Origin of the sequence: Bacteroides sp. OM05-12 (genome assembly GCF_003438995.1) — a bacterium.
In the GTDB taxonomy this organism is placed as follows: domain Bacteria; phylum Bacteroidota; class Bacteroidia; order Bacteroidales; family Bacteroidaceae; genus Bacteroides.
In genome coordinates this window covers 1-57,671 of sequence record NZ_QSUN01000021.1, presented here as the reverse complement: position 1 = coordinate 57,671, position 57,671 = coordinate 1, and the positions used below count along the sequence as shown (strand labels likewise).

Annotated in this window: 52 protein-coding genes; 12 read left to right on the top strand and 40 right to left on the bottom strand. The window is 39.3% G+C overall.

Features of this window, described 5'->3' with window-relative positions; all coding sequences use genetic code 11:
- The first annotated feature begins 183 nt into the window (after nt 1–183).
- From DXB63_RS14015 to topB, 3 genes are read left to right on the top strand one after another with little or no spacing between them, the layout of a single operon-like run.
- The gene (locus DXB63_RS14015) at nt 184–1,719 is read left to right on the top strand and encodes a DUF3945 domain-containing protein (RefSeq protein ID WP_122127034.1); all 1,536 of its coding nucleotides are present in this window, start codon (nt 184–186) and stop codon (nt 1,717–1,719) included.
- Nucleotides 1,716–1,904 carry a hypothetical protein gene (locus tag DXB63_RS14010; protein WP_117991502.1) on the top strand — a complete coding sequence of 63 codons (189 nt, stop codon included), beginning with the start codon at nt 1,716–1,718 and terminating at the stop codon, nt 1,902–1,904. The genes DXB63_RS14015 and DXB63_RS14010 overlap by 4 nt, the downstream gene beginning before the upstream one ends.
- Nucleotides 1,901–3,982 (top strand): type IA DNA topoisomerase, encoded by a 2,082-nt coding sequence (gene topB / locus DXB63_RS14005; RefSeq protein WP_122127033.1) that lies wholly within the window; start codon nt 1,901–1,903, stop codon nt 3,980–3,982. Before DXB63_RS14010 ends, topB begins: the two co-directional genes overlap by 4 nt.
- A 105-nt stretch (nt 3,983–4,087) precedes the next feature.
- Here the strand turns inward: topB and DXB63_RS14000 are convergent, their stop codons facing one another.
- From DXB63_RS14000 to DXB63_RS13895, 21 genes are all read right to left on the bottom strand, one after another.
- Nucleotides 4,088–4,609, bottom strand: a complete 522-nt coding sequence (locus DXB63_RS14000) for a dihydrofolate reductase family protein (RefSeq protein WP_007483901.1) — start codon at nt 4,607–4,609, stop codon at nt 4,088–4,090.
- Between the two features lie 392 nt (nt 4,610–5,001).
- Nucleotides 5,002–5,280 (bottom strand): helix-turn-helix domain-containing protein, encoded by a 279-nt coding sequence (locus DXB63_RS13995; RefSeq protein WP_007483899.1) that lies wholly within the window; start codon nt 5,278–5,280, stop codon nt 5,002–5,004.
- 12 nt (nt 5,281–5,292) lie between these two features.
- Entirely contained in the window at nt 5,293–7,332 is a 2,040-nt protein-coding gene (locus tag DXB63_RS13990) for a bifunctional DNA primase/helicase (protein WP_120145255.1), read from the bottom strand.
- On the bottom strand, nt 7,295–7,723 hold the full coding sequence (locus tag DXB63_RS13985) for a helix-turn-helix domain-containing protein (RefSeq protein WP_117963667.1): 429 nt from the start codon (nt 7,721–7,723) through the stop codon (nt 7,295–7,297). Before DXB63_RS13985 ends, DXB63_RS13990 begins: the two co-directional genes overlap by 38 nt.
- A 35-nt stretch (nt 7,724–7,758) precedes the next feature.
- Nucleotides 7,759–8,616, bottom strand: a complete 858-nt coding sequence (locus DXB63_RS13980; protein WP_120145254.1) for an RteC domain-containing protein — start codon at nt 8,614–8,616, stop codon at nt 7,759–7,761.
- A 76-nt stretch (nt 8,617–8,692) separates the two neighbouring features.
- Complete coding sequence (locus DXB63_RS13975) at nt 8,693–9,541, bottom strand: AraC family transcriptional regulator (RefSeq protein ID WP_122127032.1); 849 nt, start codon at nt 9,539–9,541, stop codon at nt 8,693–8,695.
- 79 nt (nt 9,542–9,620) lie between these two features.
- Nucleotides 9,621–9,977 carry a hypothetical protein gene (locus tag DXB63_RS13970; RefSeq protein WP_233522864.1) on the bottom strand — a complete coding sequence of 119 codons (357 nt, stop codon included), beginning with the start codon at nt 9,975–9,977 and terminating at the stop codon, nt 9,621–9,623.
- 29 nt (nt 9,978–10,006) lie between these two features.
- A complete protein-coding gene (locus DXB63_RS13965) occupies nt 10,007–10,603 on the bottom strand; it encodes a GAD-like domain-containing protein (RefSeq protein WP_122127031.1) in 597 nt (198 codons plus the stop codon).
- Nucleotides 10,604–10,670: 67 nt separating this feature from the next.
- The gene (locus DXB63_RS13960) at nt 10,671–11,102 is read right to left on the bottom strand and encodes a hypothetical protein (protein ID WP_122127030.1); all 432 of its coding nucleotides are present in this window, start codon (nt 11,100–11,102) and stop codon (nt 10,671–10,673) included.
- 72 nt (nt 11,103–11,174) lie between these two features.
- Complete coding sequence (locus tag DXB63_RS13955) at nt 11,175–11,759, bottom strand: T6SS immunity protein Tdi1 domain-containing protein (RefSeq protein WP_122127029.1); 585 nt, start codon at nt 11,757–11,759, stop codon at nt 11,175–11,177.
- Nucleotides 11,760–11,845: 86 nt separating this feature from the next.
- The gene (locus DXB63_RS13950; RefSeq protein ID WP_122127028.1) at nt 11,846–12,208 is read right to left on the bottom strand and encodes a hypothetical protein; all 363 of its coding nucleotides are present in this window, start codon (nt 12,206–12,208) and stop codon (nt 11,846–11,848) included.
- Between the two features lie 52 nt (nt 12,209–12,260).
- Nucleotides 12,261–12,593 carry a hypothetical protein gene (locus DXB63_RS13945; protein WP_122127027.1) on the bottom strand — a complete coding sequence of 111 codons (333 nt, stop codon included), beginning with the start codon at nt 12,591–12,593 and terminating at the stop codon, nt 12,261–12,263.
- A gap of 82 nt (nt 12,594–12,675) precedes the next feature.
- Nucleotides 12,676–13,755 (bottom strand): Imm5 family immunity protein, encoded by a 1,080-nt coding sequence (locus DXB63_RS13940; protein WP_122127026.1) that lies wholly within the window; start codon nt 13,753–13,755, stop codon nt 12,676–12,678.
- Nucleotides 13,756–13,828: 73 nt separating this feature from the next.
- Complete coding sequence (locus DXB63_RS13935; protein ID WP_233522863.1) at nt 13,829–14,584, bottom strand: PoNi-like cognate immunity protein; 756 nt, start codon at nt 14,582–14,584, stop codon at nt 13,829–13,831.
- A 75-nt stretch (nt 14,585–14,659) separates the two neighbouring features.
- Nucleotides 14,660–14,929: a hypothetical protein gene (locus DXB63_RS13930; protein WP_122127025.1), complete on the bottom strand. Its 270-nt coding sequence runs from the start codon at nt 14,927–14,929 to the stop codon at nt 14,660–14,662.
- A 103-nt stretch (nt 14,930–15,032) separates the two neighbouring features.
- Nucleotides 15,033–15,647: a hypothetical protein gene (locus tag DXB63_RS13925; protein ID WP_122127024.1), complete on the bottom strand. Its 615-nt coding sequence runs from the start codon at nt 15,645–15,647 to the stop codon at nt 15,033–15,035.
- Between the two features lie 49 nt (nt 15,648–15,696).
- Entirely contained in the window at nt 15,697–16,341 is a 645-nt protein-coding gene (locus DXB63_RS13920) for a hypothetical protein (protein ID WP_122127023.1), read from the bottom strand.
- A 284-nt stretch (nt 16,342–16,625) separates the two neighbouring features.
- Entirely contained in the window at nt 16,626–17,846 is a 1,221-nt protein-coding gene (locus DXB63_RS13915; RefSeq protein ID WP_122127022.1) for a transposase, read from the bottom strand.
- A 131-nt stretch (nt 17,847–17,977) separates the two neighbouring features.
- The gene (locus DXB63_RS13910) at nt 17,978–18,997 is read right to left on the bottom strand and encodes a tyrosine-type recombinase/integrase (protein ID WP_122127021.1); all 1,020 of its coding nucleotides are present in this window, start codon (nt 18,995–18,997) and stop codon (nt 17,978–17,980) included.
- 98 nt (nt 18,998–19,095) lie between these two features.
- A complete protein-coding gene (locus tag DXB63_RS13905; protein ID WP_122127020.1) occupies nt 19,096–19,707 on the bottom strand; it encodes a TetR/AcrR family transcriptional regulator in 612 nt (203 codons plus the stop codon).
- A gap of 492 nt (nt 19,708–20,199) precedes the next feature.
- Nucleotides 20,200–22,335: a GAF domain-containing hybrid sensor histidine kinase/response regulator gene (locus DXB63_RS13895; RefSeq protein WP_122127019.1), complete on the bottom strand. Its 2,136-nt coding sequence runs from the start codon at nt 22,333–22,335 to the stop codon at nt 20,200–20,202.
- Between the two features lie 874 nt (nt 22,336–23,209).
- On the opposite strand from DXB63_RS13895, the gene DXB63_RS13890 reads away from it, so the two are divergent.
- Nucleotides 23,210–24,565, top strand: coding sequence for an MATE family efflux transporter (locus tag DXB63_RS13890; protein ID WP_122127018.1), 1,356 nt, complete (start codon nt 23,210–23,212; stop codon nt 24,563–24,565).
- Here DXB63_RS13890 and DXB63_RS13885 read toward each other — a convergent pair.
- On the bottom strand, nt 24,546–26,630 hold the full coding sequence (locus DXB63_RS13885; RefSeq protein ID WP_122127017.1) for a KamA family radical SAM protein: 2,085 nt from the start codon (nt 26,628–26,630) through the stop codon (nt 24,546–24,548). The genes DXB63_RS13890 and DXB63_RS13885 overlap by 20 nt on opposite strands.
- A gap of 389 nt (nt 26,631–27,019) precedes the next feature.
- On the opposite strand from DXB63_RS13885, the gene DXB63_RS13880 reads away from it, so the two are divergent.
- On the top strand, nt 27,020–27,709 hold the full coding sequence (locus DXB63_RS13880) for an OmpA family protein (RefSeq protein WP_122127016.1): 690 nt from the start codon (nt 27,020–27,022) through the stop codon (nt 27,707–27,709).
- 115 nt (nt 27,710–27,824) lie between these two features.
- Nucleotides 27,825–28,544 (top strand): monofunctional biosynthetic peptidoglycan transglycosylase, encoded by a 720-nt coding sequence (gene mtgA, locus DXB63_RS13875; protein ID WP_178300695.1) that lies wholly within the window; start codon nt 27,825–27,827, stop codon nt 28,542–28,544.
- Here the strand turns inward: mtgA and DXB63_RS13870 are convergent.
- Entirely contained in the window at nt 28,527–29,378 is an 852-nt protein-coding gene (locus DXB63_RS13870) for an N-acetylmuramoyl-L-alanine amidase-like domain-containing protein (RefSeq protein ID WP_122127014.1), read from the bottom strand. The genes mtgA and DXB63_RS13870 overlap by 18 nt on opposite strands.
- A gap of 118 nt (nt 29,379–29,496) precedes the next feature.
- Between DXB63_RS13870 and DXB63_RS13865 the strand changes: the two genes are divergently transcribed.
- Nucleotides 29,497–30,741, top strand: a complete 1,245-nt coding sequence (locus DXB63_RS13865) for a DUF5103 domain-containing protein (RefSeq protein ID WP_122127013.1) — start codon at nt 29,497–29,499, stop codon at nt 30,739–30,741.
- A 55-nt stretch (nt 30,742–30,796) separates the two neighbouring features.
- On the opposite strand, the gene DXB63_RS13860 is transcribed toward DXB63_RS13865, so the two are convergent.
- Complete coding sequence (locus DXB63_RS13860; RefSeq protein ID WP_122127012.1) at nt 30,797–32,572, bottom strand: oxaloacetate decarboxylase; 1,776 nt, start codon at nt 32,570–32,572, stop codon at nt 30,797–30,799.
- Between the two features lie 300 nt (nt 32,573–32,872).
- Nucleotides 32,873–33,379, bottom strand: a complete 507-nt coding sequence (locus DXB63_RS13855) for an RNA polymerase sigma factor (RefSeq protein WP_122127011.1) — start codon at nt 33,377–33,379, stop codon at nt 32,873–32,875.
- A 779-nt stretch (nt 33,380–34,158) separates the two neighbouring features.
- On the opposite strand from DXB63_RS13855, the gene DXB63_RS13850 reads away from it, so the two are divergent.
- Nucleotides 34,159–34,716 carry a LemA family protein gene (locus tag DXB63_RS13850; protein ID WP_122127010.1) on the top strand — a complete coding sequence of 186 codons (558 nt, stop codon included), beginning with the start codon at nt 34,159–34,161 and terminating at the stop codon, nt 34,714–34,716.
- Nucleotides 34,717–34,735: 19 nt separating this feature from the next.
- Nucleotides 34,736–35,710: a M48 family metallopeptidase gene (locus DXB63_RS13845; protein WP_122127009.1), complete on the top strand. Its 975-nt coding sequence runs from the start codon at nt 34,736–34,738 to the stop codon at nt 35,708–35,710.
- Nucleotides 35,711–35,754: 44 nt separating this feature from the next.
- Here DXB63_RS13845 and DXB63_RS13840 read toward each other — a convergent pair whose 3' ends face one another.
- Nucleotides 35,755–36,390 (bottom strand): trimeric intracellular cation channel family protein, encoded by a 636-nt coding sequence (locus DXB63_RS13840; protein ID WP_122127008.1) that lies wholly within the window; start codon nt 36,388–36,390, stop codon nt 35,755–35,757.
- A gap of 83 nt (nt 36,391–36,473) precedes the next feature.
- Between DXB63_RS13840 and wecB the strand changes: the two genes are divergently transcribed.
- On the top strand, nt 36,474–37,568 hold the full coding sequence (gene wecB / locus DXB63_RS13835) for a non-hydrolyzing UDP-N-acetylglucosamine 2-epimerase (RefSeq protein WP_122127007.1): 1,095 nt from the start codon (nt 36,474–36,476) through the stop codon (nt 37,566–37,568).
- A 120-nt stretch (nt 37,569–37,688) separates the two neighbouring features.
- Here the strand turns inward: wecB and DXB63_RS13830 are convergent, their stop codons facing one another.
- The 10 genes from DXB63_RS13830 to DXB63_RS13785 all read right to left on the bottom strand — a co-directional run bounded on the left by DXB63_RS13830 (nt 37,689) and on the right by DXB63_RS13785 (nt 47,166).
- Nucleotides 37,689–37,907: a hypothetical protein gene (locus DXB63_RS13830; protein WP_122127006.1), complete on the bottom strand. Its 219-nt coding sequence runs from the start codon at nt 37,905–37,907 to the stop codon at nt 37,689–37,691.
- A complete protein-coding gene (locus tag DXB63_RS13825) occupies nt 37,904–38,383 on the bottom strand; it encodes a DUF3990 domain-containing protein (protein WP_122127005.1) in 480 nt (159 codons plus the stop codon). The genes DXB63_RS13830 and DXB63_RS13825 overlap by 4 nt, the downstream gene beginning before the upstream one ends.
- A complete protein-coding gene (locus DXB63_RS13820) occupies nt 38,380–38,604 on the bottom strand; it encodes a DUF3791 domain-containing protein (protein WP_122127004.1) in 225 nt (74 codons plus the stop codon). Before DXB63_RS13820 ends, DXB63_RS13825 begins: the two co-directional genes overlap by 4 nt.
- Before the next feature lie 112 nt (nt 38,605–38,716).
- A complete protein-coding gene (locus tag DXB63_RS13815; protein WP_122127003.1) occupies nt 38,717–39,676 on the bottom strand; it encodes a D-2-hydroxyacid dehydrogenase in 960 nt (319 codons plus the stop codon).
- 11 nt (nt 39,677–39,687) lie between these two features.
- Nucleotides 39,688–40,962: a replication-associated recombination protein A gene (locus DXB63_RS13810; RefSeq protein WP_122127002.1), complete on the bottom strand. Its 1,275-nt coding sequence runs from the start codon at nt 40,960–40,962 to the stop codon at nt 39,688–39,690.
- A gap of 61 nt (nt 40,963–41,023) precedes the next feature.
- The gene (locus DXB63_RS13805) at nt 41,024–43,651 is read right to left on the bottom strand and encodes a DUF5686 family protein (protein ID WP_122127001.1); all 2,628 of its coding nucleotides are present in this window, start codon (nt 43,649–43,651) and stop codon (nt 41,024–41,026) included.
- A 25-nt stretch (nt 43,652–43,676) separates the two neighbouring features.
- Nucleotides 43,677–45,005: a DEAD/DEAH box helicase gene (locus DXB63_RS13800; RefSeq protein WP_122127000.1), complete on the bottom strand. Its 1,329-nt coding sequence runs from the start codon at nt 45,003–45,005 to the stop codon at nt 43,677–43,679.
- Nucleotides 45,006–45,436: 431 nt separating this feature from the next.
- Nucleotides 45,437–45,889, bottom strand: a complete 453-nt coding sequence (locus DXB63_RS13795) for a DUF4293 domain-containing protein (RefSeq protein WP_122126999.1) — start codon at nt 45,887–45,889, stop codon at nt 45,437–45,439.
- Nucleotides 45,890–46,012: 123 nt separating this feature from the next.
- Nucleotides 46,013–46,348 (bottom strand): DNA-directed RNA polymerase subunit omega, encoded by a 336-nt coding sequence (locus tag DXB63_RS13790; RefSeq protein WP_122126998.1) that lies wholly within the window; start codon nt 46,346–46,348, stop codon nt 46,013–46,015.
- A gap of 14 nt (nt 46,349–46,362) precedes the next feature.
- Entirely contained in the window at nt 46,363–47,166 is an 804-nt protein-coding gene (locus DXB63_RS13785) for an outer membrane protein assembly factor BamD (protein ID WP_122126997.1), read from the bottom strand.
- Between the two features lie 278 nt (nt 47,167–47,444).
- On the opposite strand from DXB63_RS13785, the gene uvrB reads away from it, so the two are divergent.
- On the top strand, nt 47,445–49,472 hold the full coding sequence (gene uvrB / locus DXB63_RS13780) for an excinuclease ABC subunit UvrB (protein WP_122126996.1): 2,028 nt from the start codon (nt 47,445–47,447) through the stop codon (nt 49,470–49,472).
- 108 nt (nt 49,473–49,580) lie between these two features.
- On the opposite strand, the gene DXB63_RS13775 is transcribed toward uvrB, so the two are convergent.
- Genes DXB63_RS13775 through DXB63_RS13760 form a run of 4 tightly spaced genes read right to left on the bottom strand, consistent with a single transcriptional unit; the run spans nt 49,581 to nt 53,373 of the window.
- Complete coding sequence (locus DXB63_RS13775) at nt 49,581–50,285, bottom strand: T9SS type A sorting domain-containing protein (RefSeq protein ID WP_122126995.1); 705 nt, start codon at nt 50,283–50,285, stop codon at nt 49,581–49,583.
- A gap of 20 nt (nt 50,286–50,305) precedes the next feature.
- Nucleotides 50,306–51,121, bottom strand: coding sequence for an Omp28 family outer membrane lipoprotein (locus DXB63_RS13770; RefSeq protein WP_122126994.1), 816 nt, complete (start codon nt 51,119–51,121; stop codon nt 50,306–50,308).
- A gap of 3 nt (nt 51,122–51,124) precedes the next feature.
- Nucleotides 51,125–52,873, bottom strand: coding sequence for a DUF6029 family protein (locus DXB63_RS13765; protein WP_199604216.1), 1,749 nt, complete (start codon nt 52,871–52,873; stop codon nt 51,125–51,127).
- 5 nt (nt 52,874–52,878) lie between these two features.
- Nucleotides 52,879–53,373 (bottom strand): peroxiredoxin, encoded by a 495-nt coding sequence (locus DXB63_RS13760; protein ID WP_122126993.1) that lies wholly within the window; start codon nt 53,371–53,373, stop codon nt 52,879–52,881.
- A gap of 171 nt (nt 53,374–53,544) precedes the next feature.
- Between DXB63_RS13760 and DXB63_RS13755 the strand changes: the two genes are divergently transcribed.
- A complete protein-coding gene (locus DXB63_RS13755; protein WP_122126992.1) occupies nt 53,545–57,306 on the top strand; it encodes an Omp28-related outer membrane protein in 3,762 nt (1,253 codons plus the stop codon).
- Nucleotides 57,307–57,671: the final 365 nt, after the last annotated feature.

Sequence of the window (57,671 nt, the reverse complement as noted above, 5' to 3'; positions counted from 1 at the left end):
TAATATATTATGTTTTTACATGCAAATACATAACAAATAATTCACTAAAAATATTTTATACGAGACTAATGAAGCCAAACGGGGACTAATGAAGCCACCCATTCCCAAATCCTTAAATATACTCTATTTCATCCTTACTTTTACTTCCGAAATTTTTATTTACTCACTAAAATTCAAAAAGTTATGGATGTAAACACAGCCAGCCAATCCACCACTGACGAACAGATGATGGATATTCTTCTTGTACTGGATAAGGAGAAAAAGACAATCAGCGCAGTAAAAGGCGTGGATGAAAACGGGGAACTCCAAACCGTACCACCGGAGAACAACAGCGAACTTCTGAAATTCGACCGTCACGGTGATTTCTTTTCCAACTTCTTTTCCAACATGATGAACCAGTTGAAGAACCCGACCCGTTTTAACTTCTTCAAAATCCCTAAGATTGAACTTCCCAAAATCGAGCCGATAATCAGGGATAACTTCAATCATCCGACACCTGAAAACGAAGCGGGCATAGAGCGTTACCGGGTAACACCTGAAACCGTGAAGCAGGAAGCGAAGAAAGAACAGCAGGAAACCCAAACCCAACAACCACAGCAGCCAGCCAAAGAAACGGGAGCAACGGCGCAAGCACCGCAGCAACCCGACAAAAGCAAGTATGTGATTGACCCGGATAAAGTGGACTGGGAAGCCTTGAAGAATTTTGGTCTATCCAAAGAACAGCTTGAAAAGGCAAAAGCTTTAGAACCCATGTTAAGGGGCTACAAGTCACCCGGAGCGTTTACCATTGCCGGAAACTACAATTCAGCCATTATGAAACTGGACGCACGTTTATCTTTCCGGCACGACAAAGACGGAAATGTAGTTTTGGCGATACACGGCATCCGACAAAAGCCGGAACTTGAACGCCCGTTCTTCGGACATGAATTTTCCAAAGAGGATAAAGCCAATCTTCTTGAAACGGGAAACATGGGACGCATAGTAAACCTGAAAAACTATATCACGGGAGAAATGATACCCTCTTTCGTCAGCGTGGATAAGGTAACAAACGAACTGGTTTCCATGCGTGCAAGCAGCGTCCAAATACCCGATGAAATAAAGGGTGTCAAACTGAACAAGGAACAAAAGGAAGCCTTACGGGAAGGAAAAGGGGTATTCCTTGAAAATATGATTTCCAACCGTAAAAATCCCTTTTCCGCAACCGTTCAGGTCAATGCCGACAAGAAAAGTCTGGAATTTATCTATCCCAATGCCAAACAGTCACAGGAGCAAGGGCAGAAACAGACGCAGCAGAACAGCCTTGTCACCAGTGACGGTGTAACCATTCCCAAAAGCATTTCAGGAATAGAGCTATCCCGCCAGCAACAGCAGGATTTAGTCAATGACAAAACCATCTTTGTTGCCGGACTGAAAGACAAGCGGGGCGTCGAATACGATGCTTATATTCAGGTGAACCATGATAAGAAGAAGTTAGGCTTTTACAGTGACAATCCCAGCTTTGACCGTTCCGCCGTGAAAGAAATTACCCCCGCCAGCAAGAACCGCACACAGGTAGCGGTCAATTCGGAAGGCAAGACCAACGAAGCCACCAAGAAAGTGAAAGAACCCTTGAAAAAGGGTCAGGACAAGCCCACTGAAAAACAAAAGACCAAGCAGGATAAAAAGGAGAAGCAGGAGCAGACGGACAAACCCAAACAAAGCAGGGGACGCAAAAGATGATAGCGGTATTAATCCTTATCCCGGTTGTCGGTTTCGCCCTGTTTACCCTTGTCTGTTACAAAACAGACTGGGAAGCCATAGACGAGCAGAACCGACAATATTATATAGATGGCTATCACATCTACTATGACCGGAAAATCCTAAGACAAAAAGAAGTGGAACAATTAAAATCAAAATTAGAATGATTGCAGTAATCGGAGAAAAACCAAGTGTGGCAAGGGACATTGCCCGTATTTTAGGAGCGAGTGAAAAACAGGATGGCTATCTTTCAGGTAACGGGTATCTCGTTACCTGGGCGTTCGGCCATCTTGTAGGTTTGGCAATGCCGGAAGCATACGGCATACAGAGTTTCCGCCGGGAAAGTCTGCCTATTATCCCGGATAGTTTTCAACTTACACCCCGACAAGTGAAAGCGGAAAAAGGGTACAAGACTGACCCCGGCGCATTGAAACAACTAAAGGTAATCAAAGAAGTATTCGACCAGTCGGATAAGATAATTGTCGCCACCGATGCAGGGCGCGAGGGAGAGCTTATCTTTCGCTACATCTATCAGTATATCGGATGCAACAAGCCCTTTGTCCGTTTATGGATAAGCAGCCTTACCGACAAGTCAATCCGTGAGGGACTGCAAAACCTGAAAGACGGCAACCTGTATGATAACCTTTTCCTTTCGGCACAGGCACGCAGCGAAGCGGATTATTTAATTGGAATTAATGGTACACAGGCTTTAAGTGTGGCAGCCGGACAAGGCATTTTTTCTTTGGGACGGGTACAATCGCCCACGTTGGCGATGATATGTACCCGCTTTTTGGAGAACAAGAACTTTGTCCCGCAAAAGTATTGGCAACTGAAATTACAGGCGGCAAAAGAGAATGTTTCCTTTATGGCACTATCCACAGAAAAGTATGATATGCAGCAACCCGCCATCGACACGCTGCAAAGGATAAAGGAAGCGGAAACGGTACAGGTGAAAACCGTAGAGCGTAAGGAAGTGAATCAAGAACCGCCCTTGCTCTATGACTTGACTTCACTCCAAAAAGAAGCGAATACGAAACTGAACTTTTCCGCAGACAAAACCCTATCCATCGCACAGAAGTTATACGAGGGTAAACTAATCAGCTACCCCCGAACCGGAAGCCGTTATATCTCACAGGACGTGTTCGAGGAAATCCCGGAACGGTTTATTAATTTGGAACAGTACGCCCGCTTTGCCGGATATGCCGCCGGGATGAAAGGCAAAGCCTTAAATTCCCGTTCCGTGAACGATGGCAAGGTAACAGACCACCACGCCCTGATAATAACGGAAAACCTGCCCGGTAAACTGGAAACGGACGAACAGGCAGTTTACGAACTGATAGCCGGACGGATGTTGGAAGCCTTTTCTGAAAAATGCGTCAAAGACGTTACCAGTGTAACGCTGGAATGTACAGGGTCGCTTTTCACGGTCAAAGGGTCTATAATCAAGTCCGCCGGATGGCGTGCCGTATTCGGCGAGAAAGAGGACGGGGAAGATAACGCCACTTTGCCCGCCATGCAGGACGGTGACACTCTGCCGCTTTCCGGCATTGAATTACTGGAGAAACAGACCAAGCCCAAGCCGTTACACACGGAAAGCAGTTTGCTTTCTTCAATGGAAACGGCGGGTAAGGAACTGGAAAACGCCGACCTGAAAGCCAGCATGAAAGATACGGGTATAGGCACGCCCGCAACACGGGCAGCCATCATCGAAACGCTGTTTTCCCGCCAGTATATCGTCCGGGAGAAAAAGAACCTTGTCCCGACCGAGAAAGGGCTTGCCGTTTACAATATCATCCGGGACAAGAAGATAGCAGACGTTGAAATGACGGGAATGTGCGAGAATACGCTTGCCAAAATAGAAAGCGGAGAAATGAACCCCGACACGTTCCGCAAAGGCATCGAAGTGTATGCACGGCAAATCACGGCTGAACTGTTGGACGTTCAGCTTTCTTTCGCTTCGGGTAGTGGTTGCATTTGCCCCAAATGCAAGACCGGGCGCATCCTTTTCTATCCGAAAGTCGCCAAATGTTCCAATGTGGATTGTTCCGTTACCATCTTCCGCAACAAGAGCGACAAGCAGCTAACGGACAAACAGATTACCGAACTGGTGACTACCGGGAAAACCGGGCTAATCAAAGGCTTTAAAAGCAAGAACGGCAAAGTCTTTGACGCTTCACTTGCCTTTGACGGGCAGTTTAATGTTACTTTCGTGTTCCCCGAAAAGAAAGGCAAGCCGAAGAAATAAGACGGAAATCGTTATATTTGCCACAGAAAGTTTCATTATAGATAGATTTATAATTGAAATTTTTGTGGTTGAAGCACCCGGAGGGACACCGGGTGCTTTTTTTAATCATTCTCCTTTATACTGGTAGGTCAGGCAAACGACCTGATTGTCTATCACCCGGTGTCCGGTCAGTTCCCACTTCGACCCGAAAGTCTTTCCTATGAACTTGATACCGTCCCCCAGCATGACCGGAACGATATACAGCGTTATTTCATCCAGCAGGGACGCTTCAATCAGCGAGGTTATAAACTTACCACCCCCAATAACCTGAATATCGGTTTCCGAACTTGATTTAAGTTCATTGATTGCCCGTAAAGGCATATCGGTAAGAAAGGTTACATTCTCCTTTTCGGTCACATTGGTGTCGTAGTGGGACACTACAAAAGTCTTTTTACTTTTGTACGGCCATCCGCCCCAATGTTCAAAAATACAGGTATAGGTATTCGCACCCAGCAACAGGTAATTTGTAGTTTCGTATTCCTTATTCAGTAAGGTTCTTACATTTTGGGGCATCCAGTCCAGTTCATTATCCGGCGTTGCGATAAACCCGTCAAGAGATACGGCGATGTTCGCTTTTATTTGCTTCATATTATCTCAGGTATTAAACAGTTTATAACCCTTATTCAAACTGTCCGCCAATATCTAAAAAAGAAGCGTGGCACTTGCACTGCTTCAAAGTAGAGGTACTGGCATACCTAAATGTGGAAACAGGCAAGACCACGCTATGATAAAGCATAGCATAGACCTTGCGCTGAAAATCCCCACATTTTTGAAAAGTGCCAGTTTTCTACTTTGGGACGTTCGGCGAACGTATATGTTATATATAAAGACGAAATCACATATTACTGTTCAATCGCCGTTATTTTCTTATGTAACTTTTGCAAAGTTAGCCAAATCCCTGAAAACTCCGGCATACAATAAAAGAAATCCTGCCTTATCTCACGACAAAACAGGATTTAAAGCCATTAGAAAAAAAAAAATTAATCGGTTTTCTCACGGATTAACTTGTGTACATCCGTAGCACGGTAATAACATCTACCGTCCAACATAAGGAAAGGGAGTATTCCCTTTTTCCGGTAACGGGTCAGTGTTCGGGGGGCTACTTTCAGAAGCAGGCACAAGTCCTGATTATCCAGCAGTTCTTCACCGTCCAAACAGTTACGCCCGTTTATCACCCGGTCTATCTTCTTGTCCTGCATATCGAACCTATCCATGATACGTTCCATCCATGCGGTAAAATCATCTTTATCTATATACATAAGGCTGCCTGATTAAATTATACCAATCATAAAATAACTTTGGTTGGACGGGTCTTTAATGATAATATCCCGTTCCCGCATGAAACGGATATAGCTTTTTGCGGTGCGTTCTTTCACGTCCAAAATCTGCTGTATCTGTTCGCACAGGTCTATGTAGGTTATATGTTCCTGCCTGCCGAACACGTCACGGGCAACCCCGACCAGTTCCTTTTCCTTGCGCTTCTCTTTTTCTTCACGGGTCTTTTCTCCTTTGTAAAGGTGCATCCCGGCTGCTTTGTCCCAAGCAAAGAGCATCAAGGGAACATCCAACGGGCTACCATCCCTTACTTTCAGGGCTTTCACTACCGACAAAGCTGGGTCTTCGTCTTTTTCTATCGAGAGGATGGCAGCCGCTTTGCGTTGTAGTTCCGAGCCTAAATGCCCCCGCAGTTTCAATCCGTTGGGTACGAAATGCAGCACGCAGATGATACAGGTCTTATATATCCCTGCCAGTCGGTAAAGTTCATCTATGATTGCCACGCTTTCCGCTTCGTCATTGGCACATCTTACAAGGTCTGCAATACCATCTATCACTACCAACTGAATACCCCCATATTGGAAATAATACCTGTCCATGCTCTGAACAATGGCGTGCAGACGCTCTTTGCGGGACATACCCGTAAGGCAGAAAGCCTTAAATTCATCCGGTTTGTCGGTCTGTTTCGCCCTCTTTATCAGGTTGGTTACATTCTTGAACAGTTGTACTTCCGATTGTTCCGTATCATAAAGCAGGACGGCTTTATGTTTCGTGTTCTCACTTACATTGATACCCAGCGTATCAATCTGAATATCCGCCGGACGGATTGAACCTGCCACCAGTGCAGCCACATAGTTACTTTTCCCTGTTCCCTCTCCGCCAGTGATGCAGCACAAGTTCCCCTGTGTTCCCAGTGGAACGTCACCCGCCGAAATAATTTCCTGCGCTTTTGCCGGAGGATTATTAAAATCAATCTCACACGATTTAAGCATAGTCATTGTTTCATTATAGATTGTATCTAAGAAGTCGATAAATAGTTTGATGAAATTTTCCCGGCTGTTACCCGCCCGGAAATAATCGGAAATGTCCTTTTCCGCTTTTGTCCCCTGCAAAGGGAGAAGCAACCGTTTCACACCGTATTCACAGAGTTGTTTCTCATGCTTTTTTGCGCTTTCCACTCCGGTAGCATCCATATCGTAAAGCAATATGATATGTTTAAACCGGAATGTAAGTTTATAAATGATGTTCGGCGGAACAGTTACCGTTTCGCTATTGAAGCAAATCGCATGGAAACCATGCGCTGCCAGTGACATGACATCTTTTTCCCCGCCCGTAATAAACAGGGTATCGCCTTTACTGGGTAGCTGTTCCAGCCCGAAGCAATAGCTTTCGCCGATATTTCCGCCATATAGAAAGCGGGTCTTTGAAAACGGTCTGTACAGTTTGATGAAGCGTTTGTTCTTATACCCGTAAATGGGTTCTTCCTTAGTGGAAGAATAAGAAAACGGATTGCCATCCGCATTTTCACTTTGGAACTGAACCACTGAACAGACTTTATACTGTTCCAGTATTTCAGGGGTAATGCCGTATTGTTGCCAGTATTCCAGTTCGGAAGCGGTAAGTTTCCTTTCCTTAAATGTGTACGGTCTGCCAGTACGTTCTACCGGAGCAGGCACAGGCTTTTCCGGTTCTTTGAATGTTTTAGGTACAGGTATGGGATTACCCTCTGAAAGCCCCAGTGACAAATCCCGGTCTATAATCCGCAAAATTTCTATGAAACTGCTTGAATTGTTACAGTCCAGCCCTTTGAGCATACCCACAAAAAAGAAGCAGTCGCCGGAATAATCGTCATTGCCGAAGTCTTTCAGCTTATAACTGTTGCTACGGCGGTCAAAATAGATGTTACAGGACGCTTTGCTGTCCTCATACAATGGATTAAGGAAATTACGACCGACCCGCCACGTGCCGGGAATATAATGTTTAAATACGTTCAGACCGTTATTTGTCCTCTCTAAGATTTCGTCTTTCCTTAACATATAGCTTGTGGTTGGTTATCAGGTTACGCATACATTCGTCATTGCTCTTTATCAAACGGCTTTCCAGCAACCGTTTTATTTCACCGATTTTATAGAAATTGCGTCCCCTGATGGTAGAGTAGGCTATTTCTCCTTTGGAACGAAGCCGTTGCAGGGTGCGGTCGCTGATTTTCAAGAAAGTACATACTTCGTAACTATCCACCCAAATATCATCCTCATTCTCTTTGCAGTCATCCTGACGGGAAAATACATAATTGGCAATCACATTGATTTTTGCCATCAATTCCTTAAAGGCTTTTGTTTCTACTGTTATTACGTCCATTTTATTAACTAATTGATTTGCTGCAAAGTTGGACGGTTCGGGAAAATAAAAAGCCACAGGCGAACCCACCTGTGGCGAAATAAAGTTTGTTAATCGGATAAGGTTTACTCCTGTTCTTCCATCCGGCGCAACAGTCGTTTTTGCAGGGTGTTCAGGTAGTGTGTCCGGTCATTTGTCCGGGATTTAAGTTCCATGTAGGTATGGTAGAAATCACCTAAATCTATGTCGAACATATCTTCAAAGCAAGATACAATGTCCTTTATATCAACCGTTCCCTTATTGAAATCGCCATTGGTGTAGAGTGCGTAGATAAGTTCCACCAATGCCCGTTTTGTCCCCGTCCACCGGAGCAGCTTCTTTATATTCCCGTTTTTGACCTGCTGGCGTTGGAAACGCCGTTCAAGTTCATTCAATCGGTTGGTGAGGTAGATGGCAAACAGTTCGATAGCTAAAATTTTGGCTACCTTATAATCATAACTGGTGCTGAACTGTGGGTCTGCTTCATAATAGAAATTGTCTATAAGGATATGAATGTCAGGTTTCCCACGCAGGAAATATTTATGGTCTAAATAGGTGGCTTTTGTCCGGTAATACTGGTAGAAACTTATATTACGTTGGAAATGCGCCAAAATCCGGTCGGTTTCCGCCATAATGAACTCCTTTTGCGTTTCTTCGCTGCCGTTCGGAAAACGCAGTTCAAACTGGTAAACCGTATTGTAATAGATAATTTTACTTGCTATTATTGGCTTTTGCTCTTTGAAGAAATAAATTTCTTCTTCCTTGCTGGTGAAAGAGTAGGAAATGATAAAGGTTTTCAGTTCCCCTATGATTTCTTGCAGGTAGTCAATGACCTGTTTGCACAGGCTGAAAGGGTCGTTGTTGTTATCTTCAAAATCCTGTATCTGTAAATCCACCTTTTGCAAAAGGTCGGTAAAGTATTCGTTCAAATTCTGTTGTCCCATAATTAATCGTTCCTTTATTAATCGGGCGCAAAGTTACAGGCTTTAAATCACTGCTTTATTCTTCATTTTTCACATTCTATTCTTCATGGTGAACATTCCGTTGTCCTTTCAGGTGTTTACGCAGCACGCCGGGAGTTCCGAGCATATATTTCACACAGAAATCGTTCAGGTTGCTGGCGGACGAAAACCCGGTGTCCTCTGCAATCTCCAATAATCTTTTGTCTGTATATTCCAGCAGGTAGGCTATCTCCTTTACCCGCTGTTCACGTATCCACTGGCACAGTGTTTTTCCAAATTCCGCCTTGAACCTGCGGCGGAACGAACGATATTCCATATTACAGCATTTGGCAAGGACGGTCGGCGAATAGACTTTATAGCCTTTTATCTGCACCATTTCCCGGAATGACCGCTGTCGCAGGTATTTCAGGTTTCGTTCGGCACGGCGGAACTGTTCATCGGTGATGTGGCTGCCTTTTCCGTGATAGACTTCCCGCCGTGCCTGAAAGAAGTAGTCGCACACCCAGTTATAGACACCCGACAAGTATCTGTGATTGTCGAAAACCTGCCGGAGCATATCGGTAAAGAACAACAGTTCGTCCAGCTTGTTTTGCTCGATATAAGGTACTACAAGGTTTTCTTTAAGATAGAAGAAAGCGAAATCTTCGGGACAATATGCCAAGAGGAAAATATAGGTTTTATAATCCTGCTGTTCCAATGTCGGCAGTTCTCTGCTTTCTTTCAGGCTGTTGGTGACGAAGCGCAGCAGTTCACTATTTCCGGCAAACTGTTCTAAGGTTTCCAACTCTTTCAGTGAACGGCTGTTATTTGCCAGCCATTGTATCTTGTCCGCCAATTCTTGCACAGGGGGCAATATCTCCGGACGCTCCGCCGCTTTGGATAGTAAAAATCCGGTAATTGTTTTCATAATGATTTAGAACTATGTTGGTACATTCTATTCTTCTTTATTGTCAGCAACGGTATTCGGATAACTGCAAATGCTTAGGCTATCCGACATTCCCGTTCATCATATCATTCCAGTTTTGCACCGCTTTTATGGCGCATTGGTAGTAGCAGATACCCCACAGGATTAACCAATATACCAACACGGCAGTTATCTTGAACAACCGCCTTTTCTGTGTATCATCCACTTGTTTTCCGATGAAGCGGAAAAGGAATAACATAATCCCCCATAATACAAATGTCAGCACTTTGCATTTAATCGTTATTAATATATCGTTAGCCGCTATGTCGAAATCGGGCAAAGCAGATGTATAGTAAGAAGTGATACGCCATCCCACCAGTAGAGAAATAATAGCAAACAGAGCGTTTTCAATTCTTTTATATGGCATTATTGTTTTCATGTTTCAACATTATGACTTTAATTATTAAATCACCTTGCTTCAAAACGTTCAAATTCACCGATGAATTGAGCCGCCATGTTAATGTATGGAAAGATTTTAACTACTTGTATATGTTCGTCTGTTTCTTCTCCACCTGTTGACAAGACGGGAACATAACCAAAACATTCATCGCCTTGCAGCGCACCCAGCTTTTCTTTTATTCGGGGATATAGCCCTAACTTATATCTGAACTCCAAAGAATCATTCTTGAATAAAAGAATGTTGAACAGCAGATTAAAGTTATCTGTGAAAATTTGGAATGTCCCATACCGTATATTCAGAAAAACGATGTGATTGCCAAGTTGCTTTTGGCTACTTTTGATATATACGAACAAATCCCCGAAAGCCGTTACCATGAAAGGGATTGCAGCTTCATTATACTCCCGTTGGTAATATTGGTTCACGAACTCTTGATAATCTGCCGGATTCACTATACGGAACAGTCCATTGCAAAAGATACCCAATCCGGCTTCTTGCCACAAAGCAATCAATTCTTTAGGGGCTATATCGACATACTTTGCAAGAAAAGCATCATCCGCTACCTGCCTCTTACATTCCATATTCTGACTTAAAAACCTCTCGTACATAATGTTTATCCTTTAATTGTTTTACTAATGTGATTCAGATAACTGCGCATAGATGATTGTTGTATATTTATCTTACTCCTTTCAATTCTTCTTTCATTTTTCCTTTTAGATGAAAATAAGCCAGTACGCCAAGAGCGTTGAATAATGCTGTTTCATCTTCATTGCGCCCTAACGCCTTATAGAATTTAGCAACATTCCGGTAAGCTAGAATTAGAAAGATTAAATAAACAACAGCTAAAATTCCCCCACTAAACACAAGCGTACAAATACCAATTAATGAATTTCGGCTGTATGCTTTATACTGCTTTTCGGCTTCATCATAATTATAGTTTGTTAAATAACCGAACTGTTGCAAATCTTCTCTGCTCCAACCTCTCTTTTCTAATAAGTGGATGGCATAATCACGAAGTTCATCGTCATAGCCATAACGCTTATAATTTTTCACTACGTCTATCAATTTATCATTGTCGAATTTATTTAGGATGTCTATATCTTCCATAATACTTCATTTATGTTTATAATGGCTAAGCGGGGAACGCTGTAAGCGTTATCCTGCGATGTTAGTAATCTATTATTCTATTCTTTCAAACTCTCCGATTGATTGAGCAATGATTTCAATATACGGTACGATTTTTAGAATTTGGATATTATCATCAGTTTCAGTGCCGCCCAATGCCAATGCCGGAACATATCCTAAACATTCATCTAATTGCGGCAGACCAACTTTATCTTTAATTTCAGCATAGTGTTCTACCTTAAACCATGCTTTTAAAATACTTTTATTGAATACACATTTATTGAGAAGTAGTGCAATGTTGTTGCCCAAGTTTTTGTATGTTCCGTATCTTACATTTATATAAATGACGTAATCCCCGATAATGGAATGATTCGCATAGACGAATATGTCCCCGAAAGCTGTTGCCATAAATGGCAAAACAGTCTTATTGAATGAATCCGAGTTATATTCATCTGCAAAATCCTGAAATTCTTCGGGGTTGATAATTCGGAATAATCCATTACAAAAGATACCCAATCCAACTTCTTTCCAAAGGGTGGTTAGGCTTTCGGGCGCAATATCAGCATATTGTGCAATGAAAGCATCATCAACTGTTTGTCTGATGCAATCTGTATTTCTTTCCAAAAATGTTTCGTACATATCGTTACAATTTTGTGATTACTAATGGCTAAGCGGGGAACGCTGTCAAGCGTTAACCTGCTTCGTTATCAGTGAGTTTTATTAATCTATTCATTTGTATAATACATACCTGTTCTTTCTGTGAATATATTTCTGACTACCATTGATATTCTCTTAAATTCATCTGTATTCACAGGAGAAAACAGCAAAGTTATATTTTGGTATATTCCTAAATCCCAATTTCTATTTTCAGGCACATTAAAAGATATACAGCCGTTTCTAACACTACAATCAAAATATTCTGTATCAAAATACTTTCCGTTCTCTTGACTATTTAGTTCCATATAAAGGTTATCTTCTTCTTTCAACCTTGATATAGTATAATAGCCTTCACTTGTTTGAAAGAATAAGGCGTTAAGACCTTCTTCATTATCTAACTCATAAGAAATTTCTAAAACTTTTAATTCCATATATTAGTTTGTTAGTTGTTCAATTAGTGATAATGGTTAGAAAGGAGCATCGTTAGATGTTACCTTTCGTCGTTATATGTACTTCTTGAATATCACTGGCTACTATCATTCCATTCATTCCGACAGATGAATCTATATGAATGAACTTCAAAGTATCTCTTGTTTGATAATTCTTCACCCAACTATACTCGCTAATCAGATAGGTAGGTATGTTGGTGTTCGTGAAAATATTGAGTTCCAATATGACATTTTGAATATCAAAAGAAGATAATTCCCACCATTCAACACCTTTACAAACCAAACGAATGTTTGATATAGTAAAGGTCAGTGTTGCATCTTCTTTTTGGTATGCTATTGATGTTATTTCTTTATCGTGATATTCCATACTGTTACATATAATGATTAGCAGGGAACGGCTTGCCCGTTATCCTGCGTTGTTAGCGAAATTATTTATCCACTCACAGAAACTAAGTTAGATACAGCTTTCTTCTTCCTACTATTTTTCTTAGCCACTGCGGGGTGTATTCTTTACTTCGTGGAAATTTGCAATAAAAGCTCAAAATCCAATCTAATACTTGAAAATAAACGGGGATTTCATCAAGATTGTCATAATTGAAATCCAATTTGTAAGAGTTATTTTTGTTAATGACCATTTTTAGAGAAAACCAAGCCCCTTCCTTTGGGTATTGTATATACATTTCTTTTCGTTTCAGTCTAAAATCATTGCATACATTATGGATTGTATTTCCAATATTTATTTTCTCTCCTGTAGAAGAATGGATGTTCAACATACAACTGATACATGAAACGAATACTACATCTATGAAATCCCATTTTATTTCATTGGGAATTTGAAGTAAAATTGAATCTCTAATATCATCAAAAGATATTCCTTTGTTAGTCTTTAGTAAATCTAATTGATGACGGGCTGGTATATCAATTAAAGGATTTGTGCTTTTGCATACTGGTAATGATAGATGTTCAACATTAGGATTTTGAGCAATTTCTCCTGTCATTTTTATATACCACAACCAATATTCCTTGCGTTTCTCTACATTCCCATTTTCCACAAAAGGATTGCTACCAGAATAGGCTACCGAGCATATAAAATCCACATTCCAGCTTTCAAAGTCGAAAGCATTATCATCTTCACCATTATAATCCTCTATTGCTAATATGGAAGCTGCGTCATAACGGGTAGCATATCCTAAAGCAATAATAGCCCAACTTGCCATATCTTCGGGACTATCAATAGATTGCTCTACGTAATTGCGTAACCGTTCTACCGAAATCAATATGTTTTCAGCAGTTCCCTTGTTCTTATACAGATAACTATCTATTTCGGACAAAACCGTGTATAACAGGCTCTCCGTTTCAAGTTCCTTTGGTAAGAGCAGATAAACTTTCTTACAACACTCGCATAATATCTTTTGTACTATCCGTGTATTACCTATTTGTTTCATTAAATCAATACGACAAGGTAAAGGCAAATGCCCCATACTGTTTTGATTGACTATTTCTTTCAGTTTTTCTACTTGCTGCATCATACTGGTTTTTGTTTTCGCTAATGGCTAAGCGGGGAACGCTGTAAGCGTTATCCTGCTTCGTTAACATCTCAATTTATTTCTCATTCCAATGTACCATATCATAAGGATAATATTGTACTTCTTTTAGACTGCTATCATCCAAACCGAGTATTTTCACTAATGCACCACTTTCAAAACTCCAATACCCAGAGTGCGCAAATATGTTTATCTTATGAATGTTATGCCAACCATAACCAGAATGACCTCTGTACCATTCTTGTGAAAGATATTTTTTTAATCTCTTTACACTTGACATCTTATCTTTCTCAGCGAACAAGACAATTTCCTTTGTTGCTGCATAAGGTCGAGGGAACAAAAAGTTACCGATATTTAGAGAAACATCAATTTTGCATATGTGATGAAGAAGATAATTTATTAGGAAATCATTTAGTTTATCCTTTTGAATAATCATTGCTAATTTATTGAATATAGTATCTTCCACGTCTAATAATATACCAATAGAAAGCATATTTACCATTAGGATATATCCGTTGTCTTTTTTCCATGCAATATCCATGAATGAAACGATTTCTTTATATAATGGTAATATCTTATCTATATTTTCTCCCATAGAATAAGTTGCAAGTAAATTATCATATTCATACATTAAAATTGTTTCATACTTATTCTGAATAACTTCGATGTTTGGCAAACTGTATAATTGAATACCCTTAACTTCACTGTTTTTTAAATTCTGTATGTCTTTTTTACAATCGTTGATAAATTCCGTTTGCATCCTAATAAGGGATAAAAAATTTTCTTTTGTACTCAACTTATCTCTTGCTTCCATATATGGTACACTGTTTTGATGTTAATGTTTGGCAGCTAATCGCCATTTAAGGCGATTGAGGTGCGTATTAGTAACCTAATTTTGAAGTTTATACAGTAAACCGTCCCGCAAGTTTTTCAAATGGGGATTATGTTTATCTTCGATATATTTCAAAACTTCCTCATTGCTTTTTTCCGTAATCCATAGAACAATACTATCACATAAATCATGAAAAAAAGTATCACATAAATCTTCATATAAGTCAATCATGTGGCACATTATTCTAATTGGATTATCGTCAAAGTTTGCTTCATACTCTTCCAGTATAGCTTTATATTTACTGTATGATTTTATATCTTCGTTCATACTATTTTCTTATTTCAATTTACAGGTTACTAATGGTTTAGCGGGGAACGCTGTTTAAGTGTTATCACGCTTTGTTAGCACCGTTTTCTCTATTCATATCAAATTACTCCGGATATATTTTTTGAGTTGTACCGTCACTCAATATTTCAAGGATTGAAATATCATCATACATTATTATGTAGTGACGCTCAAAATATGCATCTACCCAAACTTTTTGTGTTATACCGCAAATCCTATCATCTTGGTATGAATAGTAAAGTTCTTCATATTCGCTTCTATTACCAAAACTATAAGCACTCTTGATTTTATTATCTTCTATTTGAGCGATAGTAACTCTCTCTAATCTTGCATTTGTTTCGTTTTCAAATGCGCTACCAAAAGAGTATTGAATGGTTGAATCAGGAGAATAAAAATAGAATTTGTTAGAAACTATCCATTGACTATTCAAATCATTAAACGAATCATATTCGACACCATTAATAATTTGATTGTCGGTATTTAATAAATAACACTGTTTATTTACTCCCGGTTTAGATGCTTTTTTTAGAAATCTCCCCGGTTTATTCCCAAGTAACTCACTATAAAATGGTAGAATTGAATAAGGTGGAATTACACCTTGTCCCCATTTTGAAGCTACCCCTATTTTATTTGCTTCTTCTTTAAGGAACGCAAACTCTCTTTTATTACGCTCAAATAGTATTTCTAATTCTTTTTTCATATTCTTTGTAGTTGGTGCTAATGGTTTGGTGAGGGACAGCGTTAAGCTGTTATCTCGACCTTGTTAACAAAATATTATTCAGCGACATACAACTATCAATTAAGATATTCTTAAAGCAATCAAATATTAAATCTTGTATGTCAAATTGAAACATACGTTCTTTTTCTTCCGTTTTCAGAAGAATCGCTTTTCCATCAAAAGCAACCTTTTCAATAAGACTTTTCCGATAAGGACAAAATTCTTCAAGATACAAGTTGTTTTCCAACCTATTTATTGTAAGCGTATCTAATAATTCGTTAGTTTCAAGACTTCTTTTATAGACCTCTATTTCACTGATTACATCGTTTTCCACAATAATGACAATTCTATCCATATCTTCTTTGCGAATATGAAATTGTAGCTTTTGAAGAGTGGCAAACAATTTGTATATGTATTGATTGATAGTGTTATAGCAATCTAAGACAATATGACGTTCCTTTCTTCTGAAAACTGTATCAAGCTCTATTTTATCATTATTATCTGTGATTTTGACATTTTGGATTTTAGATAAAATAGGTTCTCCTAACGGATTATTGTCTATCTTAAAATCAAACGTATCAAAATTATAACACAATAGAGCATTAGTCAAAAAATACAATCGATGACTGAACGGATTGTATTCTAATTTGGTAATTTGATTTTTTATATGTTTCATATTTGCTGCTGATTTTTGTTAATGGCACGGAAATATGCACCGTTTAGGTGCTTAATTTTCATGTTCAAGACAGTTTTACCCGCCTTGCCTTGTTACATATTATATAGAACTTCAATTTTTAACTGTTGTTTCCGACAGAAAGAGGTGTGAAGTTCACGCTTACACCTTCCTTGTTTTATTACTGCTCTTATCTGTATTTCATTCATTTTTTGTTCTCCTTTCTTCTGTTTTATGGGATTTTTCTGTATTTGTTCACGGCAGGGCATAGCTATCCCATGTTGCTATCATGCCGCTTTTCGTCTGTGTATGTCGCAATGCTCCAATACAACCGTATATGTTGTGCCGCCACTTGCTACCGTTGTGTGACTGTAAACTCTCATTTGTCCGCAGCACTCGCAGAAATACGGGTTTTCATACTCGCTTTCTTCCTGCTGCAATTTAGTTTCCTCAATCTCGCTTTTATCCCGTCCGAAGTATTCTTCCGGCAAATTACCTTTGTTGGAGTAGAAGCCGTAATACCTCACGATGCGGAAGTAACGCAGGGGAACGTGTTGCAACAATCGGGGGAAGAACTCACGATAGTGCAATGTCAGTTCCTTTTCTACCGGATTTCTTCTGTCGGGCGAATTCAGGTAGTCACGATAACGGAATGAAATGTTTTCACCATCCATTGCCGTAATCTTATACTCACTCAAACACGCTCTTTTGGAATATCTGCCTACATATTGTATCACCTGCTCCGGCATTTGTATCGGCGGCTCCAAATGCACAATCCAATCCTTTTTGTTCGCCACCTTTTTGACGAAGCCCATAAACTCCATGCGGTCACGAAAATCATGTTCCAGTCTGCCCGCATCGAACAGTTCTATCAACGCATTTTCAAACTTGTAGCGGAACACCTTACAGATAGAGGGGATATGTACATAGTCACGTTCGGGAATGACAATCTTTCCGTTGCTGTCAATACCGCCCCACGACATAATCATGTGCGTGTGTACATGAAACTGCTTCGTTTCCCCGTAGGTATGTAACACAGCAATCACTCCTGTTTTCAAGCCGAACTTGTGCTGCATCCAGTCTTTAACAGTTTCAGCCGATGTGCGCATCAAGATATTCAATATTTCTTTCTTGTTGTGCTTCACCAAATCCAGTAATATATGCGGCAAGGTCATAACCACATGGCGGTGTGGCACTCGCAGCAACTTGTCTTTCATGCGTCCCGCCCATTTCAGCGTATCACGCCAACCGCATGACGGGCAGAAACGGTTCTTGCAGCTATGGTAGATTTCCCGTACTTCGCCACATTCGGGACAAGCATATGTATCTATGCCTAAAGCTGCTGTACGGCATACACGGATAGCGTTCACCGCCTTGTACTGTTCGGGGGTGATATACTCCGCCGGGTGCTGTGCATACTCGTCCCACCACCGATTGAAGAAATCCGATAAACGGTACTTCTTTGTATTGTAACTGGCTGTATATATGCTATTTAACAAATCTACCATATTAGTGAGTTTATTTTTGTTCGTCTTTGACTTGCTGATGTAAGTCGTTGATTTATAGTTGCTTTAGTTGTCTTGAATTATTCAATAACCACACCTTATGGTGTAGTTCCTAATCTCTAATAGGTCATAATCTAATCATCATCCAAACTATCCAACGGGTTTGGAACTTTGGCTTTGTAAGCATTAGACACGTGCAAATAAATTGAGGTCGTCTTTATATCGTTATGCCCCATAAGCTCCTGAATGGTTCTTAGGTCAGTCCCTTGTTCCAGCAGGTGAGTAGCGAAAGTGTGCCGAAGCATGTGCAAATGTACCCGGTGTTTTATTCCGGCTTTTCTTGCCGCATCTTTCAGTATTTTCACCAATGCACTGGGTGAATATTGTTCACCTACCTGTTCACCCTCAAAGAGCCACTTTTGCGGTCGGTACTCCTTGTAATAAGTTCTTAGTTCATTTAGTAGTTTTCCCGAAAGCAGGGAATACCTGAATTTCTTTCCTTTACCCACTATCCTAATCAACATCCGTTCACTGATAATGTCATTAGGGGTGAGGTTCAGAAGTTCACTGCGGCGCAGTCCGGCAGAGTAGATTAGTGAAATCATGCACCGATGTTTCCGGTTGGTTATCTGTGCAAAGATATTTTTCATTTCTTCCCGGCTCAATACTTCGGGCAAAGTCTTGTATTCTTTGGCACGGACTATGCCATCGTAATATTGTCGTTTGCCTTTTCTAACTTTTTCGTAATAGAACTTGATTGCGTTGATACGCATATTCTGTTGGGTAGCAGAAATATGTTTTTCTTTTACCATGTAGAGCATATAGGTATTTATATCCTCGTATCTTTTTTGTTCCAATAATTCCAAATAGCCTTTTGGCAGTATATATTCACGTTTAGGTTTGGGATGCCGTACATATACCCGACTATAATCGATATAGGCATGGGGAGAATAGCGGTCATAAAATGCAGGAAGCCGGAAAATGGATGCTGGCATATAGGCATAACTATTTGCATCTACCTTTATTTCGGTATCTTGGGCTAACAGCAAAGCAATAGCCTGACTGTTTGAATATTCTATCCGTATGCAGTCCTGCCCGTCCCTTTTTTCCTTGTACAAGACGATAGTTTCCCGTTGTTTCTGTACATTATCCATATTGCTAAAAATAGATTCATGCTCCAAAGATAAGAAAAACAACCAAAAGCGAACAGTCATTCGGTTTTTATTTTGCCGAAAACACTAAAAAATGAAAATCAGGCTTTTAGTAAGGAATAAATATAACGAAAATTACTCGCCAGTTCTTCCACATCAAGCCCGTTTAAGTAAGATTGCTCGTATGATAAGCCGAAGTACATTTGCCTGAACATGGTAGCAGCCCTTTTAACATCCGTACCAGGTCGTATTTCTCCGTTATCCTTTGCTTTCTGTATAATATTCATCCACAACTCATAATCCTGTGCAAAGAAACGCACAGTCTTTTCTTGTATATTGGGGTAATACATTCTAACCTGTGCAAAGAAGTGATAATAATAAAAATTAGGACTGCATCCATAAGGATTGTTACCATCATCCACAAGTTCACACAACCGCTTCATAGTAACAATTATCCCCTGTATGTACTGTTCGATAAACTCCGCCAGTGTACATTCGGTCTTGTTAAACTTGTTTTTCGGGTGATGTGTTTGAAATATGAACTTATCAACCACAGCCACAAACAAGTCTTGTTTGTGGGGGAAGTAATGAACAATGCCAGTTCTTGCCAACCCGCAGGCTTTGGCAATTTCCGTAAAGCTCGCTTTCTCATAGTTCATCTTCACAAAAACTTTAAATGCGTTTTCCAGCACTTCATCCCGGTTAGTTATCATATCGCATACTGATTTATATTTTCCAACCCCGAAAATACTATTTTATTGAATAGCTTACATAAAAACGAGCAATAGATTAACAAAAATAAATCGGCAAGCAACTTTAATAAATAGGAGAAAAGTTTTTCTAGGACAAGTGAAAGTTAGGTGCAAGGTGCAAGCATATATTTATATATATAGCTTGCACCTTGCACCTAAGTTGAAATATTAATAATCAAAGACTTGCATAATTCAAAACGAATGTGTACTTTTGAACCCAAGATACATGGAGACAGACATCCGCCAAAAGCGGACAGAAACATATAAAAAAGTCAGTGTCCAAATCGTACCCCCTCAAAGGGATAACGATAGTTAAAATATTGATATTTAGGACAGTGAACCGCATGGGTTAAAGACCCAGGCGGATCACCGAAAACAGAAGAAAAAAAATAAATCCCTGATAATATTTAATTATCAGGGATTTATTTTTCAGCTATATAATAAAGAGCCGGATCACATCGCTGTCCATTTACTGACTACCTTACGCAGTTCTGGCGGAGAAATGGGTTTAGTAAGAAAATCGTTACACCCTGCACCAAAAGCTAATTTCTTATCATTATCATAAGCGAATGCTGTAAGCGCAATAATGGGAACTTGAGTACCCGTTTTTCTTAATATAATAGTTGCATCTATTCCCCCCATATCCGGCATCTTCATGTCCATAAGCACAAGGTCAGGAGTCTGAGCCTTGAAAAGTTCTATAGCCTCATTACCATCGTGCGCTCTCAATAGGCGATAATCTCCCTTTAGCAATGCCTCAATCAACAAGTAATTACTATCTATATCTTCAGCGACCAGAATCAAAGGCTTATAGTCACTTAGGATGCTTTTTGAAATTGAAATAGGGTTATCTCCCATTCCTACTTCCAATATAGATTGGGGACCGGGTGTGTAGGGATGCGTGAACCAAAAGCATGAACCTTCTCCCTCTTGAGACTCAACTCCAATCTTTCCTCCCATCCGCTCGACCAAGCTCTGGCATATTGATAACCCAAGGCCTGCACCTTGTATGAATGAATCAAGTTTTACGAAACGATTGAATACCTCACTCTGCTTTTCAGCAGGAATACCCTTACCTGTATCCGTCACACAGAAACGTACTTGATTATCATCTTCCAAAGAATAAGAAAGAGTAATCGAGCCCTCAGTAGTAAATTTCAAGGCATTGGCCATGAAATTAGAAAGCACTTGTGTAATTCGGCTTCTATCACCGTTGATCATTATCTGTGGTGAATTTTCGTCAAAACGTAACTCAACTGCCCCTTCATAAGTTTTATGTGAGAAAGTAGTGATAATCTCTTGGCAAAGTTGAGACACATCCAACCATGCCTTGGTGAACTCTATCGTTCCGGCCTCTATCTTAGATATATCCAAAATATCAGAAATAAGATTGAGCAGCAGATCATTGTTTTTCTGCACTATAGATATGTATGAACGTCGTTCTTCCATATCGTCGGCTTCGGCAAGTAAGCTAGAGAAGCCCACGATAGCATTAAGAGGGGTGCATATTTCGTGACTCATATTGGCAAGGAATGCCGATTTAAGTCTATCTGACTCTTCGGCTTTTTCCTTAGCCTGAATCAATTCAAACTCCACTTGTTTACGAGTAGTAATATCGGTAGCCAATTCCATGATTGCCCACCGTCCGTCAAGCCATCTAAGCACCGTACTCTGAATGGTATACCAACGATTCGTAGAAGGATTATAGTCTTCCCAAAAATGGACACCTGTCGGTTTACGATCAGCATCGAGCAAATGTGGCTTAGGACAATGCTTGCACACACCATCAAGTCCTGCATTCAACATTCTCCAGCATTCCGCATTATCCGGAACTTGTCCGGCTTCCTCTCTAAAAGGTTTATTTGTAAAAAGCACTTTCAATAAATCATAATCGCAAACGAATATATTGGTATTAATATTATCCAATACCTTCTGCATCGTTCGCTGTGACTGATGCAAAGATGTCTCGACTTGCCAACGCTTTGTAGCAGTAGATACAATTTGTGATATCTGACTCATCAGTTCCACATCCTTTTCATCCCACTGCTTATTCCAACAGAAGTTAAAAGAAAGGAAACCGAAATGTACACCCAATTGTGACAACGGAAAGACGGCAATGGCTTTTACACCCTGAACTTCCAGCATTTGCGTGATAAAAGGATCAAGTGAATAGATATCGGATGTACAGATGATATTGTCCTTCTCAAGCATATCAAACCAAGGTTTTCCCGCTTCAATAGTCATACTCCTCAAGTAATCTATTGCAGGCTCAATACCCTCATTACACCATTCATAGGTACAACCGTACGTAACGCCATCAAGATGATTTTCCCATGTCGCTAAACGGTCAACACCGGTATAACGACCTATTTCAGCAAGTGCCATATTCATGGCCTTGGGTATATCTGCTTCCAACTGCAGTATTTGCAATACTTTGATGAACAAAGCCTGACGGCGGTTGGTTGCTTCCAGATCTTCTTGGATGGCTATCAGGTCTTTGGATTTTTCTTCGACCATCTGTTCGAGCCGAGTACGGTACTGTTCCAGTTCAATGTCTACCCGTTTTTGTTCAGAATCAGAAAGTTTCATATTTGAATAATTTTAGTTAATGCTAGTAAACCGAATAAAGAAATGACTCGGATTCAGCCGAGATGCGTCTCCATATTCTGCAAATATATATATTTATTTTATAAACAGAAAATTTTTCTTCAAAACGGTATTCTTATAAAAACCGAATATTATAAGATTTATGAAAGCATTTATGGGATAATAGCCCCTTTATTCATACGTTATCCATACTTTTATTATCAATTTCTTTATAGCCGTATTTTTCGGATTTCAATGTCTAGTTTTTTAAAAGATTCCAGTACTTTAACATAATAAACTGCATGGAGAAATCAAATAAAACCATAAAATGGAATATTAATGACTCACCCGATAACTATTGGAAAAAGCATAAATCAACCTTTTCATAGAATCATGTATTGATCCATTTTAGTTCATCTACTTGTTGGCAGATAATACCTGTTATTCAGCATACGGTCCTTTGTTTGCAAACGATAGGAGTTTGTGAACAAACGACCGTACCTTTGTATTCAATCGACCGTATGTTTGTTTTCAAACGTCCTTATGTCTTTTTTCATAGCATTATTCTTTGAAATCAGCCGATTTACCTATTCAATATGTTCAATGAGATTCTGGTTCCACATCATTTGTTTCATATGATATAGAGAATTTCCCAAATAGAATAAAAAGAACAAGCTCAACAGTAGCATTAGCACACTGATAATCATAAAATTGTTTCTTTCTTCTTTCATTTCATTATTTTCCATACGTCTTTTTTTAAAGTTATCCAAAAGTAATCTACTCCCTTTAAGTTCATCTTACAAACAAATTACAAATATGTTATATTATTCATTACGGAAATATTGATTATTTTTGCACTTCATTTATACAATGACCAATGCAGGGAACCAAGAATCTAACGAAAGGTCCGATATTAAAACAACTATTTAATTTGGCAATGCCTATTATGGCTACCTCCTTCATTCAAATGGCATACAGCTTAACGGATATGGCATGGGTAGGTCGTATAGGTAGTGAGGCCGTAGCTGCTGTTGGTTCCGTTGGAATATTGACATGGATGTCTGGATCCATTTCTTTATTAAACAAAGTTGGCTCTGAAGTAAGTGTAGGTCAGGCAATCGGATCTCAAAATGAAAAAGCAGCAAAAGCATTCGCTTCTCATAACATAACGATTTCCCTGCTTATTTCCATTTGCTGGGCTGCTCTCCTATTCTCATTTGCCCGGCCGATTATCAATATCTATCAACTGAAAGCTGATATATCCGTTAACGCAGTTGAGTATCTGCGAATTATTTCCACGGCATTGCCTTTTGTCTTCCTATCCGCGACCTTTACCGGAATATACAATGCTTCGGGAAGAAGCAAAACACCTTTTGTCATCAGTGGTATCGGATTGATTATGAACATGATATTCGATCCTTTATTTATCTTTGTTTTCCACTGGGGGACCATAGGGGCAGCTGTTGCAACATGGGTATCCCAAGCCTGCGTTTTTGTTTTATTTCTCTATCAATTAAAATATAGGAAAACGTTATTGGGAGGATTCCCATTTATAACCCGGTTACAAAAGAAATATTCCAAACAGATTTTTAAGATCGGACTTCCCGTTGCCATACTTAATACACTATTTGCTTTTGTCAATATGTTCATGGGACGCCTGGCCTCTGAACAAGGAGGACATATCGGATTAATGACGCTCACTACCGGAGGACAAATTGAAGCTATTACTTGGAATACGTCGCAAGGATTCTCTACTGCTCTTGGTGCTTTTATTGCCCAAAACTATGCGGCACGACAGAATATACGTATTATAAAAGCATATAAGACAACGCTTTGGATGACTTCTATTTTCGGAACATTATGTACTCTCCTTTTTGTATTTTACGGGAAAGAAGTTTTTTCCATATTTGTTCCGGAAACGGAAGCCTATCTTGCCGGAGGAGTATATATGAGAATTTCCGGGTATTCTCAACTGTTCATGATGCTGGAGATTACGACTCAAGGTATGTTTTACGGAACGGGCCGTACGATACCACCTGCCATTATCAGTATTTCGTGCAACTATTTGAGAATTCCGTTAGCCCTTTTGTTTGTATCAATAGGTATGGGAATATCCGGAATATGGTGGTCTATCAGCATCACAAGTATCATGAAGGGAATTATAGCCTCTTTATGGTTTACTATTATTAAGCGCAAGATACTGACAACACCACTCAGTCAAGTCGTAGATTAGTCATTTTTTCCGTAGTCTTAAAATCAAAAGGAGGATATTCATAGACTTTAAAACGAGGTTCCGTCACTCCCTTAGAATAATCCCAAATGGAAGTATATTCCTCTACATCCTCTCCCATAGATGCCAACTGTGATAAATAAGCTGCAATAGACTTATTTTCAACAATATATACTTCTCCCATCCGGTCTATAATCGGACTATGCTTCCTTCCTCTGTCATGTTCAAATTTTAATATGCGTTTTCCTTCTTCAGTAATCCCTACTGTAGTAAAAGTCATACTTTTACCTATTGCCGGTAAATTAAGGACATTTCTGTCCGTCGCAACAAAAGGCAATTGATTCTCCTTCAAAAAACGATTCATACTTTCAGATAATAACCTTTTGCCCTGTACTGCCGTCAAAAGTTCTTCTTCTTTTTCCGAGGGAACAAGACCAAATATTTTCTCTTCTTTAGCCTCTTGCATCGAACGACTATTGGGAGCAAACATGGCATAATTCTCCTCAAAGCCTTTTACGGAAAAAGTATAATATCCAATAACTCCTACTGAATTCAAAACTTGTCTCAGTTTGGCCGTATGTCCTCTACGGGAAGCAGCTACCGTATAAACCAATTGATTAGTAATAATCCAACCTGCGGAAAGAATACTTTTTATTGCTCTTTTAGCTTCGGGAGTAACTTCTAACGGAGATTGAAAATGGGTCTGAATAATAAAAGATTTCACTCCTATGGCAGAGGCTTTTTCCTTAAATTCTTTCAAGATAGAAACTAATTCTTCATTGACACGCAATGGCAAATAAGCTAATAATCTTGTACCTAAACGCACTCTTTGCAATTCTGCAAACTTTTCTCCATCGGGACGTCCTTCATTAGCTTTCTTCTTACGCAATGCCATTTTATAAACAGCTTCAAGTATATTACGTAATGTCTTATTTTGGCTCATCAACGCATCACCACCTGTTATCAAGATGTCTCTCAACTGCGTGTCTTCCTCAAAATAATGCATCAACCTTCTCAGTTTCTTATCCCATGTTTCTTTGGGCTTCAAAGATTCGAAATCAAAATTCAGGCGTTCGCTTTGAAAGTCATACATACGCTGACAAGAAGCGCATAATCCACCACAAGCCCGTCCCATCGAATCCGGAATTAAAATGGCCACATCCGGATAACGACGATGAATATTATGTCCTTCCGGTAATAACCAACCAGCGGCATTCGGTTCTCCCCCAACAACTATATCCTCTTTTTCCCAAGCACGAATCTGACCATACGTCTCAACCAGATTGCGGGAATAGACGATATAGGTACGTATAGTGGAGTCATCAAACCCTTCATTCTCAATATTTAATAATGACAAATAATACGGAGTTACAAAAAACGGTATTCCTTTTTTACGTGCAGAAATCAATATAGACATTGTTTCAGCGGACAAAGATTCACCTAAAAACCAATTTAATTCCGTAGGGCTTTTTATCGCCATAGCCAAATGAAAACGTGCTTCATTCCACCATTTCAACACGATGGAATACTTCTCTTCATAACAAATCCCCTCCGGGAAAAGATATTTGGAGTGTGGGCTTGTTCTACGTTCTATTTTCTTTATAAGACAACAAATAATCCGATCTTTACTTTTTTCTCTTATTCCCATCACTTCTCCATCCAATCCGGTTTCCCATCGTCTCATCCATCGCTTTAATAATTTCTTATCCGGAACTATATAAAAAGGATTTTCCATTTGTGAGAACAAATGATAGAAATCAAGTAATATATCTGTAGTAATACTGTCTGATAAGTTACCTTTCAAGAAGTTCCATAAATGGGCAAATGAATTGATATCTAATTGCTTACCCATAGAAAGTTCATAAACAGATTTTCCTTCATAATCAAGCATAATTAAAATCTGCTCCGCCGCCGGATTATCTTTATTCTTTATATAGCTACGTAATTCCTCCGTAAATTGCGTTATATCAGTACATCCTGTAGCTAATGCTACCAACCAGGGAAAATTCCTATTATACACTTTTCTCAATTGAGATGTGGTATAATTCAATAAATTGCTCTCATTCATAAGCTCAATCTTGAATCTAAATTAATACTATGTCTATATCAAAAACTAACCAGAATAAGGAAAGTTTAAAAAGAATCTCTCACAAGAGATTTACAATAAAAGTCGTCTTACACGCGTGAATTTTAAAAATATGCTTGAGTAGCATATTTGCAAATATAAAAAATAAATCGCGAATAGACAATACTTTATAACTACTTATTAAAATTATTCATTGAAATATCAACCCTTTTATAATAAAATGCCATATATAATATTAAGTATTGTAACAACTATGAACAATCTATATAAAATAAAATTATATCAAGCTATACAAGGAGTTATTAACATCACTATCTTTGTGCTGTTTTTACTCTGAAATACTAATTATCACAATTTAAACGTATGATAATATGAAAAAGATTAAAACATTATCGATTATTTTAAGCGCAGCTATACTATTAGCCAGCTGCGGAATGACCAATACTGCCAAAGGCGGTATGATTGGTGGAGGAGGCGGTGCAGCAGTGGGAGCCGGCATCGGAGCACTTTTTGGAAAAGGTAAAGGGGCAGCGATAGGAGCAGCAATCGGCACAGCAATCGGTGCTACAACAGGAGTACTCATAGGTAAAAAGATGGATAAAGCTGCCGCACAGGCAAAAGCCATAGAAGGTGCTCAAGTGCAGGAGATTACCGATTCCAACGGCCTTCAAGCCGTAAAAGTAACTTTTGATTCGGGTATTCTGTTCGGATTTAACTCCAGTACATTGAGTACCAACGCAAAGAACTCATTATCCCGTTTTGCCAATATTCTAAAAGAAAACCCGACCATGGACATTGCTATATACGGATATACAGATAATGTCGGTACTTTTGAAGCCAATCAAACTGTTTCTACCAGACGTGCACAAGCCGTTGAAAACTATTTAAGAAGTATGGGAGTATCCGGCAGTCAATTCAAATATGTTGAAGGGAAAGGCTGGAGTGATCCTGTTGCAAGTAATGAAACCGAGGTTGGACGCGCGCAAAACAGACGGGTAGAAATATACATGTATGCCAGCGAACAAATGATCAAAGATGCCGAAGCTGAAGCCAATGGATAAAACAGAACTTCATTCAAATATTTAATTTAATAAATCGTTTTGCCAAGGAGTTAGCAATATCCTCCGTGATAAAACGATTTATAATTGTAAAAGCACATTCAAGATATATAGAACAATGTTCAAAAAGATTCTACGATTTATAAGAAACCTATTACTATTTTTTTTCCTTTCAACGATATTAGCAGTTATAGCCTATCGCTTTATTCCTGTCTATATCACTCCACTTATGGCAATTCGTTGCACCGAGCAGATTATACACGGAGAAAAACCTAGTCTAAAACACGCGTGGGTTCCTCTCAATGAGATATCAAAACAGTTACCAATGGCAGTCATCGCATCAGAAGATAACCGCTTTGCCACTCACAATGGATTTGATTTCGTTGAAATACAAAAAGCAGTAAAAGAAAACGAGAATCGAAAAAAGAAACGAGGGGCCAGTACAATCAGCCAGCAAACTGCCAAGAATGTTTTCCTATGGCCCAAATCATCATGGGTGCGAAAAGGATTTGAGGTTTACTTCACAGTATTAATCGAATTATGCTGGTCTAAAGAACGCATCATGGAAGTATACCTCAATTCCATTGAAATGGGAAAAGGTATTTATGGTGCACAAGCCGTTGCCAAATACCACTTCAATACAACAGCCCAAAAACTAACAGCAGGACAATGCGCTTTAATTGCCGCTTCGTTACCCAATCCGATCCGTTTCAATTCCGGTAAACCTACACCTTATTTACTAAAACGACAACAACAAATATTAAGACTGATGAAACTAATCGAACCATTCCCACCGATGGAACAAAAGCCGAAAAACAAATCAAAGAGACATCATTAAAACTCGTATTCCTGATACCTGCTTTTGTCTTCGTAGATATTCTTCCAAAGAAAGCGGATCTATCAGAACTTTCTTATACACAGATGAAGCATGTAATAAATGTATCTTACCCTTATAACGAACGGCAAATCCCAAATGAGAGACATCAAGTCCTTCAATCGCCGTTGTCAATGCAACGATACTTCCATCTGCTATCTTATCCAATATTTTCGAGAATTCCGATAATTCTTTTGGTATGGACACCACCGCCAAACGAGATAAACGCCGCTCCTGTTCCTTTATTTTCTGCAAATTTGCAGGATTATCTTTTAAACGTGGATAGTCAGAGCAATGTGAAGACATGTAATTTAGATTTGGAGTTTCTATACAAAGCTTTTCGCTCAACTCATCGGAAACATCCAAAATCAGCTCTTTATTCTGATTATCCTGGGCCCAATCCGTAAAATAATGGAGACGTGAACAATAGCCGTCTACTACTCCATCACGATACCTGATTTTACGTAATGCGGACACAAAACCATTAAAATCGGCATTCACTTCCTTACTTGCCAAAGTCAATGCCAAGACTGTTTCTACAAACGTTGTACAATCCAGTTCTCTCAAATTTATAGTTAACCGTTCCTCTTTCTCCTGCTCTAAAGTTCCCGCTTTATAAGGGACGTCTATAAAATGTTTTGCAAAAAAAAGGACACGACTTTCTGTAGGTTCCAAGTTCTTTCCTTTATCTAAAAGGCTGACAATCTCAAGACTATCTCTTTTCAGATAATTTATTTCATCAGCCCACGACAAAACAGGCAGACATAAACAAACCCATAAGAAGAATCTTCTCTGCATATACAATTCCTAATCCTTTTATCTGTAAATATACTATATTTATTGAATAAATTGAGGCTTTTCACATAATATACATAATCTTTTTGCCTACATTTGTGTTTTAATAAACAAAAAGCTTATGAGAACCTATATCACGATATTCTTATTATCTTTTACCCTTTTTATGGCAAAAGCCCAGCGTAATGAGATTCTGGTACCGGACGTAAAAACAATACAGGTCATTGCCAACGGAGACTGGATGGCCCCTCCCATTGTGAGTTTAAATCCGGAAGATTACCTCGAAATATCTTTTGATGAGCTAACCCATCAATATCACCGCTATATTTATAAAATAACACATTGCAATGCAGACTGGAGTCCCTCAGGTCTTTCGGAAATCGAATACCTGAACGGATTTAACAACAATACGATAGATGACTATAAGAATTCATTCAATACTACCATGCAATATACGCATTACAAGCTTTTTCTGCCCAATGACGACGTTCAGATTACAGCTTCAGGCAATTATATATTGACCGTTTATGACGACAATGAAAATGACAAGCCAATTCTTAACGCCTGTTTTTCTGTTATCGAAAAACAAGTAGGTGTCTCAGCAACAGTAAGCAGTAACACAGATATTGACACAAATGCATCGCATCAACAGGTAAGTTTCAACATAAACTATAGCGGATACAGTATCAGTAATCCTTTCAACGAATTAAAAGTACAAGTATTCCAAAATCAGCGATGGGACAATATGGTAACGAATATTACTCCGACCTACCAATCTCCCGGATTATTACAGTATGTCCACAACCAAAACCTTATATTTGATGCAGGCAATGAATACCGCCGTTTTGAAATAACAAACGTGCACTATGCCACACAAGGTGTAGACTATATTCGTTTCTTTGATCCTTACTACCATGCTGTTCTGTTTCCTGATGAAGCTAGAAGAAATTACAGTTTTGATGTAGATCAGAATGGAAGATTTTATATCCGTTATAACCTTGCCGAAGACAATGAAACCGAAGCTGATTACCTATTTGTGCATTTTACATTGGATTGGGAAGAACCTCTGACGGGAGGTAATTTCTATCTACAAGGAGAATTTACCAATGACAGATTTATTCCTTCCTACAAGCTGACTTACAATCCTGAAGCACATGCTTACGAAAGTGTACAATTGCTAAAACAGGGAGCATATAATTATATGTATTTATTTGTTCCGGACGGAAGCACAAAAGGCGAGACAGGACCGGCTGCAGGAAACTTTTATGAGACGGAAAACGAATATATGATATTAGTATATCATCGCCCCTTCGGTGGGAGATACGATAAGCTTGTAGGAATGCAAACGGTCAAATTTCAACAATAAATAATATAATAAAGGGAAGATTCCAATTACCAATGAAATCCTCCCCTTCTATATTTTAAGCAAATATTTCGCTCCGCTCAATATATGCAATCACATCGCCCTTATTAAGGATAGCGCCCTGTTTGGCACAAACTTCAACGATACGTCCGGTGAATCCTGTTATCACTTTCTCATATTCACCCCATGGAGTAGAAAGATAACAGAACACTTCGTCATGCTGGTATTTACGTCCGATGAACGGTTCTGTAGAAGGACCTTCAACTGCAACTTCCCAAAGTACCTGACCTTTGGAAGGAGCAACAATAGGATCGGCCTTAGCACGCTTAACTTTCTTTATTTCTTCTTCAGAGAATCCATTCTTCGCCATTGCCGCATCTTTGGCATGTTGCAAATCATCCTCAAAACGTTTTTTAGCTACACCAGATTTATAGTCGCGGTATTGACGGTCATGCATAGCCAATTCAAACAATTCTTCATTGTCCGGGCCATATTCCCAACCGTTTTCATCCATTTCCTTCTTGTAAGTATCAAGTTCATCCGGATAATTCAATTGCGGGTCTGTATCCGTAAATTCATATCCTTTAGATTTTGCCAGCTCTACAATCTCAGGAGCAAGTTCTCCCGGTAAACGTCCGCTCTTTCCCAAAATCATATCCCAAGTATGATTATCAATCATTGTCCAACGTTCTTCTCCTTTTATTAATTGCATCACATTCATCAACGATACATTCTTCACGTATTGGCTGAAAGGAGTAACTAATGGAGGATAACCCAACTTCGGCCATACATAGGCAACTTCATCAAACAACATCACCAATAAGTCATCAAGACTCATAGGCGGTTTGTTTTGACCTTTCAATATCAAATTTATACCGGAATGAACGCCTTTCAAGTCTGCCATCATCGACCCCATCATACCTCCCGGAAGTCCGCATCCAAGTAATAAGGAAGACATATGTTTATTAGTCGGGTCCATAAAGTAACCTAAGAAGTCATCTATAAATTCTTGAGTCAAGCTACGGGCTTTCATATATGCTTTCATATTAATCTCCGGCACTTGGAAACCTGCATCTTTCAACATCGCTTGAACGGAGATCACGTCCGGATGGACTTTTCCCCATGACATAGGCTCCATTGCCACATCTATAATATCCGCACCGTTCTCACAAACTTCAAGAATAGAAGCCATCGACAATCCGGGACCGGAGTGTCCGTGATACTGGATGATTACCTCCGGATGTTTCTCTTTGATAGACTTTGTTAGCCTACCCAACATTGCCGGACGACCGATTCCTGCCATATCCTTTAAGCAGATTTCCGGTGCTCCCGCCTCAATCAACTTATCGGCAACCGCTGAATAATATTCTACTGTGTGCACCGGTGAGAACGTAATACACAGAGTAGCCTGCGGAATCATTCCGGCTTCCAATGCATATTTTATGGAAGGTATGATGTTTCTTACTTCATTTAATCCACAAAATATACGTGTAATATCCACTCCCTGTGCTTTTTTAACCTTATACATAAGTTTACGCACATCTGCGGGAACAGGATACATACGAAGTGCATTCAAACCACGATCAAGCATATGCGTCTGTATCCCCGCTTCATTAAACGGTTTGGTAAAAGTACGCACGGCTTTATTGGGGTTTTCTCCATAAAGCAGATTCACTTGCTCAAATGCTCCACCGTTTGTTTCCACCCGGGCAAAACATCCCATTTCAATAATTACAGGTGCTATACGTGCCAATTGGTCAGCTCTAGGCTGGTACTTTCCTGAAGATTGCCACATGTCTCGGTAAACAAGACTGAATTTGATTTCCTTTTTCATAATCGTATAAAGGTCTAAAAGGTAACAAAGAACAAGGTTAAAAACATTCTTCTACAAATATAGCAAAACACAAACAACAATTCATCTAAAAATGCTATATTTTTCACCGTAATATTAATGTTTTATATCATATTGTCAAAAAAGAATCTTTTGCACTAGGATTTTTGATTAATATTTATAACTTTGTAACTTGAAGAAATATGGTTGGCATCTTCCCCTTATTACAATAAAAAAAGAGCAAATCGAAATCACTTCGACTTACTCCTTATCACAACAAAATACTACTATTATTATATGAAACTATTCTACAAAATCTCTTAGTTGTTCTTGTAAGCGTTGACGGGTAAAGAAGATACGACTTTTAACCGTACCCAAAGGTAAATTCAGCTTATCGGCAATCTCACGGTATTTAAATCCGGAAACATGCATGGCAAACGGGATTTTATATCCTTTTGGAAGTGCATTCATTATCCGGTGAATTTCTTTGATATCATACGCACCTTCCGTACTGTCAAAACCCGAGTCTTGCGGAAGGCTCAAATGATATAGATTATCTGTTTGGTCTACAAATGTCTGGTCGCGTACTACTTTTCTATAATTATTGATGAATATATTACGCATAATGGTATACATCCAACCTTTAAAGTTTGTGTCTGGTATATATTTGTCTTCATTATCCAACGCCTTCAATGAAGTTTCCTGTAACAGGTCATTTGCTTCTTCTCTGTCTGCTGTCAATTTATAGGCAAATCTCAGTAGCTCTTCTTGTATACTTAACAAGTCTTTTCTAAAACTAACACTTTTCATACCGTCCCTCCTTTTAATCAATAATATTTTTTAATTCTCTCGATGCAATGTTACGAATAGTTATACATTACGATAACCTTATTTTCGTCAATAAAAGGGGGGATAATTGACAATTCTCACTTTTTGAACATTTTTACACCCTAAAAAAACAGTTTTTAGGTGTAGAAACCACTAATGCAAGTCACACTAAAGTTATAGAAATGAACTTTATCTAAACTATTTTCACCACACAGATTCTATTTTTGACAAAATTATCGCCCAACTTTTGGGGTGCAGTTCAAAAAAGTAGTGCCTTCACTCTAGTTAAATAGTAATCAATGACATAAGAGTAAATAGTGATAAGGTGAAGGCAAGTATAAGTAAAAGTTAAAACAGCTGAATCAGCAAAATAAGCAAGCTAAAACGCCTAAGGGAGTGTTGGCCTACGCCCCCGTAGATGTAAGCTATCACTCCCTTGGGCGTTAGTCATCACCCCCTTGAGTGTTAAGCAACGCTCCCTTGTGCAATTTATAAAACATCAGGTCGTTTGTAGACAAAGATACGGTCCTTTGTTCATAAACTCCTATCGTTTGTAAACGATCGACCGTATGCTTACACTCTAAGTTATCATAAAAAAATATCGAAAATGCCATACCCGGCAACTATTAGAATATCACCGAATAGAATTTAAACATGAATAGTCAGAGTATTAATATTTTTTATTAATGGATAAAGCCCACTTTCCATATTATTATACTACTTTTGACTCATCTATTATTAACCAAAAACAAAATTAAGTTATGACAGTATGGATCGTTGTTGGCATAATTGCCCTTTTAGCTATCATTATAGTTTCTATGTACAATACCTTGGTTAAACTACGAAACAATCGTGAAAATGCTTTCGCCGATATTGATGTTCAACTAAAACAACGCCACGACCTTGTGCCACAGCTTGTTGAAACAGTAAAAGGTTATGCGGCTCATGAAAAAGAGACTTTAGACCGTGTGGTCAGCGCACGAAACGGAGCCATCAACGCCAAAAGCATTGATGATAAAATTGTTGCGGAAAATGCTCTCAGTTCTGCATTGGCAGGATTAAAAATCACCCTTGAAGCATATCCCGATTTAAAAGCCAATCAAAACTTCTTGCAGTTACAAGGAGAAATATCCGATATAGAAAATAAGTTGGCAGCCGTTCGCCGTTACTTTAACTCTGCTACCAGAGAACTCAATAACGCTGTACAGACTTTCCCGTCCAATCTTATCGCTGGAATGTTTGGTTTCCACAAAGAAATGATGTTCGACTTAGGTACGGAAAGAGCTAACCTTGAAGAAGCGCCCAAAATCAAGTTTTAACTGTGATCTATCGTAAAAAATGCAATATATAGGTATTCAAACCCAGAAAAGCAGGAACAATTTCCGTTCACTGCTTTTATTAATTTTATTTCCTTGCCTCGTGGTAGGCCTGACTTATTTATTCTGTTACCTGCTGCATTTATTGGCAGTTCAGGATGACGAAGTCACCACTTCCCAACTACTGACATATACTACGGCAATGTTCGTGCATATATTACCTTACGTTATCGGCGGAGTGCTTATTTGGTTCCTTATCGCCTATTTTGCCAATACCGGCATTATAAATTCGGCAACAGGAGCTAAACCTCTTGAACGTAAAAACAATCCCCGTGTGTATAATCTGGTTGAGAATCTTTGCATGAGTCAGGGGATGAAAATGCCTAAAATCAACATTATTTACGATGATTCATTAAACGCATATGCAAGCGGAATCAATGAAAGTACCTACACGGTAACTTTATCAAAAGGTATCATAGACAAACTGGAAGATGCGGAATTAGAGGCAGTTATCGCTCATGAACTTTCACATATCCGCAACCATGACGTACGTCTGCTCATCATTTCCATTGTTTTCGTCGGTATCTTCTCTATGATTGCACAAATAGCATTACGTTCCGCATATTACTCCTCTTTTACCAGAAGTAATAAAAATGACAAGAACGGAGGAGCCGTTGTTATCATTCTACTTGCTATGTTGGTTGCCGCTATCGGCTATTTCTTCGCTACCCTCATGCGTTTCGCTATTTCCAGAAAAAGAGAATATCTTGCCGATGCAGGATCTGCCGAGATGACAAAGAATCCTTTGGCATTGGCAAATGCACTCCGGAAAATATCTGCCGATCCGGATATCGAAGCTGTGAAGCGGGAAGATGTGGCACAACTGTTCATTCAGCATCCCGGCAAGCAAGCTAGTAGTGCGCTTAGCGGACTTAGCGGTTTATTTGCCACCCACCCCCCTATTGAGAAAAGGATTCAGGTATTGGAACAATTTTAAAATACTCGCGTCTCAAATATTATCGGGATGCAAGTATTCTTTGTCTATTTTTCAGGGGTTTGCTCCTCCGCACTCTCACCTTTCAGGATGGGCAGGCAAATCTTATATTTCACCGCCAAAGTACGTGCCATAAACACACCGGCTCCACTGATAATCTGTGTCAATATAGTATCCATACCTACCCAATGGCAAAGACCGTAAACCATACCGCCTACAACACAGGCAATGGCATAAATCTCTTTTCTGAAGATCAACGGTATCTCATTGATAAAGATATCACGTATCACTCCTCCTGCCGCACCGGTTATAGTACCCATGATGACAGCTACCCAAACCGGATAGTCCAAAGCAAGTGTCTTTTCAACGCCGACGACTGTAAACAATGCCAGACCGATAGAGTCGAATATGAAAAAGGTGTTATGAAGATGAATCAGATTCTTCCCGAACAAAATAACCCAAAACAAGGCTAAAGCCGAGCAAATCAGGTAAATGGGATTTGTCATCCAGAAGGGAGTTACATCCAGAAGAAGATCACGGATTGTACCGCCACCGATAGCCGTAGCCACTCCTACGACGTATGCTCCAAACCAATCAAACCTTTTTGCCGATGCCAATCGGATACCACTGATAGCAAAAGCAAAAGTTCCTATAAACTCTAATATCTGTACGAATGCAGGCATAGTTCTTATTATTTTCTGCTACAAAGATAAGGCATAATTCCGAAAGATAATGTACTTTTGTGCAACACTAAATCAGAGAAGATATGAAAATATGCATAGTAGCCGGCGCACGTCCCAACTTTATTAAGATTGCCCCCCTTGCAAGAGCCATTAACCATGCCCGCGAAGAAGGCAAAGATATTTCATGCAGAATCGTCTATACAGGTCCCAGTGACGATACAAGTCTGGATGCTTCATTATTTGCAGATCTGGATATGCATGAACCGGATGTCTATCTTGGTGTAGGCTATGAAAACTTGTCAGAGCGCGCCGGAGGTATTATGTTTTCTTTTACTAAAGAGCTGGAAGAGCATCCCGCCAATGTGGTCATGGTGGTAGATGATCTTACCTCTACCATGGCATGTGCCATTGTTGCCAAGAAACGCGGTATAAAGGTAGCTCACCTTGTTGCCGGAACACGTTCATTCGATATGAATATGCCTAAAGAAGTGAACCGGATGATTACAGACGGCCTGTCTGATTATCTTTTTACCGCAGGGATGGTTGCCAACCGTAATCTGAACCAAACAGGAACAGGTAGCGAGAATGTATATTTAGTAGGCAATATCCTGATAGACAGTCTGCGGTACAACCGTAACCGTCTTCTTCGTCCGGCGTGTTTCAATATCCTGAACCTGAAAGAACAAGGATATATTTTATTGACCGTTAATCGTCATGCGCTGATTGACAATACAGAGAACTTCGCCAATTTGCTGCGCACCCTGATAGCCGAAGCCAACGGCACTCCTATCATTGCCCCACTGCATACATACGTGCGCAACCGTATTGCAGAACTTGACATCACAGCCCCCAACCTGCATATCCTACAACCGCAAAGCTATCTTGCATTCGGTTATCTGGAGGCAAATGCAAAGGCAATCGTTACAGATTCCGGCAATGTGGCGGAAGAAGCTACTTTCTTAGGCATTCCCTGCATCACGCTGAACAATTACGCAGAACATCCGGAAACCGTCAGCATAGGAACTAATGAACTGATCGGAGAAGACCCGGAACAGTTGGAAAAAGCAATGAAACGTCTTCAAAACGGAGAATGGAAAAGCGGTTCATTACCCGAAAGATGGGATGGGCGTACAGCAGAGAGAATCGTCCACCTGTTGCTTGAGAATCCGGTTTCTTAAAATAAGCATGGATAAGCCGGTATTGGATACTGAAGAAATAATAGGTACTGAAAGGTATAGAACAAATAATCGGCTGCCCCGCCTAAGCGAGACAGCCGATTTAGTTTGACAAGCACAAGGCTATCCCATTTTCCCGGTCCTTAACTCATGTTTTAAAAAGTCATATATGTATGCAGAACTTTGCGTGTATAGCCCGCTACGTTCATCCAACAATTTAGCATAGGTATCCGAATTATAAAAACGGCGCAAAGCAGTCTGCAAGTCCATACCATAATCCTCTATCAGATATGACACGATATCTTTCGTTATACTCTCTATCAAAAATTGTTTGTCACTCATAACTTCTTTAATGTCTGTATAGCACGTTCCGTCCCGAAATAATACTGTACGGTCATGCCTTTTATAAACTTCAACCGATTCAGTAACGTAGTAATATCAATATATTCCTCCATAAACAAACGTATCTGTACCCCAACTTTATCATCGGCAATCGGACCTACCACAATGTCATAATCATGCATCTTTCCGGTATTCTTCTTATTCCTGTTCTTCAGGATGAACTCAGCCCATTCCTCATCGTAAGTTTCAAAGATCTTCACATTTAAACTACCATCCGTTAAATGGCGTTCTTCAAACTCATATACATTTATGGTTTCACTACCGCTCTCCATCTGAATCACCTTTTGACTTGCCATTGCAAATGCTTGTTCTTCATTACCCGATAAATAGAAACCCTTACCAAAATCTTTATTAGGCTTTGATTTCGATAAATCTATACTTTCGATATTCACATTCGAGCCATGATATAGTTTCATACCAATGCCCCTCCATGACGACGACAATAGTCAGTTAGATCATCAATAGCGTCATCTATCGAAAATTGATGTTCAGCCTCATAACATTTATCAAGAAAATCAATGCCTTTGTAGAAATCCAGATAGTTGAATGCCTGACGGAAAGATAATGTATGCCGATTGGCAAACTCCGAAATACAAACTACAATATATTCTATTTTATTCTTCAATTCAGCGTTCATACACAACTCTATTTTAGCATGTTTGAATACAAAGTTAGAAAAATGCTTTAATCTATCACCATTATTATTCCTAAAAAGCCATCTTATCCAACATCCCGTATAGACAGTTCCGTCATTTAGCTACATTATTAATCACATTGCCGGAAATATATCCACGAAGGTTATCAACGGCTATTTTCATTAATCGTGTGCGTGCCGCATGAGTAGCCCAGGCAATATGGGGAGTAATGAAGCAGTTTTTCGCTGTGAGCAACGGATTGTCGGCTTTGGGTGGTTCCGAAGAAAGAACATCGACTCCGGCTGCCGATATCACTCCATTATTCAAAGCATCGGCAAGATCTTTCTCGTTCATCAACGGTCCACGTCCGGTATTAATTAGAATAGCTGTAGGCTTCATCATGGCAAGGCGTTCCGCATTAACCAAGTTTCTTGTTGTTTCCGTCAACGGGCAGTGTAAGCTGACAATATCACACTCCGAGAATATCTCATCCAATGTTTTCGATTTAATCTCGGGTGGTAATTGAAGTGATGATTTAGAGGTAAACGCATATATCTCCATTCCGAATCCCAATGCAATACGGGCAGTTGCCTGTCCTGTATTTCCAAGCCCGACAATACCGATTTTGAGTCCGCTCAATTCCACTAAAGGAGTATTCCAATAACTGAAATCCCTACTTCTTGTCCATTCCCCTTTTCGCACTTCTTCCGAATAATGCTCTACCCGGTTAGTAATATTAAGAATATGGGCAAAGACCATCTGTGCCACAGACTGTGTACTGTATGCCGGAATATTGGTTACGATAATCCCTCTTTTCTTGGCAGCCTCAATATCCACGACATTATATCCTGTGGCAAGAACACCGATATATTTCAGATCAGGCAATGCTTCAATCTGTGCAGCCCTCAATGCTGTCTTATTCGTCAATAACACTTCCGCACCTTTAGCACGTTCAAGAACTTCCTCCGGAGACGTACGTTCGTAAATCGTACAGTCGTCACCCAGCATCTTCAATTCTTCCCACGACAAATCACCCGGATTCATCGCATAGCCATCTAGCACAACTATCTTCATATTTATTTCATTTAATCGTTAAACTTATCTTTCCACAATGTTTTCATGTGTTCTTTTAAACGTACTTCGGCTGCATTTTGTTGCGGATGCCAAATACGTTTGTCTTTCAACCCGTCGGGCAAGAATTGTTGCTCTACAAAATTCCCGGCATACGCATGTGCATACTTGTATTCTTTACCATAGCCCAACTGCTTCATCAGCTTTGTCGGTGCATTCCGCAAATGCAAAGGCACAGGCAGGTTGCCCGTCTCCCGCACAATGCCCAACGCTTCATTAATAGCCTCATAAGCAGAGTTACTTTTCGGACTTGTAGCCAGATAGATAGTTGTTTCCGCCAAAGGGATACGCCCTTCCGGCCAACCGATTTTCATGATTGTATCAAAACAAGCATTCGCCAGTAATAACGCATTCGGATTAGCCAGCCCCACGTCTTCCGCCGCCGATATAACCAAACGACGAGCGATGAAAGCCGGGTCTTCACCTCCTTCCACCATACGCGCCAACCAATAAATAGCGCCATCGGGATCACTGCCCCGGATAGACTTAATAAATGCGGAAATAATATCATAATGCAATTCGCCGTCTTTATCATAGGCTAAAGGATTTTGCTGTAAACGGTCTACCACCTTTTCATCGGTTATCACTACGGGGACTTCTGTCTCTGCCTCTACCACCAGTTCCAGGATGTTAAGCAACTTGCGGGCATCTCCTCCCGAATAACGTAAGATCGCATCCGTCTCTTTCAGTTCTATCTGCTTCTCTTTCAGAACAGCATCTTTTGTTATCGCATTCCGGAGCAGCTCCAAAAGGTCGTCCTTTTCCAGAGATTTCAAGACATAAAGCTGACATCGGGACAACAACGGACGTATGACCTCAAAGGAAGGATTCTCCGTTGTAGCACCGATCAACGTCACCGTACCTGTCTCCACCGCGCCAAGCAATGAATCCTGCTGCGATTTGCTGAAACGATGTATTTCATCAATGAAAAGAATCGGGCTAGCCTGAGAGAAGAAACGGTTATTCTTTGCCTTATCGATAACGTCTCTCACATCTTTTACTCCGGACGTTACGGCACTCAGTGTATAAAAAGGCGTTTCCAACTTATTGGCTATAATCTGCGCCAATGTAGTCTTTCCTACTCCGGGAGGTCCCCACAGTATAAAAGAAGCAATTCTTCCGGCATCGATCATCTTCCGGAGGATCGCCCCCTGTCCTACCAAATGTTTTTGTCCGATATAATCATCCAACGACTTCGGACGAAGTCTTTCTGCTAACGGTTGTGCCATATTAAATATTTAACAGGAACAAATTTACAACTTATTGTTGAGTTTATCTTCGTATAATATCTTAAAATTCTATAGAGAAACCATCTCCCAAATTAATGGGCATAACAATTGAAAAGCCAACCGAACGATAACGCTTATCACGGAAACCGACAAAGATACCGGCACGGGAAAGCTGTCCAATCCCGATAGAATAGCCCACCTCCGTATGTATCGGCAGATAACGAACGGCAAGTGCACGTATATGCAGACCTTCGTCCATGATACTATTCTTTAAAAACGGCAGCCATTTCAAGAACAAGTGAGAAGTATAATAGCTTAAATGTGCTTGTCCCCATCTTTCCGGCGTAGAATATTCATAGTTATTCAACAGCGCAAAGCTCTTATCAAAAGAAGAAGCCGTGAGTTGAAAACGGGAAGCGTCAAAATGACGATAATCAGGGAAATACAGGTTATCGGTATGAAGAAAAGTACCGGCATTAAGCCTATACGCCAACTTACTAAAGAATCCCGTTTTAACAGTATGGTCTACCGTCACATCTATCCGGTTATAATCCGGAGCAGGTAGTGAACCACCTACCGAGAAACCTTTCTCATAACGCACCGTAAAGGTAGGATATTTAGACTGCTCATACTTTTTGCGCCCTTTATACATATAATAATAGTGTGCAGGCGTATACTCCAAAGCAGCCGAGAAGCGCATCAACTCATTCTCCGGCATCTGTGAATAATAGATATTATCCGGTATATTAGGTTTGGCTTTCTTACCGAACGTGCTTTTGTGATAATGATTCACCAATACATTACGACGCTCGTAACTCAAACCGAGAGAAAGCTGTAAACCATTTGCCAATTCCAGGCAGTTGCTGATACCGATGAACTTCTTTTCATACAGCTTCATTTCGTTACGGGCAAAAAGAATAGAAGCCACAGAATTCATCATCCGGTCCATACCGCATTCATTATTATAATCGGCAGACACCCGTCCACCTTCCAAAGTCAGCTTTCCATTTCTTCTCGGCAAATATTGTAAGGTCAAATCTCCGGAATAGAGACAAGTCTTACTTGCAGTAGTATAATACGCCGAAGGAGTAAACAACAACGTGTTCTTACCACCCAGCTTCTTTCCGAAAGTAACTTTTGCACCGATTGGAAAGCCATCTACAAAACTGAAACCCGGAAGATACCCTTGTATACCGGGAAGTTCTATCCATGCCGTTTTCGACTTATTATAAAAGGTATGTCCCAAAAGTACAACACTCATTGTCTCTATCTTCTCCATCACGGTTGAATCCGGCTTCAAAAGACTTCTCTTTCCTATCATACTATCTTTACGGGCATAACTCAGTTGTTCTTCCCGCAACAACGGAGCACTGCGAATGCCCGCCCAATAAATAGAATCTCGTTTCGTTGCCAAAGAATCACGCTTGCTTGCACCACCAAACGAATAATCCCGCTCATAGCGATGCTCCTTATGGGTTGTGTCTGTCTGTGCCACCTGCTTCTCCATCAGTTTGGCCATTTTATAGGCTTCACCCGTAGTCAGTTCCTCTTTTGCAGCAAGTTCATCAATACGCTTTTGTAACTTCTGCTGTTTAGCCGAAAGTGTCTTTTTTGCTTGCTCTGCCCGCTGTTTTTCCGCTAATAACCGCTCACTAACAGGCGTTTCATTAAGTACCACATCTTTATAATTGACCGCAGTAAAGAAATTGCCGTACCCTTTCACTCCCATCAGGCCGAAATCTATTCTCATGCTTGAAGATGCCGGAAGATATACATCCGGTTTTATCTCTTTGCAAGTAGTACGCAAATTCATCTTCACGCCCATTGAAGAAGATTGTATTTCCACATTGGAGATACACCATAAATCTTCTATTATATAAAGGTATCCTGTTAAAGTCTGGTTATTGTTACGTTTGGGCAACAGCTTGATTTTATTCACCATACGGTCGCCTTCCATGTAGCAAGCCTCCAACTTAAAACGATAGAACGAAAAAGCGCGGGAGCTTAGCGGGGAAACTTTGCCGAACTGTTCGTCCGAATAAAGATTAAATGCAGCAACGTTGAGTCCGTTACCTAAATCCAATTCTTCCGGGAACGATGACTTAAAGGCTTTTACTTCCGTTTTATACTGATTGGGAGCAGTAAACACAGTCTCATGTTGGGCTTCCATCACAAAAAGACGGTTCATAAAGCCATCTGATTCTTTCTGAAAGTCTTTCGCCATCTTCATAAAAGCCGGGACATCCGTCATCTTGCCGGAACCTTTTAAATAAGAATTTGCCGTATAGCTCTTCACCAATGTACGATAAAACGGGGCACGGGCTATCGCCTGACGCATCACGGCATACGCCGGGTCTTCATTATTCTTTGAGACCCTTACTTCTTGTAACTGATAAATCCTTTCATCGAGCTGAATGTTCATTTCCGTGCCCTTGCCCGTCTGGACAACAGGAACTATTTTCTGCTCATAACCAAGTGAAGACACTTCACAATTATACTCTCCGGCATTGAGGCATGTTTGGAAACGCCCTTCACCGTCCGCCGTAAAACCAAGTCCCAAATCACGGAAAAACAATGTCGCATAAGGAATCGGAGTTCCTTCTTTTCCCGTTACTTTCCCCTTAAAGGTCTGGGCAAACAAACCTAACGGGCATAGTAAAAGAAAAAATAGTGTGTGTGTCTTCATCATAATCCATCAGGTTTCGTCCTATAAATTATTTTGCTTCTTCCATAATCGTCTTCATCCCCTTTATCTTCTCACCACGAATTAAATTCAGTGTTTGTTTCAGCTTCTTCCGCCGGATAGCGACGAAAGCATAATGGTCTTTCACGTCTATCCTTCCTACATCATCTTTACCAAGATTGCCTTTCTTGAAGAGAAAACCTACAATATCTCCTTTACTCAGTTTATCTTTCTTTCCTTTACCTATATATAAGGTAACCCAAACGGATTGAGACGGCTTGGGCGTATGCTCCGGGAGAGGAAACGTTTCCGGCTCCTCTTTTATATATTCAGGTAATTTCTCTTCCGCATGCAGGATTAGATAAGCACTTCCCTCCGCATCCCAACGTGCCGTACGCCCGTTTCGATGGGTAAACGCTTCCTCATTAACCGGCAGATGATAATGAACGATGTGTTCAATCTCGGGAATATCCAATCCACGTGCAGCCAAGTCCGTTGAAATAAAAACATGGCAACTGCCGTTACGGAACTTGTATAAAGCACGTTCACGGTCTTCCTGCTCCATGCCGCCGTGAAACATCCCGTTGTCCAGACCTTTGGTACGGAGAAAATCCCCCACCCGTTGCACAGCCTCACGGTAATTCACGAACACAATCGTGGAATGCTCTCCAAGTGTGCAAAGCAGACGATAAAGCGTTTCCAACTTATCTTTGTCCTGTGAAACGACTTTCATCAACTTCAACCGTTCCGACTTCGCTTCTCCATCCAAAAAGTTCAGTTTAACAGTCCTTCCCAATCCCGTAAACTCCGGAATTTCTCCGGAGTCCGTAGCAGAAAGCAAAACTCTTTTCTCCAGATTGGGCAACTGGCTGATAATCTCCGCCATCTCATCATGGAAACCAAATTCGAGCGACTTGTCAAACTCGTCTATTATCAGGATACGTATTGTTTCCGGATCAATCACACCTTTGGATAAATGATCCGTTATACGCCCCGGAGTACCAATAATTATAGCGGAATGAGTGTTCAGTATCGTTTTCTTTTCCTCGGCAGACGAATGACCGCCATAGCAGCAACATGTACGGAATCCCGTATTCATGGCATTGAACACACTGTCTATCTGCAACGCCAATTCGCGGGAAGGAACCAGTATCATACACTGAACCGTATTGTTATCCGGTTTCAACTCTTGCAACAATGGCAACAGGAACGCTAATGTTTTCCCTGTACCCGTAGGAGAAAGCAGAATCATATCTTTCTTCTCTTTACTTGCAGCAATCGCGGCTTTTTGCATCGGATTGAGAACCTCTATCCCAAGATTCTTCAAAGCATCTTCTATTAATTTATCCATGATTTCCATTTTACAAATGTACAATAATTGGTCGATAAATGTTTAGATAAATCACACATTTCTAACCAAAGGAAAGATATATTGAGTAACGTTATACTTTTATTATTTATAACTATCGGAGAAAAGTAACAGGAGTACACCTACGCTGTATGATACGCATCAGTACAAACTCTTGTTCCGATAAAGGATAAGTAATCTTTTCACAGTTGTGGAACGATCGTTCCACAACTGTGGCTCATTCTCCCCACAGATGTGAGGCGATTGTTTCATTAATGTGAAAAGATTACTTTTCCTATAGAAAGATACTACATCTTAATGGCAGAACAGATAAATAGTCCAAAAGAAAAATATAAAACTCCGGTCTCCCTGTCGTCCTTTACCGATATATACGGTAGAACAACAGGGGAAACCGGAGTTTCAATAACTTTCCGATATGGATTTTATCTCAATCTATCGGCAGCTTTAACCAATACTTCATCTTTACCGATGGCACGAATTGCCAGATAATTAAGAATGATGGAAATCAACGGTAGGCAAAGTCCCCATGATAAATGGAACCCGGCATCCAGTCTGCCTTTCAAGATAAACATAAAAACAATAAAAGTCAGATAATAACCGATAAGCAAAACACTGCTGAACACTGTCATTCTTATTTGCAACATACGGTTCTTGAAAAGAAAGATGGTAGCAAAAGATATAATGGCAGATAAAAGCAGAATGGCAAACATTCCCCAGGGAGATGAATCACAACCGCTTTGCAGATAAACACCTAAGTTCGTAAATTCGGAAGCAGTACCGTCAGCATAAGTAAATGAACCAACAGGAATGCACATGGCAACAATCAATAAAACGGTTACTATCAGTAAATAAAGAGTTTGAATACGTTGTATCATGATTTCTAAATATGATTTTAAGTTATACAAAAAGAAAAGGGCTGTACCAAATCAGAAGGATGCCAATCAGTGATGACAGTCATTTCTTAATTTGAAACAGTCCTTTCTGCTATATCAAAGTTTTTACTGCAATTTTTCCTTTTCTTTTGCAGGATTGCGGTAGTACACCTTTCCTTCTTCATATTCCTGTGCTGCAATCAGCGTCGGTTTCGGAAGCTTCTCATAATAGCGTGAAATTTCGATCTGCTCTCTGTTTTCAAACACTTCTTCCAAATTATCGTTATAAGAAGCAAATTCCTGTAGTTTCTTAGACAAGTCGTTCTTAATCTCTACGCTAATCTGGTTAGCACGTTTACCGATAATAGCAACAGTTTCGTACACATTACCCGTATCTGCACACAATTCCATCATATCACGTGTAACGGTGTTTGCAGGAGCATTTGTCTTTTTGTAGTCCATAATTTCTATTGTAATTAGTCTTTAATATTTTTACTTGAGTCTTTAAATATCTTCTCGGCTTCCTTCTTATATTTTGATTCGGGAAACTCATTCATAAAAGCATAATATTCATCAATCGTGTCACGGAAACGTTCATCTTGTTTTTCCATCACACTCTGTAAAGCCATCTGGTACTTGGCACGAAGCACTAAGATAGACAAGTCCTCACGCAAACCTGTATAAGGATAATCTTTCAGTGCATTTTGCGCTGTAATCACACAGGAAAGATAATTGTTTCCCATATAATTGCCTAAGTTATAATATAGTTTGGCTGCATAATAATCTTTCCATACCAGTTTATCCTGCAACTTAAATATCATATCCTGCGCCTGCTCTTTCTTGCTGCTCATCGGGTAATACTCCATGAACAACTGTAACTCTTGAATAGCGCTATATGTACCGGACTGATCCAAACGAGGTTCTGGTGAATCCTTATACAATGCTTCTCCTGCATAGAAACGGGCTAATTCGGCATAAGTTCCTCTCGGATAAGTATTATAATAAGTCGTGAAGTAATGTGACGAAGTAGTATAATCTTCCTGATTATAATAAGTCATAGCCAACATAAACAATGATTCTTCCGCCTTGTCCGTACCTTTCATAATGGTAATCAGCTCTTCCAATAAGGCTGCCGCTCTTGAATACTTTCCTTTGGCGAAATAGGTCTTCGCAACTTCGTACTTGTAGTCATAGTCCGTACTTTTCAGAATCTTATTATATTCTCCACAAGAGGATAAGATAGCCGCCGCAAATAAAGCTATGATGATATTTTTCTTCATTCTTACTCAAATAATGCGCAAATTTACGGATATGAATTGAATCATGCAATTAATCGCTGTTTTTTAATACAAATTATAGATAAACGCGACAGTTTCAAGGATGAATGCTTGCACTAGTCACTCTGACCTTCCACCCACAAGCGTATATTGACCTTCCACGTATGCTTAAAGCATATATCGATATGTATTTTGTTTTAAAAGATGATAAACAGTTACAAAGTAAAGAAATTATTTAAATAAATGAGTAATTTTACGCCTCAATTATAGACGATAACAATATGAACTTTGAACTAACATCCGACTACCAACCGACAGGAGATCAGCCGGAAGCCATCGCCCAACTGACAGAAGGAATCCTTCAGGGAGACCCTGCACAAACCTTATTGGGAGTTACCGGTTCGGGAAAGACTTTCACCATAGCAAACGTCATTAAAAACATTAATAAGCCGACTCTTATCCTCAGTCACAATAAGACTTTGGCGGCACAGTTATATGGAGAGTTCAAAAGTTTCTTCCCGAACAACGCCGTGGAATATTATGTATCCTACTATGATTATTACCAACCGGAAGCATATCTGCCTTCTACCGACACCTATATAGAAAAGGATTTAGCTATCAATGACGAGATCGACAAGTTACGTCTTGCAGCAACTTCCGCTCTACTTTCCGGACGAAAAGATGTAGTAGTCGTATCCTCCGTCTCCTGTATCTATGGTATGGGCAACCCCTCCGACTTCTACGAAAATGTTATAGATATTAAACAAGGAAGAGCCATCAACAGAAACGTATTCTTACGCAGACTGGTAGACAGTTTGTATACCCGTAACGATATCGAGCTCAATCGCGGAAATTTCCGTGTCAAAGGAGATACGGTTGATATATACCTTGCTTATTCAGACCATATCCTCCGTGTCGTATTCTGGGGAGACGAGATAGACAGTATTGAAGAAGTAGATCCGATGACAGGAGTACGGATAACTTCATTTGACGAATATAAAATATATCCGGCAAACTTGTTCATGACTACTAAAGAAGCAACCATACGAGCCATCCATGAAATTGAAGATGACTTAACCAAACAAGTGGAGTATTTCCAATCTATCGGTAAGAACTATGAGGCAAAACGTCTCTATGAACGTGTGACCTATGATATGGAAATGATTCGCGAGTTAGGGCATTGCTCCGGTATTGAGAACTACTCCCGCTACTTTGACGGACGGGCAGCCAATACACGCCCCTACTGTTTACTGGATTTCTTTCCGAAAGATTTCCTAATCGTTATTGACGAAAGCCATGTCAGTGTACCGCAAATTCGTGCGATGTACGGAGGCGACCGTGCCCGTAAGACAAACCTTGTTGAATATGGTTTCCGCCTTCCCGCCGCTATGGACAACCGTCCATTGAAATTCGAGGAGTTCGAAGAAATGGCTAAGCAAGTTATTTATGTAAGCGCTACCCCTGCCGACTACGAATTAATCAGGAGTGAAGGTGTGGTAGTGGAGCAAGTTATCCGACCTACCGGCTTGCTTGACCCTATTATAGAAGTACGGCCAAGCCTGAATCAAATAGATGATTTGATGGAAGAAATTCAACAACGTATCGAAAAGAATGAGCGCGTACTCATCACTACATTAACCAAACGCATGGCGGAAGAATTAACGGATTATCTTTTGAAAAATGATGTCCGTTGCAATTACATCCATAGCGATGTGGACACATTGGAACGCGTAAAAATCATGGACGACCTGAGACAGGGATTATATGATGTACTTATTGGTGTAAACCTTTTACGTGAAGGTTTGGATTTACCGGAAGTATCGCTTGTAGCTATTCTTGATGCTGATAAAGAAGGCTTTCTCCGTTCGCACCGTTCATTAACACAGACAGCTGGACGTGCTGCCCGAAACATCAATGGAAAGGTTATCATGTATGCTGATAAAATCACAGACAGCATGAAACAAACAATTGATGAAACCAATCGTCGCCGGGAAAAACAATTAGCTTACAACGAGGCTCATGGTATCACTCCTAAACAAATTCAAAAAGCCCGAAAAATGGCTCTTATCAGTAATACCGATGAAGCAAAGAACAATTCTCCCAAAGCATACATCGAACCGGAGACAAGTAGCATAGCGGCTGATCCGATTGTACAATATATGACTAAAGCTCAACTGGAAAAGAGTATCGAAAAGACAAGAAAACAAATGTATGAAGCTGCCAAGAAACTTGAATTTATCGAAGCTGCTCAGTACAGAGATGAATTAATTAAGCTGGAAGATTTGATGAAAGAAAAGTATCCTGTTTGATAGTAAAAGCAATACTTGGAAAAGACTTACAAAGATATAACTTAGCAAAAAAAGAGGCGATCTCTCGTAATGAGAAACCGCCTCTTTTATATTATAGCAATCGTTATATTAACGAATCACACACTTATGAGCAGCAATACGTTTTCCGTTTTCTTTTACTTCATAAATGTAAACGCCTTTATTCAAACTATTTATAGCAACTGTTCCTTCTGTTTCCAAAGATACACTCTTCACTAAAGAACCGGTTACATTGTAAATATTCAATTGACGATTAGCTACATCATTAAAATGATAAGAGAATTCGTTTCCTGAAAAATAAACGTTTGTATTTGCATCAAGGGAGTTGATGGAATTATAGCTTCCACGAAGAAAGTTAACCGTAATTGTATTAATTACATTATCTCCAACTATAAGTTCAAGCATAACTTCCCCATCCACATCATCTTTAGGCGTTTGTAATTCCACATCCGGATTTTTCGAAGCACCCGCTGCAAGTGTCATAGTTTTGGAAACCGGAGTTCCAACATTCACTGGTATACAATTTCCAAATTCACCTTCTTCAAAACCACAAAATCCAATAAAGCCTCCTGTTACTCTCATTGTAGTAACTTTTAAAGTCACAGCCAAAGCTTCTTGTCCATTATTTACCACTAAAAGTTCCGGATCCATTGCTCTTTTATCGGGATTTATCTCTGTCACTGTTACAGCAGATCCACTAGCAACTACACTTCCTTCTCTCGTAAATTCAATAGATTGTGCAAAAGTAAAAGCACATGAAAGCAACAAGGCTACTAATAAAGTAAATTTTCTCATAGTTATTCTCTCCTTTTTAATTATTTATTATCTATAACAGGTATTTCTTCAACTTGTAAGACTTCATAAGTATCAGCATCATATATAACACCAACCACATTCATATTTTCAGGTTTCCAGGTTTCATCTAGCTTATACAATTTGGAAACAACTTCTGTATCTTCTATAGAGCTAATTTCAACTGTTTCCCCCCAATAATTAGGTTCATCATCTTTATCCCCAATGACACCTCGCAGCACATGATTATGTTCATAATTTGCTCCACCCATGGATTGAAAATCATAAATTTTACTTTCGGTAAGCATCAACAACAGTTTTGTTTTATTCTGCATTTGGGATGTTGATTTCTTCAATATGGACGTAATCGACACTTCGCGGTCTGTTTCATCATAATTTGATTTCATTAATAAAGAAACATAGGATGGAATTTGGAATGCACTTGCAACCATCGAACTCCACTCTTGTTGAAATCCAGTTGAAACTTTACCACTACGATTAATCATAGCTGCCGGATATCCTCTTCCATCACCATCCGAATAAAATTTCTTCCAATATGCCTCTCCCGCTTTTGTAACATATATAGTGCCATCAGCAAAAGCACCAGCATGTATACCTACAACTATAACCTTATGATCATAACTTTCTTGAAGTCGTTTAGCTTCAGCAGAACCTTGTGGACAATTCATACAATATTGCCCTGTAAATTCCTCCAATAAAACATTACGGTCACTCTTTGGAGGTTCATAATCCAATAAGCGTTCACTTTCATCAACTGAATTACAAGCACATAGTGCAAATATAATGAAGCTATATATATATAATTTACTTTTTAACATGACTTAAAAATTATAAGTATAAGAAACTGTTGCCCCCTTACTTGCGGGTACCTCACGACATACACCTCCTGTACAAGTGTATCCTTTGCGAGTTTTCCCATAGCCTACTTGCAAACGATGTGACTTATGAGTAAAAACTCCAGACACATTATAATAATGATTATTCGTTGCCCCTACATTATACATATCGGATACGGAAAACATAAAAGAGGGTGCAATGGCTAATTCTATTAAACCAAACATCCAATCTCCTTGATTAGAACGTTCTAATGGTGCAGTTTCAGGTGCTCCATTTAATGTTCTATAATCACTAGCTAATAAATATTGGAGTTCTGCTCTTAATGATATTTTTTTATTAATCTGATATTTTCCTTCCGCTACAAAAATATTGGATTGAACTAAGTCTTCATCTATATGTCCATTAGCTTTCGGATTATATAACTGATTTATGTACATTACATTCAACTTAAACACTTTAGATAATTTCTTTTCAATTGCAATATGAGCATCTTGATAATAAACTCCACCACTCATATCAAAGAAATTTGCTTCTTTCCCATTTGTTCCTTTTAGTTGAGCTACATTATCAAACTGCCCATATATTGAACGTATATGGGAGAAATTAAGTTTTATGTTAGTTCCATATTTTCCACCTAATGCTGTTTTTCTTTTGAAATTATAACTAAATTCACCTTGAAAAGCCCATTCTCCTGCAGTTTGAGTAGAATACGGATAAATCGTCGCCAAATTATAAGTATGTTGATAAGAAAAGACCGGCATATTATTTATAAAAGAAGCAGTACTTACGCCATTAATAGTTCTATTACTGCGATAAGACATATTATCGCTGCGTTTAGCCTGAATTAATGCACTCATTCCTCTTTTAGAATAAGATCCGGAAACCATTACTGCACTACCATTCTTGTAAATATAATAATTATCACTAGAAGGATCACAACCTTTTATAGCGTAATCTACCATAAAATTATAATTCCCTTTTTGCAGTTGAGCACGAAAATCATAAGCATTTACAACATCAGGTAAATTCAATCTTTTATTCGGTACCGGAGCTTCTACTATTTCATCATCCTCCTGTCTTCCTACATAAGATACCCCAAGAGTCAAATACGTATTGCTCTCCTGCATCCGTTTAAACCACTGCTCAACGTTCAATTCGGCATCAGCCCCGAAGACATAGCTATCTCTTCTGGGATTATTCCAATAACGTCCCTGCCAAAGATACCCCTTGTTCTGCCAATAATAACGTTGTTTACCACCCAGCATTTTTATATTGATTCCTTTGAAAGGGCGTACCACTAAACGTGCACCTCTCAACGAATTATCGACACCGAGACTTCTCTCTTCATAAGTGCGGTATATAAAACCATTTCCGAATTGATCGTAAAAGTCTCCTACCGTTAACTCTACTCCTTTATACTTTCCGGTAACATAAATGTAAGGAACTCCCCATCCGGCAAAGTCCTTTTCAAATCCGGGAAGCGGATGATCCAAATACTCCAAACGAGCACCCGCTGAAACATATTTACTTAACAGGTTTAGGTCTAAATAAGTATTGGTCAATCCCCAATCATCATAAGTTCCTGTTCCTATAGCTTCATCCTCTTGCGGAAATAAGACGTCTGCCTGCAAACTTCCGCTTAATGATACTTTGTCTCCTAACTGAATCTGTGACCAAGCAAATGAAGTTATCAAAGAAAATTGGAGCAATACTATATATCTTGTAATTTTCATGCCATTTATTTCTTTTTAGCAATCAATTCTCTTACTTTATCTATCAAATGACTTTCAGAACCATCCGTATAACCACTACGTGATTCTGCAATCTTGCCATCTCCATCAATTATAAATACAGCAGGAATCATGTTCACTCCCATTGCACGTTTAAAATCGCTGTTCGGATCAAGCAATACTTCATATTCCCATCCGTAGCCATCCACCAAAGGTTTTACTTTAGCAACGTTCTGTGCCTGATCGATGGAAATGGCTATTACTTTTACACCTGTTTCATCTTGCCAATCAGCATAGACTTCACTAATAGCCTTAAGTTCACGATTACAGGGTTTACACCAAGTAGCAAAAAAACTGATAATAAATGGTTTTCCATCATTTTGTAATGTTGCAGTGTCAACGGTCTTCCCATTAATATCTTTCAACGTGACAGATGGTAACTGTGCATAAGATGCAAAAACTCCTAAAAGAAGAAGCACTACCAGACAAAATCTTTTTCCCATTTTATTTTATTTTCGTTGTTTATACTGCTGCAAAAATATGTAAAAGTGGCGAAATCATCCCTATATTATTGGTTAAAATTATGCAATATAAAACAGATTATACATCTATGATAGTTAGTTTTCTTATTTTTGTAGATATTTTAATCATAATTTTTAAAAGAGAGAAAAACAATGAAGAATCTAATGTACTGTATTGCGCTAGCAATAGGATTACTACCTAACATCCTGATGGCACAAGAGAAACCTGTTATTCAGACGTTCACATTTGAAGACGGAGCTTCTCTTAGCGGACTTTCAAGTAATGGTCTTTGGGCCACTGCCAAAGGGAAAAACAGCGAAGACGAAACAGTTGATGCACACCCTTACTTACTAGATGTAAAAAAAGGAACCCGCAAGTATTTATTAACAGACGAAGAAATCAAGAATGCAGTCATGTGTGGCGCATATGACGTCAGCAATGATGGAACTGTTGTCGGTAATTACGATGGGTATCCTGCCGTTTACAAAGAAAGCACCGGATGGAAAATATTATCGGATAAAAAAGTTTCCGGAACAGCAGAATATATAACCAGTGATGGAAAATACATCATTGGTATAAGCATGAACGGATATACTGAAAAACCTCTTTTCTGGATAGATGGAGTTTTACAAACATTAACCGGGCTCCCAACTATCGATGCCGGAGGATATACTGCCGAACAAAATCGTTTTGTGGGCATATCCGAGGACGGTAACATCATTTTAGGTTGTCTTTCATATAGTCATCCGGGCTGGGGCTGTTGTTATTATGTATACAATCGAACAACAAAAAAATATAAGATGTTGGGATGGGAAGAAATTGCAAAACCCGGCCATGTAGACCAAGCCGCTCTTAGTTCCAACGGAAAGTTCGTAACGGGAACTGCACATATCGTAAAAGCCGCAGCAGGCAGTGATTTCCCTACTGAATATGATACATCTTACAAATATGATGTAGAAAACGATACTTTTACGTTAAATGATGGATTGGAAGACCAAGATATCGGCGGGTTCGTTATTAACAATAATGGTATAGTATTCGGAGCTGCTCCTTTTAACAATCCGGCACGTACACTTCAATACAAAGTGGGTGATTTCTGGTATAGTCTTGAATTGGTATTAAAAGAAAAATACAATATCGACTATATGACTAACACCGGTTACGATTATACCGGTACTCCTGTTGCTATTTCTTCCGATAACAAAACATTGGCTGCATTGGCAATGGGTAATACATTTAATTACATTATTACCTTACCCGAAACTTTTGAAGAAGCAGCATCTACTGTAAACTTGCTTGCCGATCCGATAGTATATCCGGGTAACGGTTACACATTCTCTAAATTAAAAGTTGCGACTATTACATTCGATAAAAACGCTCAAATCAAAGACGATGCAAAAGCATATATTTATCAGGGAGAGACTCAAATTGATTATTCATTATCTATCAAACAGACCACAACTTCAACCAAAACATTCGCAATTACTTTTCAGACTGTAGTTTTGGAGAAAGGAAAACAATATACATTAAGAATACCTGCCGGAACTTTCTACTTACCGGGAACAAATATTGAGAGTGAGGAAATAAATGTAACATATACCGGACGAGAAGACATTCCGGTTTATACAACCAGAATCTCGCCCGCCGACGGAAGTAATGTTAGCGAAATCAGTTATAACTCACCTATGAGCCTTACTTTTGATGTGCCATTGGCTCTTACAGAAGGTGCTGTCGGTAAATTGTATCAGGATGGAAACGAAGATCCGTTATGTGATCTGACTATTGCTACTTCTTCAAATATGATGGCAGCTTATCCGGCATTGAAACGTTATCTATACAAAGATATCAATTATACCGTTAAAATTCCGGCAGGTATCGTAACCGATATTATGGGTAATTGTGCCAATGAAGAAATTGTATTGCACTATCACGGTATATATGAGAGACCCGCACAAGAGGTTGATAATAATATCTTTAGTGATGATTTCTCTGATCCCGCTACTTCATACACAAGATTCTTATTATGGGATGGTGATAAAAACACACCGACAGAAGCAATGCAGGAGATGGAATTCGACAGCAATAATACGCCATGGAATTTCACAATAAGAGAAACTGAAAATAGTAGTGATAATTGCGCAGGATCTACTTCTATGTACTCTCCTGCCGGTAAATCAAACGACTGGATGTCTACTATCCAATTATATTTGCCAAATGCAGATTACTATTTGTATTTCAACTCACAATCTTATAAAAAAGATAAAGAAGACCGCCTCAAGGTATTCGTTTGGACTAATGATGCAGTTCTGAACAATTTAAGCGATGATTTGATCGCACAATTTGAAGCAAAAGGCAAATGTATTTATGATGAGATTGAAAGCCCGGGAGAAAGTGAAGAAGTATTAACCGGAGAATGGAAACAAAATAAACTATCTCTTGCTGAATTTAGCGGAAAGAATGTTTATATTGCTTTCGTCAATCAAAATGAAGACCAAAGTATGGTCTTTGTAGACAATATACAAGTTACTTACGAAGGACCTTTTGTTATTGGCTCAAGTACTGAATCAGTAGTAGTTAAGCAAGATGAAGTGGAAATTGCAGGATACATCAAAATTACAGATGATAAAACATATACCAGCTTGCGAGCTTACTATAAAAACAATGACAAAGAAGTACAAGATGAAATAAAGGCTGAAAACATCACGTTATCAAAAGGAGATATTTACAAATTTAAATTTAATAAAAAACTACCTCTTGAAGTCGGAAAAATAACGAATTATACCATTGGTGTAGAAATGGAAGGCGGTATTCAGGAAGTAAACCTAAACGTGAAAAACCTTGCATTTGCTACTACGAAAAAAGTGGTAATTGAAGAAGGAACCGGTGCATGGTGTCAAAATTGCCCATTAGGTATAATAGCTTTGGAACATCTTGAAAAGCAAATGCCAGATAATGTGATTTCAATCGGTATTCATAATAATGATGCCTACGACTTCGAGCAATATTACAACTATCTGGGTATAACAGCATACCCTTCCGGAGTAATCAACCGAATCGACACAATATACAGCCCTATGTTCACAGGTACTAATGAAGCAGGCGAAGCAGTCTATGAATTTGTTTCACCTGCCGGAAATGAAACATTTACAGATATCGTACTTAGAGAACTTGAAACGAACGCTGAAGCGGAAGTAACATTAAAGGACGCCGTTTATGATAAGTCGATCAACAGAATAGCACTTCCGACAAGTGTAAATTATGCTGTAGATATCAATTCTGCAAACTATAATGTGCTATATGTAATTCTTGAAGATGACTTGGTAGAAAATCAGAAGAATAATTTCTACAATACTTCACACCCGAACCTCGGCGAATGGGGTAAAGGCGGCATATATGGTACTTTGTATGCAAAATATTCCTATAAAGATGTAGCACGCAGCATTGTCGGAACTTCATTCAATGGTATCAGTGGATATATCCCAACAAGCGTAGAAGCTAATAGTCCGGTTGAATTTGAAATTCAAAGTGATATTCCGGTAAGAGTGACCGATATGGATAATGCATCTGTTGTATGTATGCTTATCAATGCTAATACAGGAAGAGTTGTGAATGCGACACGTAGTCGTTTTGTCAGTGGAACAGTTGATCCTAGCGTAAGCATAGATGAAAGTACGACAGAAAGTCAAAATGTTATCATTCGCTCCGAAGGACAAGACGTAACAACGACTTTCAACACTGATGGTAAAGCAGTTGTAACATTATATAATATCAATGGCTACGTTATCAATCAAGTACAAACAACCGTAGCAAATGGCGAAACGCTTAACGTCAGTGCAAATGGATACTCCGGTATCATTATTGCCAAAGTGGTTGTTGATAATCAAGTTACTGTACAAAAACTTGTAATCCGATAAATTTCGACGAAAGGGATTATCCCCTCTCGGCTAATATAAAAGCATGGAAGCTCAATGGTTTCCATGCTTTTTTTATCTCATAAAAGAGAACTCACCAATAAAAAGCCATACTAAATCCTGATGTAGTGCTATCCACAAACATAAATAGGTCTTTTTATACATATTTCAAATTATACTTAAATCACCTTCACGTCTTCACTACTTAGATGCAAATCGCTATTAAATAACAAATTACAGTGAAGGCCTTTTTAAATTGAGAGTTAAGAGTTGAGAATTCTTTTAACAACTTTTAACTCTCAATTCTCAACTAAATGAACTGCACCCCAAAAGTTGGACAAAAAAGAGTCTTACACATGAAATTAAGT

Coding starts and splice junctions, on each gene's coding strand:
- DXB63_RS13970 (WP_233522864.1), bottom strand. CDS start 9,977: ATGAAAACAATAATGCCATATAAAAGAATTGAAAACGCTCTGTTTGCT.
- DXB63_RS13870 (WP_122127014.1), bottom strand. CDS start 29,378: ATGCAGAGAAGATTCTTCTTATGGGTTTGTTTATGTCTGCCTGTTTTG.
- DXB63_RS13980 (WP_120145254.1), bottom strand. CDS start 8,616: ATGGGACAACAGAATTTGAACGAATACTTTACCGACCTTTTGCAAAAG.
- DXB63_RS13805 (WP_122127001.1), bottom strand. CDS start 43,651: ATGATGAAGACACACACACTATTTTTTCTTTTACTATGCCCGTTAGGT.
- DXB63_RS13800 (WP_122127000.1), bottom strand. CDS start 45,005: ATGGAAATCATGGATAAATTAATAGAAGATGCTTTGAAGAATCTTGGG.
- DXB63_RS13925 (WP_122127024.1), bottom strand. CDS start 15,647: ATGAAAAAAGAATTAGAAATACTATTTGAGCGTAATAAAAGAGAGTTT.
- DXB63_RS13940 (WP_122127026.1), bottom strand. CDS start 13,755: ATGATGCAGCAAGTAGAAAAACTGAAAGAAATAGTCAATCAAAACAGT.
- DXB63_RS13960 (WP_122127030.1), bottom strand. CDS start 11,102: ATGGAAGATATAGACATCCTAAATAAATTCGACAATGATAAATTGATA.
- DXB63_RS13935 (WP_233522863.1), bottom strand. CDS start 14,584: ATGGAAGCAAGAGATAAGTTGAGTACAAAAGAAAATTTTTTATCCCTT.
- DXB63_RS13920 (WP_122127023.1), bottom strand. CDS start 16,341: ATGAAACATATAAAAAATCAAATTACCAAATTAGAATACAATCCGTTC.
- mtgA (WP_178300695.1), top strand. CDS start 27,825: ATGTTCAAAAAGATTCTACGATTTATAAGAAACCTATTACTATTTTTT.
- DXB63_RS13885 (WP_122127017.1), bottom strand. CDS start 26,630: ATGAATGAGAGCAATTTATTGAATTATACCACATCTCAATTGAGAAAA.
- DXB63_RS13840 (WP_122127008.1), bottom strand. CDS start 36,390: ATGCCTGCATTCGTACAGATATTAGAGTTTATAGGAACTTTTGCTTTT.
- wecB (WP_122127007.1), top strand. CDS start 36,474: ATGAAAATATGCATAGTAGCCGGCGCACGTCCCAACTTTATTAAGATT.
- DXB63_RS13965 (WP_122127031.1), bottom strand. CDS start 10,603: ATGTACGAGAGGTTTTTAAGTCAGAATATGGAATGTAAGAGGCAGGTA.
- DXB63_RS14000 (WP_007483901.1), bottom strand. CDS start 4,609: ATGAAGCAAATAAAAGCGAACATCGCCGTATCTCTTGACGGGTTTATC.
- DXB63_RS13950 (WP_122127028.1), bottom strand. CDS start 12,208: ATGGAATTAAAAGTTTTAGAAATTTCTTATGAGTTAGATAATGAAGAA.
- DXB63_RS13850 (WP_122127010.1), top strand. CDS start 34,159: ATGACAGTATGGATCGTTGTTGGCATAATTGCCCTTTTAGCTATCATT.
- DXB63_RS13905 (WP_122127020.1), bottom strand. CDS start 19,707: ATGATAACTAACCGGGATGAAGTGCTGGAAAACGCATTTAAAGTTTTT.
- DXB63_RS13955 (WP_122127029.1), bottom strand. CDS start 11,759: ATGTACGAAACATTTTTGGAAAGAAATACAGATTGCATCAGACAAACA.
- DXB63_RS13895 (WP_122127019.1), bottom strand. CDS start 22,335: ATGAAACTTTCTGATTCTGAACAAAAACGGGTAGACATTGAACTGGAA.
- DXB63_RS13990 (WP_120145255.1), bottom strand. CDS start 7,332: ATGTTAAGGAAAGACGAAATCTTAGAGAGGACAAATAACGGTCTGAAC.
- DXB63_RS13755 (WP_122126992.1), top strand. CDS start 53,545: ATGAAGAATCTAATGTACTGTATTGCGCTAGCAATAGGATTACTACCT.
- DXB63_RS13975 (WP_122127032.1), bottom strand. CDS start 9,541: ATGAAAACAATTACCGGATTTTTACTATCCAAAGCGGCGGAGCGTCCG.
- DXB63_RS13890 (WP_122127018.1), top strand. CDS start 23,210: ATGCAGGGAACCAAGAATCTAACGAAAGGTCCGATATTAAAACAACTA.
- DXB63_RS13915 (WP_122127022.1), bottom strand. CDS start 17,846: ATGGTAGATTTGTTAAATAGCATATATACAGCCAGTTACAATACAAAG.
- DXB63_RS13775 (WP_122126995.1), bottom strand. CDS start 50,285: ATGAGAAAATTTACTTTATTAGTAGCCTTGTTGCTTTCATGTGCTTTT.
- topB (WP_122127033.1), top strand. CDS start 1,901: ATGATTGCAGTAATCGGAGAAAAACCAAGTGTGGCAAGGGACATTGCC.
- DXB63_RS13810 (WP_122127002.1), bottom strand. CDS start 40,962: ATGGCACAACCGTTAGCAGAAAGACTTCGTCCGAAGTCGTTGGATGAT.
- DXB63_RS14015 (WP_122127034.1), top strand. CDS start 184: ATGGATGTAAACACAGCCAGCCAATCCACCACTGACGAACAGATGATG.
- DXB63_RS13790 (WP_122126998.1), bottom strand. CDS start 46,348: ATGGACTACAAAAAGACAAATGCTCCTGCAAACACCGTTACACGTGAT.
- DXB63_RS13830 (WP_122127006.1), bottom strand. CDS start 37,907: ATGAGTGACAAACAATTTTTGATAGAGAGTATAACGAAAGATATCGTG.
- DXB63_RS13760 (WP_122126993.1), bottom strand. CDS start 53,373: ATGGGAAAAAGATTTTGTCTGGTAGTGCTTCTTCTTTTAGGAGTTTTT.
- DXB63_RS13930 (WP_122127025.1), bottom strand. CDS start 14,929: ATGAACGAAGATATAAAATCATACAGTAAATATAAAGCTATACTGGAA.
- DXB63_RS13825 (WP_122127005.1), bottom strand. CDS start 38,383: ATGAAACTATATCATGGCTCGAATGTGAATATCGAAAGTATAGATTTA.
- DXB63_RS13765 (WP_199604216.1), bottom strand. CDS start 52,873: ATGAAAATTACAAGATATATAGTATTGCTCCAATTTTCTTTGATAACT.
- DXB63_RS14010 (WP_117991502.1), top strand. CDS start 1,716: ATGATAGCGGTATTAATCCTTATCCCGGTTGTCGGTTTCGCCCTGTTT.
- DXB63_RS13860 (WP_122127012.1), bottom strand. CDS start 32,572: ATGAAAAAGGAAATCAAATTCAGTCTTGTTTACCGAGACATGTGGCAA.
- uvrB (WP_122126996.1), top strand. CDS start 47,445: ATGAACTTTGAACTAACATCCGACTACCAACCGACAGGAGATCAGCCG.
- DXB63_RS13855 (WP_122127011.1), bottom strand. CDS start 33,379: ATGAAAAGTGTTAGTTTTAGAAAAGACTTGTTAAGTATACAAGAAGAG.
- DXB63_RS13770 (WP_122126994.1), bottom strand. CDS start 51,121: ATGTTAAAAAGTAAATTATATATATATAGCTTCATTATATTTGCACTA.
- DXB63_RS13795 (WP_122126999.1), bottom strand. CDS start 45,889: ATGATACAACGTATTCAAACTCTTTATTTACTGATAGTAACCGTTTTA.
- DXB63_RS13785 (WP_122126997.1), bottom strand. CDS start 47,166: ATGAAGAAAAATATCATCATAGCTTTATTTGCGGCGGCTATCTTATCC.
- DXB63_RS13865 (WP_122127013.1), top strand. CDS start 29,497: ATGAGAACCTATATCACGATATTCTTATTATCTTTTACCCTTTTTATG.
- DXB63_RS13845 (WP_122127009.1), top strand. CDS start 34,736: ATGCAATATATAGGTATTCAAACCCAGAAAAGCAGGAACAATTTCCGT.
- DXB63_RS13820 (WP_122127004.1), bottom strand. CDS start 38,604: ATGAACGCTGAATTGAAGAATAAAATAGAATATATTGTAGTTTGTATT.
- DXB63_RS13995 (WP_007483899.1), bottom strand. CDS start 5,280: ATGTATATAGATAAAGATGATTTTACCGCATGGATGGAACGTATCATG.
- DXB63_RS13880 (WP_122127016.1), top strand. CDS start 27,020: ATGAAAAAGATTAAAACATTATCGATTATTTTAAGCGCAGCTATACTA.
- DXB63_RS13945 (WP_122127027.1), bottom strand. CDS start 12,593: ATGGAATATCACGATAAAGAAATAACATCAATAGCATACCAAAAAGAA.
- DXB63_RS13815 (WP_122127003.1), bottom strand. CDS start 39,676: ATGAAGATAGTTGTGCTAGATGGCTATGCGATGAATCCGGGTGATTTG.
- DXB63_RS13910 (WP_122127021.1), bottom strand. CDS start 18,997: ATGGATAATGTACAGAAACAACGGGAAACTATCGTCTTGTACAAGGAA.